The 55696-nt window shown below is 66.8% G+C and carries 48 protein-coding genes; 19 read left to right on the forward strand and 29 right to left on the reverse strand.

Annotation, left to right across the window (positions count from 1 at the left end; genetic code table 11):
- Positions 1-114 precede the first annotated feature (114 nt).
- The 10 genes from ACTJJM_RS03190 to ACTJJM_RS03235 form a co-directional block, all read right to left on the reverse strand.
- Positions 115-1251: a metallophosphoesterase gene (locus ACTJJM_RS03190; protein WP_440865141.1), complete on the reverse strand. Its 1137-nt coding sequence runs from the start codon at positions 1249-1251 to the stop codon at positions 115-117.
- 147 nt (positions 1252-1398) lie between these two features.
- The gene (locus ACTJJM_RS03195) at positions 1399-2940 is read right to left on the reverse strand and encodes a TerC family protein (protein WP_049455585.1); all 1542 of its coding nucleotides are present in this window, start codon (positions 2938-2940) and stop codon (positions 1399-1401) included.
- 43 nt (positions 2941-2983) lie between these two features.
- Entirely contained in the window at positions 2984-3208 is a 225-nt protein-coding gene (locus tag ACTJJM_RS03200) for a helix-turn-helix domain-containing protein (protein WP_010483459.1), read from the reverse strand.
- The gene (locus ACTJJM_RS03205) at positions 3208-3675 is read right to left on the reverse strand and encodes a DUF2975 domain-containing protein (protein ID WP_049413539.1); all 468 of its coding nucleotides are present in this window, start codon (positions 3673-3675) and stop codon (positions 3208-3210) included. The genes ACTJJM_RS03200 and ACTJJM_RS03205 overlap by 1 nt, the downstream gene beginning before the upstream one ends.
- A 184-nt stretch (positions 3676-3859) precedes the next feature.
- Positions 3860-4444: an NMCC_0638 family (lipo)protein gene (locus tag ACTJJM_RS03210; RefSeq protein ID WP_440865142.1), complete on the reverse strand. Its 585-nt coding sequence runs from the start codon at positions 4442-4444 to the stop codon at positions 3860-3862.
- A 94-nt stretch (positions 4445-4538) separates the two neighbouring features.
- On the reverse strand, positions 4539-4970 hold the full coding sequence (locus tag ACTJJM_RS03215) for a pyridoxamine 5'-phosphate oxidase family protein (protein WP_029379872.1): 432 nt from the start codon (positions 4968-4970) through the stop codon (positions 4539-4541).
- A 229-nt stretch (positions 4971-5199) separates the two neighbouring features.
- The gene (locus ACTJJM_RS03220) at positions 5200-6942 is read right to left on the reverse strand and encodes a GGDEF domain-containing protein (RefSeq protein ID WP_043396815.1); all 1743 of its coding nucleotides are present in this window, start codon (positions 6940-6942) and stop codon (positions 5200-5202) included.
- A gap of 162 nt (positions 6943-7104) precedes the next feature.
- Positions 7105-8130, reverse strand: coding sequence for an AI-2E family transporter (locus tag ACTJJM_RS03225; RefSeq protein ID WP_049455581.1), 1026 nt, complete (start codon positions 8128-8130; stop codon positions 7105-7107).
- A 118-nt stretch (positions 8131-8248) separates the two neighbouring features.
- Complete coding sequence (locus ACTJJM_RS03230) at positions 8249-9301, reverse strand: diguanylate cyclase domain-containing protein (protein ID WP_440865143.1); 1053 nt, start codon at positions 9299-9301, stop codon at positions 8249-8251.
- A 145-nt stretch (positions 9302-9446) separates the two neighbouring features.
- Positions 9447-10454 (reverse strand): LacI family DNA-binding transcriptional regulator, encoded by a 1008-nt coding sequence (locus tag ACTJJM_RS03235; protein ID WP_010483472.1) that lies wholly within the window; start codon positions 10452-10454, stop codon positions 9447-9449.
- 95 nt (positions 10455-10549) lie between these two features.
- Here ACTJJM_RS03235 and ACTJJM_RS03240 point away from each other — a divergent pair, with 95 nt between their 5' ends.
- From ACTJJM_RS03240 to ACTJJM_RS03260, 5 genes are all read left to right on the forward strand, one after another.
- Entirely contained in the window at positions 10550-11602 is a 1053-nt protein-coding gene (locus tag ACTJJM_RS03240) for a sugar phosphate isomerase/epimerase family protein (RefSeq protein ID WP_440865144.1), read from the forward strand.
- A 27-nt stretch (positions 11603-11629) separates the two neighbouring features.
- Positions 11630-12847, forward strand: a complete 1218-nt coding sequence (locus ACTJJM_RS03245) for an MFS transporter (RefSeq protein ID WP_049455580.1) — start codon at positions 11630-11632, stop codon at positions 12845-12847.
- 12 nt (positions 12848-12859) lie between these two features.
- Positions 12860-13984, forward strand: a complete 1125-nt coding sequence (locus tag ACTJJM_RS03250; RefSeq protein WP_440865145.1) for a Gfo/Idh/MocA family protein — start codon at positions 12860-12862, stop codon at positions 13982-13984.
- Between the two features lie 19 nt (positions 13985-14003).
- The gene (locus tag ACTJJM_RS03255; RefSeq protein WP_010483479.1) at positions 14004-14867 is read left to right on the forward strand and encodes a sugar phosphate isomerase/epimerase family protein; all 864 of its coding nucleotides are present in this window, start codon (positions 14004-14006) and stop codon (positions 14865-14867) included.
- A gap of 70 nt (positions 14868-14937) precedes the next feature.
- Entirely contained in the window at positions 14938-15192 is a 255-nt protein-coding gene (locus ACTJJM_RS03260; protein ID WP_049480174.1) for a c-type cytochrome, read from the forward strand.
- A 10-nt stretch (positions 15193-15202) separates the two neighbouring features.
- Here the strand turns inward: ACTJJM_RS03260 and ACTJJM_RS03265 are convergent, their stop codons facing one another.
- The 6 genes from ACTJJM_RS03265 to ACTJJM_RS03290 form a co-directional block, all read right to left on the reverse strand.
- Positions 15203-15961, reverse strand: coding sequence for a 3-keto-disaccharide hydrolase (locus ACTJJM_RS03265; RefSeq protein WP_440865146.1), 759 nt, complete (start codon positions 15959-15961; stop codon positions 15203-15205).
- A complete protein-coding gene (locus tag ACTJJM_RS03270) occupies positions 15961-16536 on the reverse strand; it encodes a gluconate 2-dehydrogenase subunit 3 family protein (RefSeq protein WP_010483485.1) in 576 nt (191 codons plus the stop codon). Before ACTJJM_RS03270 ends, ACTJJM_RS03265 begins: the two co-directional genes overlap by 1 nt.
- Positions 16536-18221, reverse strand: coding sequence for a GMC oxidoreductase (locus ACTJJM_RS03275; protein WP_180836281.1), 1686 nt, complete (start codon positions 18219-18221; stop codon positions 16536-16538). The genes ACTJJM_RS03270 and ACTJJM_RS03275 overlap by 1 nt, the downstream gene beginning before the upstream one ends.
- Positions 18222-18248: 27 nt before the next feature.
- The gene (locus ACTJJM_RS03280; RefSeq protein WP_440865147.1) at positions 18249-19154 is read right to left on the reverse strand and encodes a hydroxypyruvate isomerase family protein; all 906 of its coding nucleotides are present in this window, start codon (positions 19152-19154) and stop codon (positions 18249-18251) included.
- Positions 19155-19365: 211 nt separating this feature from the next.
- Positions 19366-20148, reverse strand: coding sequence for an SDR family oxidoreductase (locus tag ACTJJM_RS03285; RefSeq protein ID WP_010483490.1), 783 nt, complete (start codon positions 20146-20148; stop codon positions 19366-19368).
- Positions 20145-20471 (reverse strand): nuclear transport factor 2 family protein, encoded by a 327-nt coding sequence (locus ACTJJM_RS03290; protein ID WP_019337070.1) that lies wholly within the window; start codon positions 20469-20471, stop codon positions 20145-20147. The genes ACTJJM_RS03285 and ACTJJM_RS03290 overlap by 4 nt, the downstream gene beginning before the upstream one ends.
- A gap of 57 nt (positions 20472-20528) precedes the next feature.
- On the opposite strand from ACTJJM_RS03290, the gene ACTJJM_RS03295 reads away from it, so the two are divergent.
- Positions 20529-21482 (forward strand): LysR family transcriptional regulator, encoded by a 954-nt coding sequence (locus ACTJJM_RS03295; RefSeq protein ID WP_224329103.1) that lies wholly within the window; start codon positions 20529-20531, stop codon positions 21480-21482.
- Between the two features lie 123 nt (positions 21483-21605).
- Here ACTJJM_RS03295 and ACTJJM_RS03300 read toward each other — a convergent pair whose 3' ends face one another.
- Complete coding sequence (locus ACTJJM_RS03300) at positions 21606-22181, reverse strand: single-stranded DNA-binding protein (protein ID WP_010483495.1); 576 nt, start codon at positions 22179-22181, stop codon at positions 21606-21608.
- 170 nt (positions 22182-22351) lie between these two features.
- A complete protein-coding gene (locus ACTJJM_RS03305; RefSeq protein ID WP_049480140.1) occupies positions 22352-22747 on the reverse strand; it encodes a hypothetical protein in 396 nt (131 codons plus the stop codon).
- 138 nt (positions 22748-22885) lie between these two features.
- Here ACTJJM_RS03305 and ACTJJM_RS03310 point away from each other — a divergent pair, with 138 nt between their 5' ends.
- The 3 genes from ACTJJM_RS03310 to ACTJJM_RS03320 all read left to right on the forward strand — a co-directional run bounded on the left by ACTJJM_RS03310 (position 22886) and on the right by ACTJJM_RS03320 (position 28548).
- Positions 22886-23917: a LacI family DNA-binding transcriptional regulator gene (locus ACTJJM_RS03310; protein WP_010483499.1), complete on the forward strand. Its 1032-nt coding sequence runs from the start codon at positions 22886-22888 to the stop codon at positions 23915-23917.
- A 131-nt stretch (positions 23918-24048) separates the two neighbouring features.
- Positions 24049-24951: an ABC transporter ATP-binding protein gene (locus ACTJJM_RS03315; RefSeq protein ID WP_440865148.1), complete on the forward strand. Its 903-nt coding sequence runs from the start codon at positions 24049-24051 to the stop codon at positions 24949-24951.
- Between the two features lie 12 nt (positions 24952-24963).
- Positions 24964-28548 (forward strand): ABC transporter permease/M1 family aminopeptidase, encoded by a 3585-nt coding sequence (locus tag ACTJJM_RS03320; protein ID WP_440865149.1) that lies wholly within the window; start codon positions 24964-24966, stop codon positions 28546-28548.
- A gap of 133 nt (positions 28549-28681) precedes the next feature.
- Here the strand turns inward: ACTJJM_RS03320 and ACTJJM_RS03325 are convergent, their stop codons facing one another.
- The 5 genes from ACTJJM_RS03325 to ACTJJM_RS03345 all read right to left on the reverse strand — a co-directional run bounded on the left by ACTJJM_RS03325 (position 28682) and on the right by ACTJJM_RS03345 (position 35053).
- On the reverse strand, positions 28682-28999 hold the full coding sequence (locus ACTJJM_RS03325; protein WP_019337081.1) for a hypothetical protein: 318 nt from the start codon (positions 28997-28999) through the stop codon (positions 28682-28684).
- A gap of 141 nt (positions 29000-29140) precedes the next feature.
- Positions 29141-29527 carry an SseB family protein gene (locus ACTJJM_RS03330; protein WP_010483507.1) on the reverse strand — a complete coding sequence of 129 codons (387 nt, stop codon included), beginning with the start codon at positions 29525-29527 and terminating at the stop codon, positions 29141-29143.
- A gap of 125 nt (positions 29528-29652) precedes the next feature.
- A complete protein-coding gene (locus ACTJJM_RS03335) occupies positions 29653-31377 on the reverse strand; it encodes an alpha-amylase family glycosyl hydrolase (RefSeq protein WP_440865150.1) in 1725 nt (574 codons plus the stop codon).
- Positions 31377-32864 carry an MFS transporter gene (locus ACTJJM_RS03340; RefSeq protein WP_191850805.1) on the reverse strand — a complete coding sequence of 496 codons (1488 nt, stop codon included), beginning with the start codon at positions 32862-32864 and terminating at the stop codon, positions 31377-31379. The genes ACTJJM_RS03335 and ACTJJM_RS03340 overlap by 1 nt, the downstream gene beginning before the upstream one ends.
- Complete coding sequence (locus ACTJJM_RS03345; RefSeq protein WP_440865151.1) at positions 32861-35053, reverse strand: Six-hairpin glycosidase-like protein; 2193 nt, start codon at positions 35051-35053, stop codon at positions 32861-32863. The genes ACTJJM_RS03340 and ACTJJM_RS03345 overlap by 4 nt, the downstream gene beginning before the upstream one ends.
- Before the next feature lie 237 nt (positions 35054-35290).
- Here ACTJJM_RS03345 and ACTJJM_RS03350 point away from each other — a divergent pair, with 237 nt between their 5' ends.
- Positions 35291-37357, forward strand: coding sequence for a glycoside hydrolase family 97 protein (locus ACTJJM_RS03350; RefSeq protein ID WP_440865177.1), 2067 nt, complete (start codon positions 35291-35293; stop codon positions 37355-37357).
- A gap of 277 nt (positions 37358-37634) precedes the next feature.
- Positions 37635-40403 (forward strand): TonB-dependent receptor, encoded by a 2769-nt coding sequence (locus ACTJJM_RS03355; protein ID WP_049413531.1) that lies wholly within the window; start codon positions 37635-37637, stop codon positions 40401-40403.
- Positions 40404-40585: 182 nt separating this feature from the next.
- On the opposite strand, the gene ACTJJM_RS03360 is transcribed toward ACTJJM_RS03355, so the two are convergent.
- On the reverse strand, positions 40586-42199 hold the full coding sequence (locus tag ACTJJM_RS03360) for an alpha-glucosidase (protein WP_053442635.1): 1614 nt from the start codon (positions 42197-42199) through the stop codon (positions 40586-40588).
- Positions 42200-42414: 215 nt separating this feature from the next.
- On the opposite strand from ACTJJM_RS03360, the gene ACTJJM_RS03365 reads away from it, so the two are divergent.
- The gene (locus ACTJJM_RS03365; protein WP_010483521.1) at positions 42415-43413 is read left to right on the forward strand and encodes a polyprenyl synthetase family protein; all 999 of its coding nucleotides are present in this window, start codon (positions 42415-42417) and stop codon (positions 43411-43413) included.
- A gap of 114 nt (positions 43414-43527) precedes the next feature.
- Here ACTJJM_RS03365 and ACTJJM_RS03370 read toward each other — a convergent pair whose 3' ends face one another.
- On the reverse strand, positions 43528-44313 hold the full coding sequence (locus ACTJJM_RS03370; RefSeq protein ID WP_049434513.1) for a dienelactone hydrolase family protein: 786 nt from the start codon (positions 44311-44313) through the stop codon (positions 43528-43530).
- 133 nt (positions 44314-44446) lie between these two features.
- On the opposite strand from ACTJJM_RS03370, the gene ACTJJM_RS03375 reads away from it, so the two are divergent.
- Complete coding sequence (locus tag ACTJJM_RS03375) at positions 44447-45043, forward strand: SMI1/KNR4 family protein (protein WP_049455569.1); 597 nt, start codon at positions 44447-44449, stop codon at positions 45041-45043.
- A gap of 124 nt (positions 45044-45167) precedes the next feature.
- Here ACTJJM_RS03375 and murD read toward each other — a convergent pair whose 3' ends face one another.
- The 3 genes from murD to ACTJJM_RS03390 all read right to left on the reverse strand — a co-directional run bounded on the left by murD (position 45168) and on the right by ACTJJM_RS03390 (position 50581).
- Positions 45168-46577, reverse strand: a complete 1410-nt coding sequence (gene murD, locus ACTJJM_RS03380; RefSeq protein ID WP_440865152.1) for a UDP-N-acetylmuramoyl-L-alanine--D-glutamate ligase — start codon at positions 46575-46577, stop codon at positions 45168-45170.
- On the reverse strand, positions 46558-47910 hold the full coding sequence (murL, locus tag ACTJJM_RS03385; RefSeq protein WP_010483529.1) for a UDP-N-acetyl-alpha-D-muramoyl-L-alanyl-L-glutamate epimerase: 1353 nt from the start codon (positions 47908-47910) through the stop codon (positions 46558-46560). The genes murD and murL overlap by 20 nt, the downstream gene beginning before the upstream one ends.
- A gap of 76 nt (positions 47911-47986) precedes the next feature.
- Positions 47987-50581, reverse strand: coding sequence for a bifunctional aspartate kinase/diaminopimelate decarboxylase (locus tag ACTJJM_RS03390; protein WP_241873754.1), 2595 nt, complete (start codon positions 50579-50581; stop codon positions 47987-47989).
- A 75-nt stretch (positions 50582-50656) separates the two neighbouring features.
- Here ACTJJM_RS03390 and ACTJJM_RS03395 point away from each other — a divergent pair, with 75 nt between their 5' ends.
- Positions 50657-51529 carry a PhzF family phenazine biosynthesis protein gene (locus ACTJJM_RS03395; protein ID WP_049455565.1) on the forward strand — a complete coding sequence of 291 codons (873 nt, stop codon included), beginning with the start codon at positions 50657-50659 and terminating at the stop codon, positions 51527-51529.
- A gap of 90 nt (positions 51530-51619) precedes the next feature.
- Positions 51620-52498 carry a PhzF family phenazine biosynthesis protein gene (locus ACTJJM_RS03400; RefSeq protein ID WP_054171185.1) on the forward strand — a complete coding sequence of 293 codons (879 nt, stop codon included), beginning with the start codon at positions 51620-51622 and terminating at the stop codon, positions 52496-52498.
- A gap of 99 nt (positions 52499-52597) precedes the next feature.
- Here the strand turns inward: ACTJJM_RS03400 and ACTJJM_RS03405 are convergent, their stop codons facing one another.
- Complete coding sequence (locus ACTJJM_RS03405) at positions 52598-53029, reverse strand: OsmC family protein (protein WP_005408443.1); 432 nt, start codon at positions 53027-53029, stop codon at positions 52598-52600.
- 372 nt (positions 53030-53401) lie between these two features.
- Between ACTJJM_RS03405 and ACTJJM_RS03410 the strand changes: the two genes are divergently transcribed.
- From ACTJJM_RS03410 to ACTJJM_RS03425, 4 genes are all read left to right on the forward strand, one after another.
- Positions 53402-53800, forward strand: coding sequence for an HU family DNA-binding protein (locus tag ACTJJM_RS03410; protein ID WP_010483539.1), 399 nt, complete (start codon positions 53402-53404; stop codon positions 53798-53800).
- Between the two features lie 255 nt (positions 53801-54055).
- Entirely contained in the window at positions 54056-54364 is a 309-nt protein-coding gene (locus ACTJJM_RS03415) for a DUF3861 family protein (RefSeq protein WP_010483541.1), read from the forward strand.
- 55 nt (positions 54365-54419) lie between these two features.
- A complete protein-coding gene (locus tag ACTJJM_RS03420) occupies positions 54420-54968 on the forward strand; it encodes a hypothetical protein (RefSeq protein ID WP_049434503.1) in 549 nt (182 codons plus the stop codon).
- An 82-nt stretch (positions 54969-55050) separates the two neighbouring features.
- Positions 55051-55647 carry a DUF1439 domain-containing protein gene (locus tag ACTJJM_RS03425; protein ID WP_049413438.1) on the forward strand — a complete coding sequence of 199 codons (597 nt, stop codon included), beginning with the start codon at positions 55051-55053 and terminating at the stop codon, positions 55645-55647.
- Positions 55648-55696 lie beyond the last annotated feature (49 nt).

Here is a 55696-nt window from a genome sequence, read left to right on the forward strand (position 1 = left end):
CCTCTCTTTCTTCTTCCCCCCCCCCCCCCCCCCCCCCCCCCCCCCCCCTACAGAGGGATCCCAGCACGAAAGGCAGCGAATTCCCTGCGGAAAGGGATCTGACCCCACTTCAGGTCACGGGGCGCGGCGCAGGGTGATCAGGGTGATCTCCGACGGCACGCCGATGCGCGCGGGGAATCCGGCCCACAGGCCAGCGCCATTGCTCACGTACAGTGTCATCCCGTCCACCTCGTAACGCCCGGAGACATAGCCACCGTTGGCCCGCTTCACCAGCTGGTCCATGCCGATGATCTGGCCGCCGTGGGTATGCCCGGACAACTGCAGCTTCACACCGCGCGCAGCGGCCTCACGCGCATTGCGTGGGCGATGATCGAGCAGGATCACCGGCGCGGAGGGATCGGCGCCAGCCAATGCAGCGTCCATATCCGGCAGCGGCAGGCCGTAGCGTGCCGCCACCGGGTCGGTGACACCGGCGATGGTCAGCGCCGCATCGCCACGCCGCACCTGCATGTGGCTGTTCTCCAGCACCCGCATGTGCAGCGCGCGAAACGCCTGCATCCACGCCTGGTACTGCGCGTAATACTCGTGGTTGCCGGTGATGGCGACAACGCCGTCCGGCGCCCGCAGGTCCACGAGTGGACGCGCGTCGTCACGGCGGGCCTCGACACTGCCGTCGATCAGGTCGCCGGTGATCACGATCAGGTCCGGCGTCAGTGCGTTGCTCTGGTCCACCACCCTGCGCACCCAGTCACCGGTCAGCAGGCGGCTGGCGTGGATGTCGGTCAGCTGCAGCACGCGATAGCCGTCGAACGCGGCCGGCAGATCCTTGATCGCCACGTCGATCTGCCGAGGCTGGGGCACCGCCATGCCCTGGCTGATGCCATAACCACTGACCAGCAGGGCCAGCAAGCCGGCCGCCGGTCGCAGACTCCGCGTGCGCAATGCGGCTACCGCGCGTGGCCAGCGCAGCAGGCGGGAAACAAGCAGGCTCACGTCCAGCGCCAGCATCAGCAACGCCAGCAGCAACACCGCCGTGGAGCCGGTGGCCAGCGTGGCGATGGCCAGTTTCGGAATCTCGGGCGAGGCCATCGTGCCCCAGAACATGGCGACGATGCGCAGCTGCACGGCAACGCCCACCAACAGCAGTGACAGCAAGACTTTCATCCAGATGGGCATGCGCAGCGGCCAGAACAGGCGCCAGGCCACATACAGGCCCATCAACAAACCGATCGTACTCAGCACTGCAACCATTCGGGAAGGAAAGCGGGCCCGCCATGGTGACGGTTGCGGGCCGTGTTGTGTAGAGGCGGGAACAAGCCCTGGCTCTTCACACGCAGGCCATTCTTTTCTTCCCAACACACAACAGAGCGTGGCCTCCCCTGTACAGCAACAGGTGGGTCAGGCCATTCCGTCGAGGCGCTGCACGCGCAGGCGGGCAATGCGACGCTTCTCCATCGCCAGTACGGTGATGCGTACATCCGCGATCTCCACTGCGTCACCGATGTCCGGCAGGCGTCCCAGGCGCTCCAGCACCAGGCCGGAGATGGTCATGTAGTCGGCACTGCGCGGCAGCGATACGCCCGCCAGGCGCTGCAGATCGTCCAGGGTCAGCGCACCGTCGGCCTCCCACTGGCCTTCCCCCTGCATGACCACGCCATAGCGCTCGTCCTGGGTGTCGACCAGGTCACCGGCAATGGCCGCCAACAGGTCGTTGGCGGTCACCAGGCCTTCCACGCTGCCGTACTCGTCCACCGCCACCGCCAGCGGCACCGGGTGCTGGCGGATCAGTTCCAGCGCCTGCAGCGCACTGGCGCTGGACAGCACGTACTGCGGCTCACGCAGGTTGCCTTCCAGCTGCAGCGGCTTGCCCTGCAGCAGGTCGGCCAGCAGGTCGCGGCTCTGCACCACACCGCACAGGCTGTCCAGATCACCATCGCCGACCAGCAGGCGGGTGTGCGGCGATGCCACCAGGCGTGCCACCACGTCGTCCTGTCCACGCGCCAGGTCGATCCACTGCACGTCGGCGCGCACAGTCATCACGCTCGACACCGGGCGATCCGCCAGCCCCAGCACGCTGCGGATCATCTCGTGCTCGGCCGGCTGCAGGCGCTCTTCGGCATCGACGTGTTCGTCAGCACTTTCGTCGTCGTGGCCATTGGTCGGGCGCGCGCCCAGCATGCGCAGCACCGCATCCGCAGTACGTTGGCGGAACGGCTGGCGGCGCTCGTTGCGCTCGCGGTTGAAACGTACCCACTGGTTGAATGCCTCGACCAGGATCGAGAAAGCGATGGCCGCGTACAGGTAGCCCTTCGGGATCTTGTAGCCCAGGCCCTCGGCCACCAGGCTGAAACCGATCATCAGCAGGAAGCCCAGGCACAGCACCACCACCGTGGGATGCTTGTTGACGAAGCGGGTCAGCGGCTTGCTGGCCACCAGCATCAATGCCATCGCGATGGTCACCGCGGCGTACATCACGCCCAGGTTGTCGACCATGCCGACCGCAGTGATCACCGAGTCCAGCGAGAACACCGCGTCGAGTACCACGATCTGTGCCACGACCATCGCGAAGCTGGCGTAGACCTTCTTGCCATTGTCCTCGTGCTGGCGGCCTTCCAGCCGCTCATGCAGTTCCATGGTGCCCTTGAACAGCAGGAACAGGCCGCCACCCAGCAGGATCAGGTCGCGTCCGGAGAAACTGTGGTCGAACAGCGTCAACAGCGGCTCGGTCAGCTTCATGATCCAGGCCAGCGCGGCCAGCAGCACCAGCCGCATCAGCAGGGCCAGCGCCAGGCCGATCACCCGCGCGCGGTCACGCTGGTGCGGCGGAAGCTTGTCGGCAAGGATCGCGATGAACACCAGGTTGTCGATGCCGAGAACGATCTCCAGCACGACCAGGGTTGCAAGGCCCATCCATATCGAGGGGTCAGCCAACCATTCCATTTCAGGTCCGTTTCGTCAGTAGGTAGGGAAAAAGGGAAAGCACTCAGTCAGCGTCCTGCGCCTGCGTCGGGTCATGCCCGAGCAGATCACCGGGCGTGCACTGCAGCTCACGGCAGATCGCATCCAGGGTGGAAAAGCGGATGGCACGCGCCTTGCCGGTTTTCAGGATCGACAGGTTGGCCAGGGTGATGTCGATGCGCCCGGCCAGCTCGGACAGGGTCATGCCCCGTTCCTGCAGCATGCGGTCCAGGGTGATGACAATCGCCATCAGATGACACCATCGAGGTCATCGCGCATCGCTGCGCCCACGGCGAACACGCGCGCCAGCACGAACAGCATCAGCACCGCCACCAGGCCGGTGATCGACATGCCGCCGCCCACCTCCATCCAGCTGAAGTCGGGCCCCATCCAGGCCGCGTAAGCGCCGATCAGGATCGACAGCAGCTCCATCGCCAGCATCAACCACGCCATGCGTTGCAGGCGCCGCGCGTTGGCGTGGGTGAACGGCCGCTCGCGCGCCGCCGACTTCAGCAGCCGCAGCAGATGGCGCAGGAACAGCAGGCACAGCACCAGCAGCGCGACGATCGCGCCCAGGCCGAGGCAGAAGTGCAGGAACAGGTCGTTGCCGTGCGCGGCAACAGCACCGGCATCATGGACGCTGTCGAGTAGCCAGCGGCGGTCATGGGCGACCAGCGGCACGGCCAGCAGTGCGGCCAGGATGCCCAGCCAGCACATCGCCCGGACGGCCTGTACGGCGGCCTGGGCCAGGGTGAACAGGCCTCGCGCGGGACTGGCGCGGGCGGGACGAGCGGTCAAGCGGCCTCCGGCATTGGGGTGGCCTCGCCGCCCCGGAGTGGATTTATCGATAAACGATATACCACACGCCACGTGAAAGGCTGAATCGCGCGCGTGGCCCCTGTCAGGGCCCAGGCGCGCCCTGCGCCAGCATCGCTTCGCCCGGGGCCGCCGAGGCCATCGCCTGCACGCCTGCATCGGCCGCCTGGCGCGTGACCAGGCGGAAGCGCACCTGCAGCTTGCCCTGCCCCGGCGTGGCCCAGCCGTACTGGATGGCCACCTGATCGGCCGACAGTGGCCCACGCCCTGGCAGCGATCGCACCTGCAACGGTTTGGGTGCGGCCTGCACCAACCGGGCGAATCCCTTCTGCACGACCGCCGCGTCGGCCTTTTCGGCGTAGACCGTACACGTGCCATCGTCAGCCCAGCTCACCGCATAGCGGCCACTGGCCAGAGGCACCATCCACGCCACGCCCGATTGCCCCTGCAACAGCGTGGCGGCTTCGGCGGGCTGCAGCGGCGACAGCCCATTGGATTCCATCAGCGACTGCAACCGCGCCGGGGCACCGATGTGCTGCATGCAGGCGGTGTCGAACAGCTCGCTGAAGGGATCCTGCGCCGGGGCCTTGGCCTTGGGCGTACGCGCGGGTTGCGCCACCGCCAGGGTGGGCAGCAGGGCCAAAGCCAGCCAGAAGAACGCAGGACGCATCGGGATTCCACGCTACGGAAAACAGCAGGGAGGATGGCAAAGGCCTGGCGCGCCGCGCAATGGCCGCGATGGCCACCAGCCTCCCGCTGCCGGGTCAGACTGCCATTTCGCCCTGGTCCTCGCCATCCCAATAGTGGATGCGGCTGGCGCGCACGTGAATCAGTACCAGCCCCGGTGTATCCACGCCCTGCTCGAACCAGCGCTCAAGATCCTTCACCCAGTGCTCGCGCATCACAGCGCGATCGCGCACCAGCGCCGCCCTTCCCTGCACGTGCACGAACAACGGCGGCTTGCCCAGCAGTGACCTGCTGCCGGAAAAACCCAGCGCAACGGCGGGGTCAGCCTCAATCTCGTGCACCATGTCGGTGTCTTCTGTGGTGAAGAACCAGCTGTCACCGTCGTAGTCCACGTCACCGTTGTTGCTCATCGGACGACCGGCAATTTCTCCGCCGGCGCGGGTCTGCAGCATGGTGAAATCGATGTCGGCCATCTTCTTGGCCAGTTCGGGCAGTGTGAGCTGGGTCATGGTGTCGTCCTTCATCAAGTGGAATCCCAGCGTCTGCGCAGAGTGGTGACCGAAGCGTGGAAGGTCAATGTCGGCTTCTTCACAGAAAGCGAGATAGGGCGCGTGGCGCGTGCGTGACGCGCTGCTCACCACCCCACCTGCGTTTGCAGCAGCTGCACGCCCCATCGCGCGCCGGGCGATCCTGCAGACGCTGCGACGGGTGCATGCACGCATTGGCTGACGCGTGCCATCAGCGCGTGATGCGACCGCCCCCCGCCACCCGTACCCGATCGCGCCCCTGCGCCTTGGCCCGGTACATGGCCGCATCGGCGGCACGCAGCAGGGTGCGCCAGCCGAGCGCGTCGGTGCCGCCCTCGGCCACGCCGAAACTGGCGGTCACCCGCAGCACGGTGCCACCGGCCAGCTCGATGTCCATCTGCTGCAGGGCCAATCGCAATGACTCGGCCAGCTGGCGGCCACCGGCCAGATCACCGTCGGCCAGCAGCACCAGGAACTCCTCACCACCATAGCGGGCGATGCTGTCGCTGCGGCGCAGGTGGCGCTGCAGCAACTGCGCCACCTGCACCAGCACTTCGTCGCCAGCTTCATGGCCATGGCCATCGTTGATCGCCTTGAAGCGATCCACATCCAGCAGGATCACCACGGCGCTTGCATCGCCTCCGGCGTGCCTCTGCTGCACCACCTCATCCAGCGCGCGCCGGTTCAACAGTCCGGTCAGCTCGTCGGTGCCGGCGAGCTGGCGCAGCTCGCTGGTCAGTGCCGAGCGCTCGCGCGATTTCTCACGCAGTACTTCGATGGCGTCGAACAGGCGCTGCATCTCGGCCAGCGGATGGGTGACATGCTGCTCCGGGCCAGGTGCATCCGTGGCGAGCTGGATCACCTGCTTCTGCGCCTGCAGCAGTGGCTGCAGGATCTGCAGGTGGGCGATGCGCAGGGCCACGCCCAGCACCACCAGCGTGCCCAGCGCGGTCGCCACCAGCACAGCCAGGCGCATGGCCTCGCGGTTGCGGGTGCGTTCGTAGCGGGCGATGGACACGCTCAGGTAGCCATCACGCAGGGCTTCCAGCGACTGCAGGGTAGGCACGTAGCGCGTGGTGAACTCGGCAGCGGTCCACGGCGGTGGTACACCACGGCGGCCATCCTCGATCAACTGCTCGATCATCGGCAGCGATTCGCCGAAGAACTGCCGTCGTGCCATGTCCCAGTGCCATGACAGTTCCGGGTCGCTGCGGAACACCGACTCATGGCTACCCGCCAACCGCCACAGCTCCAGCAGGCGGCCCTCGGTCTGCAGTGCAGCGCGTACCTGCTCCTCGCGCCATGCCCCCGGTACCGCGACCGGCGCCATCACGTTCGAGGCCAGGCGGCCGCCATGTTCGCGAAGATCGATCAGCACCTGGCCCTGCATCGCCGGAATCGCCGCTTCACGGTCGGCGCTGACCAGCACGTTGATCTGTGCCGAGGTCAGCAGGTGCAGGCGATCAACCACGGCGAACATGCCACTGATCGCACGCTCCACCGCCTCCACCCGGCGCGCATCGTGCGGTTGCGCCACCACCCGGTCCACCGCAGCCCGCGCCGACTGCAGGCGACGTTGCGCGTCGGCCAGCAGGCCACGCTCATCCAGCACGCCCGGGTCGTTCTTGAACACGGTCTCCAGCTGCAGCATGGCGGTGTCGACCCGCTTGCGCGCGGCCGCCAGCTGCGCGGCCAGCCGCGCCTGTTCGGCGGCGTCGGCCGGGTCAGCCCCCAGCAGGCTGTTGGCCGGACCGCGCTCGGCCGAAGCCAGGTTGGCGAGATCGAAGGTCTGCCGCAGCTGGCGCAGGCTGGCCAGGTTGTCTTCGGCGCCGGTGTAGCGCAGCGTGCCCTGGACCAGGGCGATGGCCATCAACGGCAGCGTGCACACCACGAACAGCCCAGCCAGGATCCAGACCCAGGTCCGCAACCTGATGGGCGATGCCTTGCCGGCCATGCAGAATTCCCCTGAAGTGCGGCTCACTGTAGCGAGCGGCTCCGGCGGCGCCAAGCCAGCGCCGTACGATCCGCCGGGGTGGATATAGCGCAGCGCGCGCGAACGCGCCGACAACGCCGGCGCCCCCCGTCCAGCCGGTCAGATGCGACAGGTCACGCCGGGTCAGATCCAGCGCTGGTCGACCAGTTCGCGTTTCACGTAAGCGTAGAACACCGGTGCCGCCACCAGCCCGGGCAGGCCGAACGCCGCTTCCATCACCAGCATGGCCAGCAGCAGCTCCCATGCGCGGGCATGGATTTCACCGCCGACGATGCGCGCGTTGAGGAAGTATTCCAGTTTGTGGATCACGATCAGGTACAGCAGCGCGGCCACGGCCACGTAGAACGAGACTGACAGCGCGACGATGGTGATGATCGTGTTGGAGATGATGTTGCCCACCACTGGCAGCAGGCCGGCGATGAAGGTGATCAGTACCAGCGTCTTGGACAGCGGCAGATGCACGCCGAACAGCGGCAGCACGCCAAGCAGGAAGATGGCGGTGAACACGGTGTTGAGCAGCGAGATCTTCACCTGCGCGAACACCACCTGGCGGAACGCGGTGGCCAGGCGGCTGGTGCGCCCGATCAGTTCCTGCGCCAGCGGCCCCATTTTCGGCAGCGGAAGTTCGTCATACAGCGCGATCATCGCCCCCAGCACCATGCCGATCAGTACGCGCACGCCCACCTGCACCACCGACGTGCCGGCCACGCCCAGCTGGCGCTGGTGTTCGGCGGCCCAGTCATTCAGCGCCGCACGCAGCGCCGGCATGTCTTCGGGGATATACGGCTGCAGCAGCGCCGGTACCTGGTGGCGCGAAGAATTGAGGATGTCCATCAGCCGCGCCAGCAGCGCGTCCGGCCCGCCGGTCTCGTTGCGGAAGAACGACGCCACGCCAATGCCGGCCAGCACCAGTCCGCTGATGATGATCGCCGACAGCACGATCACCGCGATTGCCCGCGCCCTTCCCGGCGGCAGCCTGCCTTCCACGGTCGACGCCAGCACGTGGGTCAGCTGGAACACCAGCAGCCCCGACAGCAGGGTCACCACCAGGCCCAGCTTCAACGCCAGCCACATGCCCAGCAGCATCATCAGCCAGGCCGCGATCCTCGGAACGGGGGGCTTGGGCTGGGCAACGAGGGCGTCTTGCATGGGCGTCGCGTCCGGGCGGGGTGGCCCATGGTAGAGGATTGGCGACGACGATTCCGGGTGCAGGATGAACGGGCATCAGGCCTCGTGCTGCGACAGCACTGCTGCAGCCCGCGCCGACTCACTCGCCATAGCTGGCGTTGTTCTTGCCCTGGCGCTTGGCGTGGTAGAGCGCGCGGTCGGCCAATGCCAGCCAGTCCTCGACGCTGCCGCCCCGCGGCGTGGCAGCAATGCCGATGCTGACGCTGAACTCGATGCCCGGCGTTGCCTGCCGTGCTGCTTCCAGAAGTTGCAGACGAACCCGCTCTGCCACATGCATCGCATCGATGGGCGCACAGTCCTGCAGCAGCACGACGAACTCGTCGCCTCCCAGCCGCGCAGGGGTATCGCCGGGCCGGGCGAAGGCGCGCAAGGTGGAGGCGATATGGCGCAGCACTTCGTCCCCGGCACGATGACCATGCGAGTCATTGATGCGCTTGAAGTCATCCACATCAAGCATCAGCAGGCAGGCGAAACCACCCTGCCCCTGCGCCTTGTCCAGTGCCTGCTGCGCGCGGACGATCAGGAAGCTGCGGTTGGCCAGCTCCACCAGCGGGTCCATCCGGCTCAGCCGCTTCAACTGGCGGTTCTGCGATTTCACCCGCCGCGCCAGCTGCCAGCTGAGGATGCTGAGGCCGATGCCGTAGACGAACAGGAACGGCACACTGAGCACGATCGTGCGCTGCGATGACACCGGCTGATAGGGAGACCCGAGCCCCCACCAGGTGAGCGCGAACCCCACTACCAGTGCCAGTGTGGCCCGTACCGCCAGCTTCACCCCGCCGGCGGCGATCTTGTCGGCGACCAGCAGCGCGGCGAACAACGCACTGGGCACCGCGCTGAGCCCCATGAAGGCGATCCAGCCACCGCCAAAGAAGGAATCGATCACCATGCAGCGGAACTGGACCACCGCGGGCTGCCGCGAGCGATGGGTCAGCACCAGCGCGAGCGCCGGCCAGGCCAGCGCATTGAGCAGCAGCAGGAGCCACGCCAGCGCACCGTCCTGGCGTTCGAGCATGATCGAAGCAATGGGGATCGCCCCCAACCCGTTGCCCACGAAACGCATCCAGCCGATGCGCCGTGCCGCGCCGATGCCTTCGACCGAGACCTCGGTCGAGTCCGTCAAGAACGGCATTGCCGACCCCCTTGAGCGATCGCAGCTGCCACCAAGGCCCTTGCCGGGCTGCCTGCGGTGAGTCTGACAGCTTTGCGTCAATTCGGGATCAAGGTTGCAGAAGCCATCTGGCGACACTCATGAGGCAGCGAGCTCTGCCCTGCCCTCACCCGGCCCTGGGTGCAGCCGTCGAACCCCGCAGCATCAGGCTGAAATCCAGCGTCTGCTGCAGCGGCACATCCACGTGTTCGATGATGGCAAGCAGCAGGTTGACCGCGCGCTCACCAATCTCCCGCATCGGCTGTCTGATCGTCGTCAGTGGCGGCGTGAGGTAGCGCGAGGAGGCCAGGTCGTCAAAGCCGACGATGGACAGATCCTCCGGCACTCGGAGGCCCAGCTCCCGACAGGCCGCCAGGGTGCCCAGCGCCATCTGGTCGCTGAAACAGAAGACCGCAGTCGGTACCGGCGCGGCGGCCAACATCGCCATCGCGGCGGCATGGCCGGACTCCACCGAAAAGTCACCCGGCACGATGCTCAGCTGGCGCAGGCGTCCACGCGCCTTGCCGGCTGCCCGCACCCCTTCCAGCCGTTGCTGGTGCAGCGGATTGTCGGGGGGGCCACCGACCACCGCAATGCGTTCGTGTCCCAGCCCATACAGGTGTTCCATCACCGCGCGCGCGGCGGCGGCATTGTCGATGTGGACGCTGGGGATGCCCAGCGAAGGATCGAACTCGCAGCCGTTGACCACCGGCGCAGCAGCCCCCCTCTGCTGGACAATCTCGCGCGCCGTCGGTGGCAGCCGATGGCCCAGCACGATCATGCCGTCGGCCTCGTTGCGCCGGAGCATCTGCGCATAGCGCTCCTCGCGATCCGGTTGATGCTGGGTATCGCCCAGCAGCACCGCATAGCCAACGGCCTGCGCGGCGTCCTCCGCACCCTGCAGGATCTGGGCGAAGAACGGATTGGCGATGTCCGGGACGGTGACCAGGATCTTGCCGCTGCGCTGGGTCTTGAGCGTGCGGGCCACCGTGTTGGGCACATAGCCCAGCGCGGCGGCAGCTTGCTCGATACGCGCGCGGGTCGTCGGCAGGACTTTGTCCGGCCGCGAAAGCGCCCGCGACACTGTGCCTGCGGAGACGCCGACGTGCTTTGCGATGTCGTAGATGGTGGCCATGGCGTTAGATCTCCTGCCCGCTGTGCACTGCACAACAGGTCCTGCGTGAGCCCCTGCTAGGATAATGCAATCGATTGCATCGAGGGCGAATCACGTTGAAGACGCTCAAGGGTCCAGCGCTGTTCCTGGCGCAGTTCATCGGCGACACAGCTCCTTTTGATCGGCTGGACACGCTGGCCGGCTGGGCCGCAGGCCTGGGCTATTCTGGCGTACAAGTGCCGACCAGCGCGCCCCACCTGTTCGACCTGGCCGAGGCCGCACGCAGCCAGGCGTACTGCGACGACCTTGCCGGCATGCTGGCCGGGCATGGCGTACAGATCACCGAACTGTCCACCCACCTGCAGGGGCAGCTGGTCGCCGTCCATCCCGCCTATGACAGCCTGTTCGACGGATTCGCACCGCCGGAAAAGCGCGGCGACCCGTCCGCGCGCCAGGCCTGGGCAGTGGAGCAGCTGCTGCTGGCAGCCAAGGCCAGCCAGCGGCTGGGACTGACCGCACACGCCACCTTCTCCGGCGCACTGGCCTGGCCCTACTTCTATCCCTGGCCGCAGCGCCCGCCCGGCCTGGTGGAAGAAGCCTTCGCCGAACTCGGCCGCCGCTGGCGCCCCATCCTCGATGCGTATGACGCCTGCGGCGTGGACCTGTGCTTCGAGATCCACCCGGGGGAGGACCTGCACGACGGTGCGACCTTCGAGCGCTTCCTCGACGTGGTTGATCACCACCCGCGCGCGAAGATCCTGTACGACCCCAGCCACCTGCTGCTGCAGCAGATGGACTATCTGGGGTTCATCGATCGCTACCACGCGCGCATCGGCATCTTCCACGTCAAGGACGCGGAGTACCGCGCCAGCGCCTGCAGTGGCGTGTATGGCGGCTACCAGGACTGGATCGATCGCCCGGGCCGGTTCCGTTCACTCGGCGACGGCCAGATCGACTTCAAGACGATCTTCTCCAAGTTCGCCCAGTACGACTTCCCCGGATGGGCGGTACTGGAATGGGAGTGCTGCCTGAAGCACCCGGAAGACGGCGCACGCGAGGGCGCCGCCTTCATCCGCGACCACATCATCCGCGTGACCGAGCGCGCCTTCGACGACTTTGCCGACAGCGGCACGGACGCCGGATCACTGCACCGCATGCTGGGAATCTGAGCCGACACCGCCCCGGGAGGGCAAGCCATGACGCACGCTATGTCGCGCTTGGGCGCGATGATGTTTCTACAGTTCTTCATCTGGGGGGCGTGGTTCGTCACCCTGGGTACCTATCTGGTGCAGGGCCCGCTGCAGGCCAGCGCGAGCCAGGTGGCAACGGCATTCCTCAGCCAGTCCATCGGCGCCATCGTCGCGCCGTTCCTGGTCGGCCTGATCGCGGATCGCTACTTCGCCGCGCAGCGCATCCTGGCGGTGCTGCACCTGGCCGGTGCGGTGCTGCTGTGGCTGGCCTCCACAGCAGACAGCTTCAGCACGTTCTCCGCCTGCGTGATGGGCTACATGCTGCTGTTCATGCCGACGCTGGCACTGGCCAACAGCGTGGCGATGCGGCACATGCAGTCGCCGGAGAAGCAGTTCCCGCTGGTGCGCGTGGCCGGCAGCGTCGGCTGGATCGTGGCCGGTGTGCTGATCGGCTGGCTGGGCTGGGAACAGGCGCATCGGCTTGAACTGACGTTCCGGATGGCGGCGCTGGCATCACTGCTGCTGGGCCTGTATGCCTTCACCCTGCCGCACACGCCGCCGCTGGCGCAGCAGCGCGATGCCGGCCTCGGGCAGATCCTGGGGCTGGATTCGCTGCGGCTGCTGAAGTCGCGCGCCTATCTGGTGTTCTTCCTGGCCTCCATCGCCATCTGCATCCCACTGTCGTTCTATTACAACTTCACCAACCCGTACCTCAACGACCTGGGCGTGCGCGGCGCCGCGGGCCTGCAGTCGCTGGGCCAGGTCTCTGAAGTGCTGCTGATGCTGGCCATGCCGTTCCTGTTCGTCCGGCTGGGGGTGAAGACGATGCTGGCGGTGGGCATGGCCGCGTGGGTGGTGCGCTACGCCATGTTCGCCTTCGGCGATGCGGGCAGCGGTTTTTCCCTGCTGGTGATCGGCATCGTGCTGCACGGCATCTGCTACGACTTCTTCTTCGTCACCGGCCAGATCTACACCGATGCACATGCCGGTGCCGCCGCGCGCAGCAGCGCGCAGGGGTTCATCACCCTGGCCACCTACGGCGTGGGCATGCTGATCGGCACCTTCCTGTCCGGCGCGGTGGTGGAGCACTTCACCACTGCGGCCGGCCCCGACTGGCAGCAGATCTGGCTGTTCCCGGCAGGCGTTGCACTGGTGGTGCTGGTCGCCTTCCTGCTGCTGTTCCGCGACCGGCCGGCGGCCACGGCCGCGCCCTCCACGCCCTGAGGATCCCAGTCGATGCCCACGCTTGGAATCGCCATCGTCGGCGCCGGCATGATCGGCGCAGTGCATCGTCGTGCGGCACTGCTGGCGGGTGCCGAGGTACGCGGCGTGGCCGCCTCGTCACCGCAGCGTTCACATGAGGCAGCGCAGTCCTGGAATGTCGCGCGTGCCTATCGGGATATCGAGGAGGTGATCACCGACCCGCAGGTGCAGGTCGTGCACGTCTGCACGCCCAATCACCTGCACCGCGCGATGGCCCAGGCTGCGCTGGAAGCCGGCAAGCACGTGATCTGCGAGAAGCCGCTGGCCACCTCGCTGGAAGATGCACAGGCGTTGGCTGCGCTGGCGGCCTCGCGCGGCCTTGTGGCCACGGTACCCTTCGTCTACCGCTACCACCCCGTGGTCCGCGAGGCGCGCGCACGCATCGCCCAGGGCGATCTGGGGCCGTTGCACCTGATCCACGGCAGCTACCTGCAGGACTGGCTGCTGGACCCGGCCAGCAACAACTGGCGCGTGGACCCCGCGTTGGGGGGCACTTCGCGCGTGTTCGCCGACATTGGTTCGCACTGGTGCGACCTGGTGGAATGGATCAGCGGCGAGCGTTTCGCCGAGGTCAGCGCGGCGTTCTCCACGGTAATCGCCGAGCGCGGCGCCGTCAGCGGGCAGAGCTTCAGCACGCCAACGGCCGCCAGCGCGATGCAGGCCGTCACGAGCGAAGACGTGGCTGCGGCGATGTTCAGAACCGACGCCGGCACGCTGGCGTCATTGACGGTCAGCCAGGTCTCGGCCGGACGCCACAACCGCCTCTGGTTCGAGATCGATGGCGCCAAGGCCAGTGTGGCCTTCAACCAGGAGGATGCCGAACGACTGTGGATCGGCCTGCCCGACCAGCGCGAGAAGATCTTCGTACGCGGCCCCGGTGCCGGCAGTGACGATCAACGCCGCCTTTCCGTGCTGCCGGCCGGGCATGCACAGGGCTACGCCCAGTGTTTCGAGGCGTTTGTCGCCGACACCTATCGCGCCATTGAAGGCGAGCGGCCGCAGGGCCTGCCGACCTTCGAGGACGGCCTGCGCTCGGCGCAGATCGTTGACCGTGTCATTGCATCGGCCAGGTCGCGTGCCTGGACCACCATCGGTTGAATCCCGGGAGGATCTGTTGATGAAAGCTCTTTTCCGTAGAAGTGCAAGTCTCATCCTGCTGTTCGCCACCCTGCCCGCTTTCGCGGACGAAGCCGCCAGCACGCAGAAACCGATCGCGGTGCAGATGTATACCCTGCGCAACGCCGGGTCGCTCGACCAGCAGCTGAAGATCGTCCACGACGCCGGTGTGCACGCAGTGGAGACGGTCGGCACGCAGAACGCCAGCGCTGCGGAGCTCAAGCGGCTGCTGGACCGGTATTCGATCAAGGCGGTTTCGTCGCATGTGCCGCTGGCCGAGCTGCGCAATGATCTGGACGGCGTGGTGACGTTCAACCGGTCGATCGGCAACACCACGCTGGTGGTGCCGTACCTGGATGCGAAGGATCGGCCGACAGACGCCGCGGGCTGGACCGCACTGGGCCAGGAGCTGGGCAGGATCGCGAAACAGGTACGAGCCAAGGGCATGCGCCTGGCCTATCACAACCACGACTTCGAGCTGGTCGACTTCGATGGCAGCACCGGACTGGAGCTGCTGTTCGCAGCGGCCGGCCCCGACCTGCAGACCGAGCTGGACCTGGCCTGGGTCGCACGTGCAGGCCTGGACCCGGCCGTGATGCTGGGAAAATTCCGTGATCGCGTGTTCGCGGTGCACGCCAAGGACAATGCGCCCAAGGGCCAGGCTGAAGACGAAGGCGGATTCGCCGCCGTCGGCCAGGGCGTACTGGACTGGAACGCGATCCTGCCAGCCGCGGCCGCCGCGGGCGTGCACTGGTACATCATCGAGCACGACCAGCCGCGCAACCCGGCCAAGGTCATCCAGACCGGCGCGGACTACCTGCGTGAACACCTGGCCATCGACCAACCTGCTCGCGCACCGCGCTGATGCGAAGGAGCCTCGCTTGAACACTCGCCTGAAATTGAGCTTCACCCTGACCGCGGTCCTGTGCGGCGCGATGCTTGCGACCACGGCCTGGTGCAAGGACGACCCTGCGGCCGGTGCGAAGCTCTACAGCGCAAACTGCACGGCCTGCCACGGTGCCGATCGCGCTGGCATGCCGGGCGCGTTTCCCGCGCTCACCGACATCAGCAAACGACTGCAGCCCGCGCAGATCAAGGACAAGATCAGGAAGGGCGGCGGATTGATGCCGCCCTTCCCGCAACTGTCGCAACAGGAAATCGATGACATCGCCAGCTACCTGGCGAAATAGCGGGTGGGCGCTACAGTTCGCGCACCCAGATGTTGCGGTAGCTGACCTTGGCGTCATGCTCCTGCAGATAGAGCGGCGCGCACGCATGGGGCGCGTACGAAGGCGCACCGATGTACTCGGTCTTGCCTGCCAGCACGGTGTCGTCCTGGACCAGCACGCCGTTATGCAGCACGGTGATGCGCGCGGGCGACGTCAGGCCGCCGCCCTGCGAGAACCGCGGCGCCTTCCAGATGATGTCGTAAACCTGCCACTGGCCCGGTGCACGCGAGGCGTTCACCCGTGGCATGGCCTGCTTGTAGATCGAACCCGCCTGGCCGTTGGCATACGTCGGGTTGTTGTAACTGTCGAGCACCTGCAGCTCATACAGTTCCTGCAGGAAGATGCCGCTGTTGCCCCGGTTCTGGCCGTCGAAGCCCTTCGTCTCGGTGGGAGTACGCCATTCGACATGCAGCTGGACATCGCAGAAGCGTTGCCGGGTGCGGATGCCTTTGCTGCCCGGCACCACGGTCATCGCGCCATCGGCGACGGTCCAGGGCACGCGCCCGCCCTGCTCTGCCTCCCACGCCGAGGCGTCCTTGCCATCGAACAGCACGATGGCGTCGGACGGCGCTTTGCCCGCGGGCGTTGCCACGACTGCAGGCACCGGCGTCCACACCTCGGTCTTCTTCGGGTCACGCGCAGCGTCGGCACCGCTCTGCGCGTAGGCAGGTACTGCGGCCAGCAGGCCGGTGGCCATCAACAGAGAGCGGATCATCAGAATATCGTCCATCAGCTGGTTCCCCACGCCGGCGTGCCGGGAACATAGGCAAGGTCGCCGTCGTAACGACCCGGCACCGCGACGTACTGCAGCACCCCGGTCGCGCCGACCTTGGAGGTGAAGAAGCCGAAGATGGCCAACTGCTTGAGCATCGTGAAGTAGTGCGGCATCGCCTCGCCCTCTTCTGGTGTACCGGTCTCGGTCACGTCGGCAGGGCGTGCCTTCGCTTCAGCGTCCAGCGTTCGCAGCAACCCGGTGCGGGCTTCCGGTGTGAGCGATACGAAGCGGCCACCTGCGCGTTTGTCGATGTCGGCCAGGCCGGCGCGAAACGCCGCCTGCTGCCGGGCGGTGTAGCAATCGCTGACGAATGTCGCCATGAACAACCCGGCACCGGCGTCCTTCGCGCCAGGTGTCCGGGTCCGCGGCAGGATGGTCTCGGCGATCTCGTCCAGCGTGCCGACATCGGCATCGGAGAAATGGATCTTCGTGGCGCCCGCCGGTGCCTGCCCCTGCACAAGCGCAGGCAATCCAACCATGGCCGCGCCGGTGGCGGCGACGATCATCTTCAGCAGTTCGCGACGATCCATCAGAGGTTCCCCGCTTTCAGTTCGCGTACCGCGTGGTCGGCCGCGCGCGCGGTCAGCGCCATGTAGGTCAGCGAGGGATTCACGCAGGCGCTGGAGGTCATGCAGGCACCGTCGGTCACATAGACGTTGGGAGCATCCCAGACCTGGTTGTGCTGGTTCAGTACCGAGCTCTTGCGATCACGTCCCATGCGCGCGGTCCCCATCTCGTGGATGCCCTTGCCCGGGGCATAGTCGTTGTCGTGCATCTTCACGTCCTTGACGCCGGCCGCCTCCAGCATCTCGGCAGCATCGGCGGCCATGTCCTTGCGCATCGCCAGTTCGTTGGCACGCATGGCAACGTCCATCGCCAGCACCGGCAGCCCCCACTTGTCCTTGCGGTCGTGGTCCAGGCGGATTGTATTGTCGTGGTGCGGCAGCATTTCACCGAACCCGGTCATGCCGATGCGCCAGTCACCCGGCACGGTCAGCGCTTCCTTCAGGTCGGCGCCGATGTTCAGCTCGGCGATCTCGCGCGACCAGCCGTTTCGGCTGGCACCGCCCTGGTAGCCGAACCCGCGCAGATAGCCGCGCTTGTCGGCTGCGACGTTGCGGAAGCGTGGAATGTAGAAACCGCAGGGACGGCGGCCGAAGTAGTACTTGTCTTCGTAGCCCTCGACCCGGCCCGAGGCACCCGCACCGAAATGATGGTCCATCACGTTGTGCCCGAGCTCGCCCGACGATGACCCCAGCCCGCCCTCCCACACATCGGTGGCCGAGTTCATCAGCAGCCAGGTCGAGTTGAACGACGACGCATTGAGGAAGATCACCTTGGCCGTGTACTGGTAGGTCTGCCCGGTCTCGGCGTCGATGACCTCCACGCCGCGGGCACGCTTGCGATCCTTGTCATAGAGCACTTCCTTGACGATCGAGAACGGACGCAAGGTCAGGTTGCCGGTCTTCATCGCCGCTGGCAGCGTCGCCGCCTGGGTCGAGAAGTAGGCACCGAAGGGACAGCCCAGGATGCACTTGTTGCGGTACTGGCAGTTGACGCGCCCCTGCTCGGGCATCGGTTTGGTGATGTTGGCGGTGCGCGAGTGGATCATGTGGCGCGTTCCGCCGAAGGCCTTCTTGATACGCGCGGCCACATCCTTCTCGACGATGTTCAAGGGAATCGGCGGCAGGAATTCGCCGTCCGGCAGCACGTCCAGTCCTTCGCGCGTGCCGGCGATGCCGGCGAACTTTTCCACGTAGTCGTACCACGGCGCGATGTCGGCGTAGCGGATCGGCCAGTCAGCAGCGATCCCATCCTTGAGGTTCGCCTCGAAATCCAGATCGGAGAAGCGATAACTCTGCCGCCCCCACAGCAGCGAGCGGCCGCCGACGTGGTAGCCACGGAACCAGTCGAAACGTTTGGTCTCGATGTAGGGTGAGTCCTGTTCGTTGGCCCACATTCCTTCCAGATTCTCGGCCAGGCCGTAATCGCGCATCAGCACCGGGAAGTCGGCCTTCATCGCCTGCGTTGGCCGATTGCGATGCGGGAAGTCCCACGCCTCCTTCATCGCGTTGACGTAGTCCTTGACGTGCTCGATGTTACGGCCACGTTCCAGCATCAGGACCTTCAGGCCCTTTTCGGTCAGCTCCTTCGCCGCCCAACCGCCACTGATTCCCGAGCCAACAACAATGGCGTCGTAGTGATTATCTGCCATGGGTTTCTCACCTGGGTGGATATCGTTTCAGACGTCGCAGAGGCGGATCGCCTCGCGCAATGAGGCAACGGGATCGGGCGCTGCAGGCGTGAACTCCTGCGCCAGATACCCCTTGAAACCGGTGTCGCGGATCGCGCGACAGATGGCCGGATAGTGGAGCTCCTGCTGGTCTCCGATCTCGTTCCGGCCTGGCACGCCTGCGGTGTGGTAATGCTTGAAGCAGGCGTGGTGTTTTCCAATGGTGGCGATGATGTCGCCTTCCATGATCTGCATGTGGTAGATGTCGTAGAGCAGGCCGAAGTTGTCCGAGCCGAGCCGCTGGCACAGCTCCACGCCCCAGGCAGAGTGGTCACACAGGTAGTCGTGGTGATCGACCCTGGAGTTGAGCAGCTCCATCACCAGCACCACGCCGCGCTTCTCGGCATGCCCGAGGATGCGCTTGAGGCCGGCCTCGGCATTGGCAATACCTTCCTGCGGGTCCATGCCGTTGCGGTTTCCCGAGAAGCAGATCAGATTGCGATAGCCTGAGTCGGCGACCAGGTCGATGTGCCGCGTGTAGCGAGCCACCAGTTCATCGTGGAACTCGCGGCCGGCGAAGCCCTTGGTCAGGCCCAGCTCCGCGCCGTTGCACATCGAGCTGTACACGCCATGGGCCTTCAACGTCGGCCAGTCTTCCGGGCCGACCAGGTCGATCGCGGCGAAGCCGATGTCCTTCACCGTCGCGCAGAGCTGGGTGACGGACAGCTGCGGGAAGGTCCAGCGGGCGACGGAGTGCTTCAGGCTGCCTTTGAGCGGCGCGGTGGCGGCGGATGCGGGCAGCGTGCCCGCGATTGTCGCGGCCCCCAGGCCAATGCTGCCGGCAACTGCGATGCGCAGCGCATCGCGCCGCGTGAGCCCCGTCGGCGGGGCCGGTCTGATCGAATGGACGGACATCCACCTGCCGGCCTCCCAACCGGTATCAAACGCAACGATTCACTGCAATGCAATCGATTGCACCATAGGGGAGGAAATTGTCTGTTTGCAAGTCGCGGTGCACGAAAGCTGATGCTGCGGGGCACAACTCCGCAGGAATCGCGGACAAAGGAAAGCCCCGCATGAGCGGGGCTTTCTTTCTGGGCGGTGGCAGCGGGACGACGCCTGTTGGCTACAGCGTCGAGACCGTGCCGCCGTCGATCCGATACTCCGTTCCGGAAATCGAGGCAGACCGGGGAGACGCCAGGAACGTGATCAGATCGGCCACCTCCTGCGGTGCCGCGGGGCGCCCCACCGGGATCCCCCCGAGCCAGTCCATGACCAGCCTCTTGCCCCCTTCATAATCGGTTCCCGCTTCTGCCGCGATCCGTTCTGCAAATTCCCGGGAAGCCTCTGTCTCGATCCAGCCCGGCGCAACGCTCAGCACGCGCACGCCCTTGGCGGTGACCTCTCTTGAAAGCGACTTGCTGTACGTCGTAAGTGCCGCTTTGGCCGCGGCGTACGCGGTGGTGGACTCCGGCAGAGGCAGCATGCGCTGGATCGAACTGACATGGATGATCACGCCAGCGCGCTGCGCGAGCATGGCCGGCAGCAAGGCGCGATCCAGACGAACCGCCGGCATCAGATTGAGGTTCAGCTCGGCAAACCAATGCGCATCACTGATCGCCGCGAAGCCGCCGCCTGGTGTCTTTGATCCCCCCAGCACATTGATCAGGATGTCGGCGCCGTCCCACGCCTGCAGAACGGCCTGGGCGAAGATGCCGGTGCCCTCGGCCGTCGACAGATCGGCTGCCACGTACGCGACCCCTTCGACCGGCCGTGCCGGCAAGCTGCGCGCAGACGTCATCACCCGGGCCCCGGCCTCGGCCAGGGTCCTGACCACCGCAGCCCCCACACCCAACGTGCCGCCGGTTACCACGGCCCGCAGGCCACCGAGTTGAAGATCGAAGCTCATGCAGTGATCTCCAGCGCTGCAATCAGGCCTCGTTGCAATTCGAAACGGTAGGTCAGCAGGATCGGGCTGCCTGGAAAATTGCCGCTGACAGTGGCGCGGACAACGTGACAGTGTTCCTGCCGCGCGATGGCGCATGGCACGCTGGTAGCACGGTACTTGGCCGATGCCTCGGCCAGGAAGGCCTTGATCGCGTTGACGCCGGTGAGCGTGTGCCCGTCGTCCTTGAGGATCGCCTGGGTGGTGAAGCAACGCCCGAGGGCTTCGGGGTCATGCTCGGCCGCGAAGTACGCGGCAATGGGCTCTGGGAGGGTCAGTGCATTCATTGCTGGGCTCCTGCAGTGGTGAGGCGCTCAGGATGTGCACGCAGGCCAGTTAAGTGAATGCCCTATAATCCGAATGGGTTATGTCGAAAAGTCTACCTAATGCGCGGATCCGAGTTCACTGAACTGAAGGCTTTCGTGGCGGTGGTGGAACGCCAGAGCTTCGCGCGGGCTGCGGAACATCTGGGGGTATCGCCCTCGGCGCTGAGCCAGACCATCCGTCAACTGGAAGGCCGCCTCGGCACCCGCCTGCTCAATCGCACGACCCGAAGCGTCGCGCCATCAGCAAGTGGCGGGCGACTGTACGCGCGCATAGCGCCGCTGTTCGAGGAGTTGGCCGTAGCGGTCGCTGAAACCCGCGAGGCGACCGGGCGGGTGAATGGGACGCTGCGCATCAATACGCTGGGCATCGCCGCGAGAACACTGATTGCCCCGCGGCTTGCCCGCTTCCACCAGGCCTACCCTGATGTCGTTGTCGACATCGTGGTCGACGACGCGCTCAGCGACATCGTCAGTGGGCGGTTTGATGCAGGCATCCGCGTGGGCGGGCAGCTCGAGAAGGACATGGTGGCCATCCGCCTCACTCCCGACCTGAACATGGTCGCCGTGGCGTCACCGGATTACGTCGCACGCCGTGGAACGCCGCGATCTCCAACGGAACTGCAGGACCATGCCTGCATCAACTGGCGGCTGCAGAGTGACGGCAGGCAGTACCGATGGGAGTTCAAGAAGCGAGGTCGCCACCTGGAGGTCGCCGTGGACGGTCCTGTCGTCACCAATCACGCTGACGTCGGGATTGCGGCGGCACTGGCCGGCCTTGGAATCGCCTATCACTTCGAGCAGGATCGCGTGGGGGAACTGCTGGCCCAGGGATTGCTGGTGCGGGTACTGGCGGATTGGTCGGTCTCGCGCCCCGGGCTTTTTCTCTACTACCCGAACAGGCGGCATCGCCCCGCCCTGCTGGGGGCGTTCATTGATTGCCTGCTGGACCAGGGCGTGTTCGGCAATCGGTGACAACATCGAGGAACGTCTGCATCGGCGGCCGTCGGACAACAGGATCCCGGCAGGGCCTCAAAAACGACAAGGGCCCCAGGCAGGCATGCCAGGAGCCCTTGTCGGGATGCACCGAAGGTGCGCTTAGAACGGAATATCGTCGTCAGCGAAGTCGTCCATCGGCGGAGCCTGCTGCGGCTGCGGGCGCTGGTTGCCACCCTGGTTGCCGTAACCGCCGCCCTGGTTGCCGCCCTGGTTGCCATAGCCACCGCCCTGGCCGCCACGCTGGCCACCGCCACCGCCGCCGTACTCCTGGCGCGGCGCCTGCTGACGCTGCGGGCGATCGCCGCCGTAGTTGCCACCACCGCCACCGCCACCGCCTTCACCGCGGCCGCCCAGCATCTGCATTTCATCTGCAACGATGTCGGTGGAGTACTTCTCCACGCCGTCCTGGCCGGTGTACTTGTCGTAGCGCAGGCTGCCTTCGACGTAGACCGAGCTGCCCTTGCGCAGGTACTCGCCGGCGATCTCGCCGAGCTTGCCAAAGAACACCACGCGGTGCCATTCGGTACGTTCCTGCTGGTTGCCATCCTTGTCCTTGCGGACGCTGGTGGTGGCCAGGCTGATGCGGGTGATCGCCATGCCGCTCTGGGTGTACTTCACGTCCGGGTCGTTGCCGAGGTTGCCGACCAGGATGACTTTGTTGATGCCGCGCGCCATAGATGGATTCTTCCGTTGTCCGGGGCTGGACCAGTGATAGCACACCCGACGGGGTGCCGATACGCTGGACCTCCCACGGTTGCGAATGGGGGATATCGGAACGAGGCATCTTACCATTCCCTTCGCCCCCGGCCCGTCGGGAATCCGGCCGATCCGGGTCGGAACCGACCTCAACGAAGCAGGGGGCGATCCAGCAGCAAGCCGGTGACCCGTGTGACCTCCCCCACCGCCACCACCCTGGGCCCTTCATGGCAGTGGAAGCGCACGCCGGGCCGGATACGCTCCCGGTGCAGCCCCGCCCTGAGCACCTCATTGACCACGGTCAGGCCGGCCAACAGGGGCTCGCCCACCGGTAGCGGCAGCTCGGTCGCCCAGCTGTCGCCCTCGGCGTGCCGGAAGTCGGGCCAGATCATGAACAGCTCTGGCGCCCCGACGTCAGCGGCGTAGGCGAAGTCCCAGCGGATACCGTTCCGGGCCGGGCTGCGTCGCCCGCCCTCCTCCGGCGCGAGGATACGGATCCGCGCCTCGAAATCATCCGGAACATCCGGGTACAGGCGAAAAGACACCGCTTGGCTCCATCAGGCTGTGGCTCGGACCGTCGCATGCCTGCGACCTTGACCACAAGCAGCATCGGGCGGGACTGCCTGCAGCCCCCCCATGGCATCATGCCAGGGCACCCTTCCCCCTGCCCCCTCCGCGTGCCCATGACGATCAAAGGCAAAGCCACCTCCCTGGACATCGCCCACCTGGCCGGGGTCTCCCAGCCGACCGTGTCGCGGGCCCTGCGGGGCAGCCCGATGGTCAATGCCGAGACCCGCGAGCGCATCCTGCGCATCGCCCGCGAGCTGAACTACAAGGTCGACAAGAACGCCTCCAGCCTGCGCCTGCGCAACGCCGGCACCCTGGCCCTGCTGTTCTTCGAGGACCCGACCAACGACGATTCGCTGATCAACCCGTTCTTCCATTCGATGCTGGGCTCGATCACCCGCGCCTGCGCGCTGCACGGGCAGGACCTGCTGGTCTCGTTCCAGCAGCTGTCCACCGACTGGCAGGCCGATTACGAGGACAGCAACAAGGCCGACGGCATCATCCTGCTCGGCTACGGCGACTACCACGAATCGCGCGACCGCCTGCAGCGGCTGGTCGAACAGGGCACGCATTTTGTGCGCTGGGGCGCCGCCCTGCCCGGCCAGCCCGGTGTCTCGATCGGCAGCGACAACTTCCAGGGCGGACATGACATCACCACCCACCTCCTGCAGCAGGGCTGCCGCCGCATCGCCTTCCTCGGCCATGCCTCCAGCCATTACCCCGAATTCCAGGAGCGCTACCGCGGCCATGTCGCGGCCCTGCAGGACCACGGCCTGGCCGCCGAACCGGCGCTGCAGCACGATGCGATCACCACCGAGGCTTCCGGCCAGGAGGCCTGCCAGGCGCTGCTGGCGCGCGGCGAACCGATCGATGCGATCTGCGCCGCCAGCGACCTGATCGCCATCGGTGCGATGCGCGCCCTGCGCGAGGCCGGGCTACGGGTGCCGCAGGACGTGGCGGTGACCGGCTTCGACGACATCCCGCTGGCGGCCTCGGTGTCTCCGGCGCTGACCACGGTCCAGCAGGACACCAAGCAGGCCGGCCAGCTGCTGGTGGAGCGCCTGCTGACGCTGATCGGCCGGCAACCGGTGGAGGGCCAGAGCATCCCGGTGAAGCTGGTGGTGCGGGAATCGTCGCTGCGCCGGTAAGCGCCACCAGACCTCCCGCCACGCCTCAACGTGCGACGGCGGAATTCTCCCCCCATGACCAACGGCGGATGCGCACGGAAGCCGATGCGCGGATAACGCGCAGACATCGCCCATGGAAAGGTGTACGTCGCATGCTGAAGATCGATTCGCTGTCCAAGACGTACGCCAACGGCGTGCATGCCCTCAACAACGTCAACCTGGACATCCCGCGCGGCATGTTCGGCCTGCTCGGTCCGAACGGCGCCGGCAAGTCGTCGCTGATGCGCACGCTGTCCACCCTGCAGGAAGCCGACAGCGGCACGGCCACCCTCACCATTCCAGGCGAGGCGCCGATCAACGTACTGCGCGACAAGGACGCGGTGCGCCGCCGGCTCGGCTACCTGCCGCAGGATTTCGGCGTGTACCCGAAAGTCAGCGCGCTGGACCTGCTGGAACATTTCGCGGTGCTCAAGGGCCTGACCCAGCGCGCGCAGCGCCGCGAGGTGGTCGATGGGCTGCTGCAGCAGGTGAACCTGTGGGACGCGCGCAAGCGCAAGCTCGGCACCTACTCCGGCGGCATGCGCCAGCGCTTCGGCATCGCCCAGGCGCTGCTGGGTGACCCGCGGCTGGTGATCGTCGATGAACCCACCGCCGGCCTCGACCCGGAAGAACGCAACCGCTTCCTCAACCTGCTGGCGGCCATCGGCGAGAACGTGGCAGTCATCCTGTCCACCCATATCGTCGAGGACGTGACCGATCTGTGCCCGACGATGGCGATCATGAACAAGGGCCAGGTGCTGCTGACCGGCCGGCCTACCGAGGCCATCGACGCGTTGCAGCACCAGGTCTGGCGCAAGCAGGTCGATCCTTCGGAACTGGCCGACCACGAGGCACGCTACGTGGTGCTGTCCACCCGCCTGGTCGGTGGTCGCCCGGTGATTCACGTACACAGCGCCAATGACCCCGGCGACGGCTTCGCCGCCGTAGCCCCCGACCTCGAGGACGTGTACTTCCAGCGCCTGCGCCTGCAGGCCCGTGCCCGCGCGGCAGCCTGAGCGGAGCACGCCATGATCCTCAACTTCTTCCGCTTCGAGCTGCGCGAGCAGCTGCGCTCCCCGCTGCTGTGGCTGCTGGCCGGGCTGTTCGCCCTGCTCGCCTTCGCCGCCGCGTCCAGCGACGCGGTGCAGATCGGCGGTGGCGCCGGCAACGTGCACAGCAACGCGCCCACCGTGATCGCACAGATGCTGGGCATCTTCACCCTGCTCGGCATGCTGGTCACCGCGCTGTTCGTCAGCAACGCGCTGTTGCGTGACTTCGAACTCGGCACCGCCGAACTGATCTTCGCCAGCCCGGTGAAACGCCGCGACTACCTGGCCGGACGCATCGCCGCCGCCCTGGCGGCAGGCCTGCTGGTCTACGTGCTGATCGCGTTCGGCCTATGGCTGGCACCATTCATGCCGTGGGTCGATCCCGAACGCATGGGCCCGATCAGCTGGCAGGGCTATGCGTGGACGTTCGCAGTCATCGTCATTCCCAACCTGTTGTTCACCACCGCGCTGCTGTCGCTGCTGGCGGCGCTGACCCGCTCGATCCTGTGGGTCTACATCGGCCTGGTGGCCTACCTGGTGCTGTATGGCGCCAGCGCGGCCCTGCTGCGCGACATCGACAACACCTGGATCGCGGTGCTGAGCGAGCCGCTGGGCATGCGCGCACTGGGCCGCACGATCCGCTACTGGTCCACCGCCGAGCGCAACAACGGGATTCCCGAGCTGGCCGGTTACCTGCTGGCCAACCGCGCCCTGTGGTTGGGCGTGGCTGCCGTACTGTTCGCCGCCACCTTCGCGCTGTTCCGCACCGAACGCAGCGGCAGTGGCCGTCGGCGCTGGGGCCGCAGGCCGGCGCAGCCGATTGCCGATGCCGCCGGCATCCGCCCCAGCCGCGCGACACTGCCGCGCGTGGTACCGGCGTTCACTGCCACCACCGCGTGGCAGCAGTTCCTGCGCCAGGTCCGCTTCGATACACGCGGCGTCCTGCGCAGCGTGTCGTTCATCGTGCTGCTGGTACTGGGCCTGGCCAACTTCCTGCCCAGCGCGCTGTTCCGGCAGACCCTGTACGGCACCTCGATCTGGCCGGTCACCTCGCAGATGATCATGGGGCTGCAGGGCGCCTTCAGCTGGCTGCTGGTGATCATCGTGTTGTTCTTCGCCGGTGAGCTGGTCTGGAAGGAACGCAGCGCGCGCATCAATGAAGTGACCGATGCCATGCCGGTGCCGAACTGGGTGCCGCTGCTGGCCAAGTTCACCGCACTGCTGGCCGTGATCGTCTGTTTCCAGGCCGCCGGCGCGCTGGCGGCGATGGGCGTGCAGCTGGCCAAGGGTTACACGCATCTGGAGCCGCTGCTGTACCTGCGCAGCCTGGCGCTGGATTCGCTGGTCTACATCCTCATGGGGGGCCTGGCGCTGGTGCTGCAGGTGCTCACCAACAACAAGTTCGTCGGTTACGCATTGCTGATCGTGGTGATGATCGGTCAGGGTGTGCTGGGCATGCTCGACTACACGCAGAACCTGTACAACTTCGGCAGCTGGCCCAACGCACCCTATTCGGACATGAACGGCTACGGCCACTTCCTGACCGGGCAGCTGGCATTCCAGGGCTACTGGGCCCTGTTCCTGCTGACCTTGATGTGCCTGGCGTCGGCCTTCTGGGTACGGGGTGTCAGCCAGGGCCTGCGCCAGCGCCTGGCCCTGGCCGGCCGCCGCCTGCGTGGTCCGACCGGCGCCTTCGCCGCGGTGGCCGCGCTGGCGTTCGTCGGCGTGGGGAGCTGGCTGTACTGGAGCACCAACATCCGCAACGAGTTCCTTTCTCCGGACCAGCAGCTGGATCTGCAGGTCCGCTACGAGCGCGAGCTGTCGAAATACCGCAACCTGCCGCAACCACGCATTGTCGCCGTGGACAACCGCGTGGACCTGTTCCCGGAATCGCAGTCGATGGTGATCGATGCGAACTGGACGGTACGCAACACCCACGCCACGCCGATTCAGGACGTGCACGTCTCGATGGGCGATGACAAGCAGCTGATCGCGGTCGACCTGGGTGGGCAGACACTTTCGATGCATGACGCCGATCTCGGCTACCGCATCTACCGCCTGCAGAAACCGCTGCAACCGGGTGAAACCCGCAGCGTGCATTTCCGGGTGGTGCAGAAGCCCAACGGCATCACCGCCGGCCAGGCACCAAGCAACATCGTCGACAACGGCACCTTCTTCAACAGCCGCGTGCTGCCTTCCTTCGGCTACAACGAAGGCGCCGAGATCAGCGACCGCAACGAACGCCGCAAGCGCGACCTGGGCGAGCCGCGGCGCATGCCCAAGCTGGAAGACGAAGCCGCACGCGCCAACACCTACATCTCCAACGATGCCGACTGGCTCGACTTCCGCACCACGGTCTGCACGGCACCGGACCAGGTGGCGCTGGCCCCGGGGTACCTCCAGCATGAGACCACGGTCAACGGCCGGCGCTGCTTCAGCTATGCCATGGACCGGCCGATGCTGAACTTCTACGCCTATCTGTCGGCGCGCTGGGAGGTGCGCAAGGCAAAGTACAAGGACATCCCGATCGAGGTCTACTTCGACCCGGCGCACGGCTACAACGTGGACCGGATGATCGAAGCGGTGCAGAAATCGCTGGCCTACTACGAGGCGAACTTCACCCCGTACCAGCATCGCCAGGTGCGCATCATCGAGTTCCCGGGCTATGCGCGCTTCGCGCAGTCGTTCGCCAACACCATCCCCTACTCCGAGGCCATCGGTTTCATCGCCGACCTGCGTGACCCGGACAAGGTGGACTACGTGTTCTATGTGACCGCGCACGAGATCGCACACCAGTGGTGGGCGCACCAGGTGATTGGTGCCAACGTGCAGGGCGCGACGGTGCTGTCCGAATCGCTGTCGCAGTATTCGGCACTGATGGTGATGGAGCAGGAGTACGGCCGCCAGCACATGCGTCAGTTCCTCAAGCGCGAACTGGACGGCTACCTGTCCGGGCGTGGTGGCGAGGCCATCGAGGAACAGCCGCTGGAACGTGTGGAGAACCAGCAGTACATCCACTACCAGAAGGGTTCGCTGGTGTTCTACCGGCTGCGCGAGGAGATCGGCGAGCAGGCGCTTAACCGGGCATTGAAGCGTTTCCTGCAGGACAAGGGTTACCAGCAACCGCCCTACACCACCTCGCGCGAATTGCTGGCCTACATCCGCGCCGAGACCCCGGCCGACCGCCAGCCGCTGGTTACCGACCTGTTCGAGAAGATCAGTTTCTACGACAACCGGGTGATGGTCACCAGCGCCCGCAAGCGCGATGACGGCCGCTACGACGTGACCCTGGACCTGCATGCTGCCAAGCAATATGCCGACGGCAAGGGCCAGGAAAGCGACGGGAAGATGGATGACTGGATCGAGATCGGCGTGTTCGCCAACGGGCCTTCAGGCAAGGAACGCGACCAGAGAGTGCTGTACCTGCAGCGTCATCACATCACCAGTGCGGAGCCGAAGATCACGGTGACGGTGGACGAAAAGCCGGACGAAGCAGGCTTCGATCCGTACAACAAGCTGATCGACCGGGTGAGCGACGACAACCGGCGCAAGGTGACGATGTGAGGCAACGGGGCGCCGGCCTGTGCGCCGGCGCTCCACGCAACACGTGCGGGCTTGGCTCGGCCTTTCTGTTTGGCTTGGCCCTGCTGTAGTGCCGAGCCATGCTCGGCACATTGTCCACGGCAGCCGCGAAAACTCAGTGCACCGCGGCCTTCGGCCCCAACAATGCCAGCAGCACATAGACCACGATCGAGGCGACGGTGCCGAACGCTGCCGGCAACCCGAACGCCCACGCCGAACGGCCCTGCTGGCGCGCCCACTGGGCCAGATGCCAGGCCGCGCCCAGGTTGATCAGCCAGGCAATGACGAACACCGGCCACAGCACCATGCCCACCGCGCGCAGCAGGGGCATGGACACCAGCGCGGCAGCGATCGCTGAGATCAGGAAGATCAGTGCGGAGCGGGAATGGCGTGATCGTGCTGGTGAGCCGGCAGGTAGTTCCCTCAATTCCATGGCAGAGCCTCGATCCTGGTGTCAACCAAAGGGGATCACGTACGGCACCCGAAGGGAAGCGTTCTGTAGGGTCGGGCCGTGCTCGACTGATCCGGCATTGCGCGAACGGCAGCCGAGCATGGGCTCGGCTCTACAGGACAATCAGCCTTGGGCGAAGTCCTTCAGGATCTCGCCGACGCCGCTGGGCGAGATCTCGAAGCCCAGCGGAGTGCCTGGGTTGATCACCACGCCGTAGCCCCCCGGCACGCGGCGCAGAACGTCCAGCATCAACCAGCGGATCTGGTGTTGGGCCTGCTGGCTGTAGATGCCCACCCGCGATGGATCGGTGAACACGGCCACGTGCAGGATGCCCTGCTTGTCGAACAGCAGCGGGTCGAAGCCGCTGCCGTCGGGCGTGACCAGGCTGCCGGTCAGCAGCACTACCTCGGAAGCGACGAAGGCCTCCATGAAGGCGCGGATCGGCACCGCCCCGTCCATCGCCGCCTTCAGCAGGGTTTCGATCGGGGTCTGCGGGGCGAGGTCGGTCATGGCGGTACGGCAGGGCGTGAGGGGGGCCTATTGTAGGGTCGAGCCTGCTCGACTGCTCGAAGAGCGTGCCAACCGAGGTTGGCACCCACCAGAGCGGTAGCGCCGGGCCATGCCCGGCGGCGCCCTCACCGTCCCAGACGCTGGTCCCGAGCCTTCTGGTCGGCCATCGCCTTGTCCAGCTCGGCCTGCAGCGCTGGCTGCTGCACGGCGGCATCCAGCACGTACACCTTCACGCCATGCGCGGGCACTTCGGCCTTCAGGGAGGCATCCACCTGCAACGAACCGCCGTCCAGCGCATCACGCCAGCGGCCAGCCTGGACGTAACGCGCCACGGTGAAGCTCCTGGCCTGGTCGCCCTTGTTCAGCAGCACCAGCGCGGTCTGCGCCACCTCGCCCTGCTGCAGCACGCGGAAGAACACCGCCTCATCACCCTTCAGCCGCTCGTTCACCTGCAGGCCGCGCTGCAGCGCCGGGGTGGCTTCGCGCAGTCGTGCGATGCGCTGCAGGGGCGCGAAGATGGGGCTCTTCGGCGCAGCATCCACACGTGGCTGGCCGAAGTAGGCGCGGTTGCCGGCGTGCTCGGCGCGGCCACGCATGAAGCCGGTTTCCGAGCCGTAGTAGACCACCGGAATACCGCGCGCGGTGAACAGCCAGTTGTGCGCATCGATGAAACCGCTGTCGCTGGCCTGCAGGCGCGGCATGTCGTGGTTGTCGTAGAAGCTCATCAGCTCGTACGGGTTGGCGTACGGCCCCCCGCTCAGGTGCAGCGGCTCGGCCAGCGTTTCAAAGCCCTTGCCGGCGGTGCCGAAGGTCTGCTCCAGTGCGCCGCGCAGCGGGAAATCGAGCACGCTGACATTGGCATTGGTTGGCCAGGTGTGCTCGGCGATGGTCGCCGCGTTGTAGTCGAAGGCTTCGCCAAACATGAACATGCCCGGATGCTCGGCGCGGATGCGCTTGACGAATTCATGCCACCACGGGTGCGGCAGCCAGCCGATGGTGTCGATGCGCAACGCGTCCACGCCCTGCGCGGTCCACTGCAGGTAGGCGCCGACCAGGTACTCCATCACCGCCGGACTGTCCTGGTTGAAGTCGGACAGCTCGGCCAGGTTGCCATCGAAGATCGAGCCATCCTTGCTGTCGACCGGACCAATGTTGTTGTAGAACGCGTGCAGCGGGTTGTGCTTCGGATCCAGTTTCTGCGGGGGCAGGTTCTGGTGGTCGGCAATCAGTTTTCCATCCCTGTCGAAAATCTGGCCGAACTGTGGCTGCCGCGTCGGCATGGTCCAGGCCGGCGAACCGTGGTTGCCCACGATATCCAGCACCACCTTCAAGCCAGCACCGTGCAGGCCCTTGGTCAATCCGGCAAAGTCCAGGTCCTTGCTGGGCAGGTGTTCATCGAGTTTGTAGAAATTGATGCCCCAGTAGCCGTGGTAGCCGGTCTTGCCACGGTCGGTCAGCGTGCTGGTGCAGCTGATCGGCTTGCTGCCGGTAAAGGCTTCGTCCGGGTTGTCCACGATCGGCGTGATCCACACCGCGCCGAAACCCAGGTTGCGGATGTACTGCGCGTTGTCGAGTACGCCACGGAAGTCACCGCCGAGGTAGCCAATATTACCGTCCACCTTGTCCGGGCACGGCACCGGAATATCGAAGGTGCGGTGCTTGCCACCCTGGTCACGATGGTCGTTGGACGGGTCACCGTTGACGAAGCGGTCGGTGACCACGAAGTACACCGCATCGCTGGCGAACGGTTCGGTGGTGCCCACATAGTCCGGGCGCGGCGCGGCCGCCGCGTGGCCGGCCAGCACCAGGGAAACAGCAACAGATAGCGCAACAGACAGCGCACCACGCATCACACCACCTCCGGACGGGACGGAACCCACAACACGCACAGACCGGCGACGAACAGGCTGCAGCCGCCCAGCACCAGTACATGCATCGGCTGGCCACCCAGCAACGTACGCAGGGCGAAGCCGAGCGCGCTGGCCGCGACCAGCTGCGGGATCACGATGAAGAAATTGAAGATGCCCATGTACACACCCATCTTCGACGCCGGCACGCTGTCGGACAGCAGTGCGTAGGGCAGTGAGAGGATCGACGCCCAGGCGAAGCCAACGCCGACCATCGACAGCAGCAGCCAGTGCGGGTCGCGGATGAACATCAGCGAGACCAGCCCGGCACCGCCCAGCCACAGGTTGAGCAGGTGGCTCCAGCGCAGGCCGATCGCACGCACCATGAGTGGAATCAGCACCGCCGCCAACGCAGCGAAGCCGTTGTAGGCGCCGAACAGTACGCCCACCCAGTTGGCGCCCTCGTTGTAGGCCGCCGTCTTCGGGTCGTCCGAACCGAAGTGGACACCGGCCACTGCGGCAGTGGTGTAGATCCACATGGCGAACAGCGCGAACCACGAGAAGAACTGCACCCAGGCCAGCCGCCGCATCGTGACCGGCATCGCCCGCAGGTCGCCCACGATGGCGGCCAGCATATGCGTGCCAGGCAGCGCGCGGGCCACGGCCAGCAGCAGGCCGTAGCCGGCACACAGGCCGGCCAGCACGTAAAGCATCCGGTCGCCCTGCCGCCACGCGATCAGCAGCGCCAGCAGCACGCCCAGCCCCAGCCATACGGCCACCTGCGCCCAGGGCGCCGGACCGCTGATCGTCGCCGCTGCGTGATGTGCCGGCGGCTCGGCATCATCGAACCCGGCCAGCTCCGCCGGTGAATATTCGCGGGTGCTGACCACCGTCCAGGTGATCGCCGCCAGCAGCACCACCGCGCCGAAGTAGAACGCATAGCGCACGGTGTCCGGCACTTCACCTGCGGCGGCCGTATTGGCGACGCCGAAGTGGGCCAGGATGAACGGCAGGAAGCTGGCGACGATGGCGCCCACGCCGATGAAGAAGCTCTGCATGGCATAGCCGGTGGGGCGCTGGCGTGGCGCCAGCTGGTCGCCGACGAAGGCGCGGAACGGCTCCATCGATACGTTGATCGAGGCATCCAGCACCCACAGCGTACCGGCGGCGATCCACAGCGTCGGCGAATTCGGCATCACCAGCAGGGCCAGCGTGGTCAGCACCGCACCGATCATGAAGTATGGACGACGGCGCCCCCAGCGGGTCCAGGTGCGGTCGGACAGGTAACCGATCACCGGCTGCACCAGCAGGCCGGTCAGCGGCGCGGCGATCCACAATCCAGGTACCGCGTCGATGTCCGCGCCCAGCGTCTCGAAGATGCGGCTGGCGTTGGCGTTCTGCAGGGCGAATCCGAACTGGATGCCGAGGAAGCCGAAACACATGTTCCAGATCTGCCAGAACGACAGTTGTGGCTTGGCGGGACGATTCATCGTGCGTCCTCTTCCGCCGCCACCTGCGTCACCTTCAACGCCTGCACCTGCGCCTGGTTGAGCACGCCGTCGCGCCCGCCCTTTCCGCCGGTGTAGTGCGCGAAATGCTGCAGCGCGCTCATGTTGAAGCCTTCTTCAAGCGCGACCGTGCACGGCCCCTTGTGCACGGCGAACGTTGCCGAGGTCGAGTCCTGCACGGCCACGCTGTGCGGCATCGCAACCGTATGCCGCTGCAAAGGCTGGCCCGGGCACTGCAGCACCAGCTGCTTGACTGCAGCCGTGACGCCGGTGTTGATCGGCCCGCTCGGGTTGCGGTACTGCAGGCGCAGGCGCACCTGCCCGGCCTTGGCCGAGGTGAACTGCCAGCGTTCCTCGCCCTTCAGCACCTGCTGCGGACCGACGCAGAGCATCGGGCTGTGCAGCGATTCCAACGTGCCTTCGCGCCGGGTCAGGCTGAGGCAATGCTGCAGGCCATCGTCGTTGATGCGCGCCACGCCGTTGCTGGCGGTGACCGCCTTGCCGTCCTTCCACAGCACCTGATCGGCTGCCACCGGAACGTTCCAGCCCGTGCCCTTGCGCGGGGCCTGCGGCGCAACCGGCGTGGCTGGCGCACGCACGTTGGCATCCGCAGCCGTGGCAGCGAAACCGGTTGCTGCCGGGGCGGCGACCAGCTGCACTGTCGTGGTGCTGCCACGCGTGGTGGTTCTGCCGGCCACCAGCAGGCCATCGCCCACGTTCTGCGGGCGCTCCAGCACATAGCGCTTGCCGTTGGCTTCCAACGTGATACGGGGATGCGTGCCGAACAGTTCCGGCACCAGCACGGCCGGCAGCTTGGGCTGCACGCGGCCATCGTCCTGCACGCCGAACACGCCTTCGGTGACCATGGCCAGATAGCCGGCCACCGACCACAGCTGGCGCTCGGAATTGACCACCGGCCCGCTCAGCGCGCCTTCGTCCACATGCACGGCCTGGCTGACAAGCTCGTAGTTTTCCATGTTGGAACCGGCCAGCGCGGCGCCGCGCATCAGCGAACGGATCTCGGCGGCAATGCGCGGGACATCATCCAGCTGGCGCGCCGCGCGCAGCGAATAGGCGCTGACGAACGGCCAGATGGCGCGGTTGTGATAGATCGGCTGCTGCCCTTCCTGCGGCCAGACCACCGGACTGCCGGCCGGCCCGATCGGGTACGCCGCCAGCGCACGGCGCGCACGCCCGGTCGGCAGCACGTCGGCCAGGATACCCAGCGACAGGCCCAGCAGATCGACCTTGGCGTACGGCACCGGGTGCGCCGCTTCGCCGATGTAGCTCATGTACTGGCCCATGTCCTCCCGCCAGAAGCGCGCATCGATCTGCTGCGCCAACGCATCGGCCCACGCCTTGTACTCGTCCGCGCGGGCATCGCCGCGCTTGCCGGCCAAGCGTTCGGCCAGGCGCAGCGCCTGGTAGTGCAGCACGTTGGTGGACAGCGCGTAGGAATCACCGATGAAGCGCACGTCCTCGCGGGTCCAGTCCGGATAGGTCTGCTCGCGCCAGTCCAGGAACGAGGTCTCGCCGCGGTACAGGCCCACCTGCGCGTCGAACACCATCGCGCGGTCCTGTGCCAGCGTGCCCTGCAGCGCCTGCCAGACCTGATCGGCAAACGCGCGATCCTCCAGCAGATGACGTGCCGCCAGGAACCACACCACGCGATCGCTGCTGATCGGCCAGCTGCCACCGGAACCGGTGTCCTGCGCCACGAACAGGCCGGGCGTGTGACCATCGCGGGCCGCCGACAGCTTGAACTGCAGCGACTGCCGGGTGCGTTGCGGGTCCAACCGCGCCAGCGCCAGATCGGCGGCGAAGCTGACATCGCGGGTCCACACATAGGGCCAGCGCGCGCCGGTCTGGAAGCACTCGCACGGCACCGGCCGACCCTCGTCGAACGCGGGGTCGCGAATCGCGTCCACACGGTCCTGGTCCATCTCCTGCTGGGCCAGCGCAAACAACGCGTCGAACATCATGCTACCGGTCTGGCTGCGCATCGGCATGGGCGCGATACGCACCTCACCTTTCGGCGCATGCAGCACGAAGCTGCCGTTGGCAGCGGCTTCGGCGCGCGCTTGGCGGCCGTCGAATTGCAGGTCGGCCGCCTGCGCGGTCGATCCCAGCGCTGCCCCGAGGGCAGCGGTCAGGCAAATGATCTTCAGCATCGAAGCGGCGGACCGGCTTGCGCCCGTCGGCCTCCCTCCCTCTCTGCACGCGTTGTAGGTCCGCACCGTCGTTGCCGGCGGGCGGGCACGGCCCCTCCCTCAAGGTGCCTTGGCCCCATGGTAGACGCGGGGCTGTCGGCTGCGTCCAGCTGCATACGTATTCATGGCGTCACGCGGTAGCGCGCCTGCCGCGCTGGCTTATGGTCCGGGTCTGCCAACGGCGCCTTGGGAGGGGAACTGCCGATGTCACCCACTGCTGTACGCGCGGCAATCGCGCACCTGCTCGGCCTGGCCCTGCTGGCCTGGGCCACGCTGGCACAGGCCGCGCCACAGGTCGCGCCACAGGTCGCCAGCATCGAATCACCCGGCAAGGTGCTGAAGGTCAGCCTGGTGCTGGACGGCGGCACCGCCCGCTACCGCGTCGAGCGTTTCGGCGAGCCCGTGGTGGAGGATTCAAAGCTCGGCTTCGCCCTGCGCGATGGCCGCCTGGACCGCGATTTCGCCCTGCTCGGCCAGCAGCGGCGCAGCGTCGACGACAGTTGGGAGCAGCCGTGGGGCGAGCGCCGGGTCACCCGCAACCACTTCAACGAGCTGACCGTGCAGCTGGCCGAGACCACGGGCAGCAAGCGGCGGCTGGATGTGGTGTTCCGCGTCTACGACGACGGCCTCGGCTTCCGCTACGTGTTCCCCGAGCAGCCGAACCTGCGCGAAGCGATCATCGATGACGAGCTGACCGAGTTTGCCATCGCACAGGATTCCACCGCCTGGTGGATTCCCGCCGGCGAACCGATCCATTACGAGTACCTGTACCAGCGTACCCCGCTGCGCGAAGTGCCGCAGGTGCATACGCCGATGACCCTGCGCAGCCGCGATGGCCTGCACGTGGCGATCCACGAGGCTGCGCTGGTGGACTACGCCGGCATGTGGCTGCGCCGCACCGAGGGCCAGCGCCTGCGCGCGCAGCTCTCGCCCTCGGCCGAAGGCTGGAAGGTGCGCCGTGCCCTCCCCTTCGCCACACCCTGGCGCACGCTGCAGGTTGCTGACCGCGCGGGTGGCCTGATCGAATCGGACCTGATCCTCAACCTCAACGAACCCAATGCGCTGGGCGACGTGAGCTGGGTGAAGCCCGCCAAGTACCTCGGGGTGTGGTGGTCGATGCACCTGGACAACGAGAGCTGGGCGACCGGGCCGAAGCATGCGGCCACCACCGCCAGGACGAAGAAGGTGATCGACTTCGCTGCTGCGCACGGCTTCCGCGGCGTGCTGGTGGAAGGCTGGAATCCGGGCTGGGACGGCATGTGGGTGGGTAATGGCTACAACTTTGATTTCACCCGCGCCACGCCCGATTTCGATATCGAAGCGCTGTCGGCGTATGGCCTGAAAAAGGGCGTGCACCTGATCGGCCACCACGAAACCGGCTGTGCCATCGAGCACTACGAGGATCAGTTGGGCGCCGCGCTGGACCTGTACGCACGGCTGGGGGTGGACCAGTTCAAGACCGGCTACGTCTGCGACGATGGCCAGGTCGACCGGCGAAATCCGGCTGGCGGCTCGCTCTGGCGCGAGTGGCACGACGGGCAGTTCATGGCCCGCCATCACCTGAAGGTGGTGCAGGAGGCCGCGCGCCGGCACCTGTCGGTGAACCCGCATGAGCCGATCAAGGACACCGGCCTGCGCCGCACCTACCCCAACTGGATCTCGCGCGAAGGCGCACGCGGCATGGAGTACAACGCCTGGGGCCAGCCGCCGAATCCGCCGGAGCACGAGGTCAACCTGGTGTTCACCCGAATGCTGGCCGGGCCGATGGATTACACCCCCGGCATCCTCAGCCTGAAGGGCCGCCACGGCCAGGCCATTCCCAGCACGCTGGCGCGCCAGCTGGCGCTGTACGTGGTGCTGTACAGCCCGATCCAGATGGCCGCCGACCTGCCCGAGCACTACCTGCAGCATCGCGAGGCGTTCCGCTTCATCGAAGACGTGGCGGTGGACTGGGAGCAGAGCCGCGTGCTCGATGGCGAGGTGGGCGACTACGTGACGATCGTGCGCCGCGACCGCAACAGCCGCGACTGGTTCCTCGGCAGCATCACCGATGAACACGGCCGCGTGCTGCCGGTGTCGCTGGGCTTCCTGGAACCCGGCGTGCGCTATCGCGCCGAGATCTACCGCGATGGCGAGGGCGCTGATTTCCGCAGCAACCCGTTCGCGTTCGCACGAGAAACCCGGGAGGTGACCAGCGCCGATGCCCTGACGCTGGTGCTGGCACCGGGCGGTGGACAGGCCATTCGCTTCACGCCTATCCGTTGAACGTCTTCCTCCCTGCGCGCCGCTGTAGCGCCCGAACCCTCGCTCGGGCAGCGGTGCGCAGCGCCGGAACGCAGCCGAGCATGGGCTCGGCTCTACAGAACGATGCACCTGAAAGCGATTACACCCCTGCAAACGCCATTGAATACGTATGCAGGGTGATTCCCGCGAAGAACGCGCTGCCTACCATAGCGGCGACGACAGCGGCCACCGCGTCGCACGTCCACGGTCACTCCGGGACGTTCACGAATCGATCTGCAACATTGCCTGGGAGGGGAAAATGTTGAACCACAAGCGCAGCGCGCTGAGCATCGCGCTGGCCGTTGTCCTGGCGCCGACGCTGGCGTCGGCACAGTCCACGCAGAGCACCACCACGCCGGCCGCCACCGCCGCCACCAACCTGGATACGGTGCAGGTCACCGGCATCCGCCGCGGCATCGAAAACGCGATCGCAATCAAGCAGGACGCCACCTCGGTGGTCGAGGCGATTTCCGCCGAAGACATCGGCAAGCTGCCCGACGTCAGCATCGCCGAGTCCATTTCGCGCCTGCCCGGCCTGGCCGCCCAGCGCGTTGCCGGCCGTGCGCAGGTGATCAGCGTGCGCGGCCTGTCACCCGACTTCGCCACCACCCTGCTCAATGGCCGTGAAGTGGTCAGCACCGGCGACAACCGCGGTGTCGAGTTCGACCAGTACCCGTCCGAGCTGGTCAACGGCGTGACCGTCTACAAGACCCCGGACGCGGCCCTGGTCGGCCAGGGCCTGTCGGGCACCATCGACATGCAGACCGCACGCCCGCTCAGCTTCGGCGAGCGCGTGATCGCGGTCAGCGGCCGCTACCAGAAGAGCTCCCTGGGCCGCGCCGCCAACATCGATCCGTACGGCAATCGTTTCAGTGCCAGCTACATCGACCAGTTCTTCGACAACACCCTGGGCATCGCCATCGGTTACGCGCACAGCGACATGCCGATCCAGGAGAACCAGGTCGGCCTGTACGAGCCGTGGACCACCGAACACACCGACAAGGGCGAGCGTCGCGGAATCGCGCCAGGCACCTACTTCACCGACGGCATCAAGGCACTGCGCCGTACCGGCAACAACAAGCGCGACGGCGTGATGGCGACGATCCAGTTCCGCCCGAGCAACAGCTGGACCAGCACCTTCGACGCGTTCCACACCGAAGCCGAGCAGATCGACACCGCCAACCAGTTCGAGCTGAGCCTCAGTGGCAATGGCGAGGACAGCAACAATCCCAACGCGATCCTGCCGGTGTTCAGCAATGTCGGCCGCAATGCCGATGGCAGCTTCACCGGTGGCACGATCAGCAATGCGTACCCGCTGGTCCGCGGCATGTACAACAAGCGCAAGGACAAGATCGACGCGTTCGGCTGGAACAACGAGTTCAACGTCGGCGGCGTGAAGCTGGTCGCCGACCTGAACTACTCGAAGGCGACCCGCCGCGAGATCAATCTGGAAAACAACCTGCAGCTGGTGCCGCGCCCGCAGTTCGACACGATCGGCCTGGTGGTGAACAACAACAGCTTCTCGCAGATCACGCCGGGGCGTGACTATTCCAATCCGGACAGCCTGTTCCTGACCAACACGATCTATGGTTCCGGCTACGGCAAGGTGCCGGAGGTCGAAGACCGCTTGAAAGGCGCCAAGCTGGCGGCGACGCTGCCGGTTCCCGAGGCCATGTCCAGCTGGTTCTCGGATGTGGACGTGGGCGTGAACTATGCCGACCGCCGTAAGCAGAAGGCCCAGGCCGAAGGCAACATCCTGCTCGGTGCTCAGGGTGAATCCACCATCGCCCCGGACCTGCAGTACCGCCCGGTCAACCTCGGTTTCGCCGGCATCGGCTACATCCCATCGTGGAACGTGCCGGCAGCGGTGGGTCGCTACATGACCTTCAACCCGGTCGACAACCTGGACTACCTGATTCCCAAGTCGTGGACGGTCGAGGAGAAGATCACCACCGCGTGGGCACGCCTGAACATCAACACCGACATCGGCGTGGTCGGCGTGCGCGGCAACATCGGCGTGCAGATGCAGCACACCGACCAGAGCTCGGATTCGCGCTACTGGGACAGCTCGCAGCCGGCGGGCAGCAACATCCAGCCCTTCTCTGCCGGCAAGACCTACAAGGATTGGTTGCCGAGCTTGAACCTGGTGTTCATGTTCCCGCACCAGCAGACGCTGCGCTTCGCCGCCGCCAAGCAGGTGGCGCGCCCGCGCGTGGACCAGATGCGTGCCGGCCTGGAATTCGGTGTGGATACCAACAACGGCCGCCCCGGTGGCAGCGGCGGTAATCCGCTGCTGGATCCGTGGCGCGCGACCGCGCTGGACCTGTCCTATGAGAAGTACTTCGGCGAGAAGGCCTACGTGGCTGCGGCGATCTTCTACAAGGACCTGAAGAGCTACGTCTACACGCAGTCGGTGGACAACTATGACTTCAGCGGCCTGCTGGGCAATTACGTGCCGCCGCCGGGCATGACCGCACCGGTGCTGACCACCGGTACCTTCTCCACGCCGCAGAACGGCAAGGGCGGCACGTTGAAGGGGCTGGAGCTGACCGGGTCGTTCCCGCTGGAGATGCTGACCGACAGCCTGCGCGGCTTCGGCGTGCAGGCCAGCGCGACCTTCAACAAGAGCGACATCACCATCCTGGATCCGGAAAGCGCCTCCAGCGTGGGCAGTGACCCGATCAGCCTGCCGGGCCTGTCCAAGCGCGTGTACAACTTCACCGCCTACTACGAGCGCAGTGGCTTTGAAGCACGCGTGAGCCAGCGCCGCCGCTCGGACTTCATTGGTGAAATCGGCAACTTCAACGGCAACCGCACGCTGCGTTACGTGGTGGGCGAGAATGTGACCGATGCACAGGTCAGCTACACCTTCAGCGACAGCAGCAGCCTGCGCGGGCTGACCCTGCTGCTGCAGGGCAGCAACCTGACCAACGAGCCGTACCGCACCTATGCCGGCAGCAAGGACCGCCCGCTGGAGTACATCGAATGGGGCCGCACCTACATGCTGGGCGTGAACTACAAGTTCTGATCACCACCGGGTAGTGCCGGTCGCTGGCCGGCAACCATGGAAAGCAGGACCGGAAACCCGCTGCGCAGGCAGCGGGTTTTCTTCTGCGCGGATGCCGGCCGTTGGTCGGCCAGGCCCACCCACAAAAAAGGGACGGGGCGCTTCGGCCCCGTCCCCGCAAGTACCGCCACCGGAGAAAACGGTCAGCTGCGTCGGGCGCAATACACCGCGCGCGGCGGCAGCTGGAGTTCATTGCCCTGCACCGTGCCCGCATCCGGGCCCGGTACCGTCACCTGCTGCCAGTTGCCCGGCGGCAGCGGATGGCTCACCGCCTCGGCCGACAGGTTGAAGGCCAGCAGGAGGGTTTCATCTGCAAGCATACGCTCGAACAGCAGCACTGGCTCGGTACTGTCGATGAATCGGATGCTGCCATGCAGGAGCGCCGGCTGGCTATGCCGCCAGGCCAGGAACCCCCGGAACGCGGCCAGGACCGAGTCCGGGTCGCGCTCCTGCACCGCCACGGCCGCGGCGCGGTGCTCGGCCGGGATCGGCAGCCACGGCTGGCCGGAAGTGAAACCGGCCAGCGGCGCATCGGTCCACGGCATCGGCGTGCGGCAGCCATCACGGCCCTTGAAGTTCGGCCAGAAGGTGATGCCGTAGGGGTCCTGCAGGGCCTCGAACGGCACCTCGGCCTCGGCCAGGCCCAGCTCCTCGCCCTGGTACAGGCACACCGAGCCGCGCAGCGAGCACAGCAGCGCCACCAGCATCCGCGCCAGCCGCGGGTCGGCCGGGTGCCCGCCCCAACGGCTGACCGCCCGCTCCACGTCGTGATTCGAAACCGCCCAGCATGGCCAGCCTTCGGTCATCGCCGCTTCCAGGCGGGAGACCGTGTCGCGGATGTAGGCCGCGCTGTAGTCGTCCACCAGCAGTTCGAAGCTGTAGCCCATGTGCAGGCGGCCGTCCCGGGTGTACTCGGCGGTGGTGGCCAGCGAGTCCTCCGAGGAGATCTCGCCCAGGCTCACCGCGCCCGGGTACTCGTCCAGCAGCGCGCGCAGGCGCTCCAGGAAGGGCAGGTTCTCCGGCTGGGTGTTGTTGTAGTAGTGGTACTGGTACGCGTACGGGTTGTCCGGGCTGAAGCCGCGGCCCACGCGCTTGTCGGCGGGCTTTGGCGGGTTGTCGCGCAGCTGCGCGTCGTGGAAGCAGAAATTGATGGCGTCCAGGCGGAAGCCGTCCACGCCGCGGTCCAGCCAGAAGCGCACGTTGTCCAGGGTGGCCTGCTGGACGTCCGGGTGGTGGAAGTTCAGGTCCGGCTGGTCGACCAGGAAGTTGTGCAGGTAGTACTGTTCACGGCGCGGCTCCCACTGCCAGGCGCCGCCGCCGAACAGCGACAGCCAGTTGTTGGGCGGGGTGCCGTCCTCGCGCGGATCGGCCCACACGTACCAGTCGGCCTTCGGATTGCTGCGGTCCTGGCGGCTCTCGCGGAACCAGGCGTGCTCGATCGAGGTATGGCTCAGCACCTGGTCGATCATCACCTTCAGGCCCAGGCCGTGGGCCTTGGCCAGCAGCCGGTCGAAGTCGTCCAGGCTGCCGAACAGCGGGTCGACGTCGCGGTAGTCGGCGATGTCGTAGCCGAAGTCGGCCATGGGGGACTTGAAGAACGGCGAAATCCAGATCGCGTCCACGCCCAGCGCGGCGATGTGGTCCAGCCGCTCGATGATGCCCGGCAGGTCACCCACCCCGTCGCCGTTGGCATCGAGGTAGCTGCGCGGGTAGATCTGGTAGATGACGGCTCCGCGCCACCATGGATAGTGCGACATCGACAGCCCCCCTCCGGGCATGCAGGGCCCACCGGAAGCGGGCCGAAATCCTGTTCCGGCAAGCTTAGCGGTGGCCTCCGGGGCATGGCGCAGCCTGCATACGTATTCACGCTGGCCGCTGGCGTGACCACGCCGCAGCGGCGTGCCAGTCCGGTTTGCGCCCGGAGTTCACGGGCAACGCCTATAATCAACGGCGAGCCTGAAAGCCTGATCGCATGACCATCACCGAAGACACCCGTCCCGCCCTGGGCCTGCCCCAGATCCAGTCGCTTGCTGCGGCCGACATGGCCGCCGTCGACGCCCTGATCCGGCGCCGGCTGTCCTCGGACGTCGTGCTGATCAACCAGATCGCCGACCACATCATTTCCGCCGGCGGCAAGCGCCTGCGCCCGATGCTGGTCATGCTGGCCGGCCATGCGGTCGGCCAGGCCGGCCCGGATCACCACCAGCTGGCGGCAATCATCGAGTTCATCCACACCTCCACCCTGCTGCATGACGACGTGGTGGACGAATCCAGCCTGCGCCGTGGCCGCAGCACCGCCAACGCGCTGTGGGGCAACGCGCCCAGCGTGCTGGTCGGCGACTTCCTGTACTCGCGCAGCTTCCAGCTGATGGTCGAGCTGGAGCGCATGTCGGTGATGCAGATCCTGGCCGATGCCACCAACCGCATCGCCGAGGGTGAGGTGTTGCAGCTGCTGCACGTGCACAACCCCGATACCGACGAAGCCGCGTACCTCCGCGTGATCGAGCGCAAGACCGCGGTGCTGTTCGCCGCCGGCACCCGCCTGGGCGCGCTGGCCAGTGGCGTGGACGAAGCCAAGCAACAGGCCCTGTTCGACTACGGCATGCACCTGGGCTACGCGTTCCAGATCGCCGACGACGTGCTGGACTACTCGGCCAACGCCGACGAGCTGGGCAAGAACCTGGGCGATGATCTGGCCGAAGGCAAGGCGACGCTGCCGCTGATCCACGCGATGGCCCATTCCGACGACGCCACCCGTGAGCGCCTGCGCACCATCGTGCAGGACGGCGATGCCTCGGCGATGCCGGAAGTGCTGGCCGCGATCCGCGCCACCGGCGGCCTGGAATACAGCCGCGCGCGTGCGGAGGAATACGCCGAAGCCGCCGAGCGCGCGCTCGATGGCCTGGGCGACAACGACGCGGTCGCCGCCCTGCGCGGCCTGGCCCGCTACGCGGTGCAGCGCTCGCATTGATCGGTTGAGGTGTGCCGACCAACGGTCGGCACCTACCGCGGCTGTGGGTGGATGCCGACCATTGGTCGGCACTGGAACATGGGTGGGTGCCAACCTTGGTCGGCACACCTTTGCTTACCGGAACCGCTCCTCGAAGAATTCATCCAGCGCCTTCCACGCGCGCTTGGCCGCCCGTTCGTTGTACTGGCAGCCCGGCGGACTGTTGGCATCGCGCTCGGCAAAGCAGTGCACCGCACCACTGTAGTTGGTGAACTCCCAATCGACCTTGGCCGCGTTCATTTCCTTCTGGAAACCGGCGATGTCCTCGGCGGTCACGCTCTTGTCGTCGGCGCCATTGAGCACCAGCACCGACGGATGGCTGCCACCGGCCTGCGCCGGCAACGGCGAGCCCAATCCACCGTGCAGGCTCACCACACCGGCCAGCGGCGCACCGGCCCGGGCCAGCTCCAGCACCGTGGTGCCGCCAAAACAGAAGCCCACCGCGCCGATCCGGCTGGCATCCAGCGGCACCTTGCCGGCCTGCGCCTTGAGCACGTTCACCGCCTCCAGCGCGCGGGCACGCAGCAACGGCCGGTCGTTGCGCAGCTTGGTCGCCACCGGCCCGGCCTCGGCATCGGTCTTCGGCCGCACACCCTTGCCGTAGACATCGGCCACCAGCACCACGTAGTCGTCACCGGCCAGCTGCTTGGCCTTCTCGATGGCCGATTCGTTCACGCCCTTCCAGTTCGGCACCATCACCAGGCCAGGGCGCTTGTCATGCTCGCCGTCGTCATAGACCAGCACGCCACTGAAGGTCGTGCCCTGGTGTTTCCATTCCACCGGCTGCGTCTTCATCGCCGCCCACGCCGGCATCGCCGCCAGCCCCAGGATCACCGCCACACCGCATCGCCAACGATTCATGCGCCTGCTCCGCAAGAAAAAGGGGACGGAGGGGATTAAGCCGTAATCGCCCCTCCCGCGTCGCATTCTGCATTGGCGGCGTGACGCAGGTGTGGTTGGATACGACTTAATCCCCTCCGTCCCCTTTTTTCGCATGAATCTTGTTGATCGCTTTCTGTCTGGCCTGATCCCGCGTTTGCCTGCCGAGGATGCCCCGCAGTGGGCACATGTCCAGGGCGCCAGCGCCGAAGACCTGCAGCGCCTGCGTGTGCAGTGGCCGCAGGTGCCGGGCAGCCTGGTGGAGCTGCTGTCGCGCGTGGATGGCACCCACTACCGGGAGTACCCCGCGGGCAAGGTCTGCGTGCTGATGCTCGGCTCGGATGTCGAGGACGGCGGCTATCCGTACTACCTGCGATCGGTCGCGCAGATCTTCGAGGACCAGCAGCGGTGGGACGACAGCATCCGTTCCATCTACGAAGAGTGGCTGGATGACGAGCCGGAGATTCTCGGCGAGGGCATCGATGCGGATCTGCCGATGAGCCGCCGGCTGTGTTTCTCGCACTGCATGAACAACGGTGGCACCTCGATGCTGTATCTGGATTTCGATCCGGCACCGGGCGGCACCGTCGGCCAGGTGGTGCGCTACCTGCACGATCCGGACAGCTACGCGGTGATCGCACCGAGCTTCGATGTGTACCTGCAGGAGCTGATTGATCGCGATTACGCGTTCATCGATCAGGACGACGATTGAAACCCAGCCGAGCATGGGCTCGGCTCTACAAACGGCGACGGGCGTGGGCTCGGCCCTGCAGTAGATCCACGCCATGCGTGGATGAATGTCTCCGGAGGTTGCCGGCCAGCGGCCGGCACTACCTTCAAGCGATACCCAGCCCGGGAATCGCGCTGATGCTCTCCGGGTCGAAACCAGCCAGCTCGGCAAAATGGCGGCCACGCGCCACGTAATCGCGATAGGCACCGAAACTCGGGGCACCCGGCGACAGCAGCACCACCCCACCCTGCGCACCCAGCGCCGCGCGTGCAAGCGCCATCGCCTCGGGCAGGTCGCCGGCGGCGTGCAGGCCGAAGCGACCGGCATCGGCCAGCGGCTGCAGCATCGCGTGGATGCGCGGGCCGTTGCTGCCCATGGTCACAATCTCCACCGGCGGCACGTCGTGCGCCATGTGCTGCATGAAATCGGTCCAGTCCAGGCCGCGGTCATGCCCGCCCACCAGCAGCGCGATGCGCTGCCCGGCGAAGCACTCCAGCGCGGCCAGGCTGGCATGCGGCGTGGTGCTGATCGAATCGTTGACGTAGGTCAGGCCATCGGCCACGCCAATCCGCTGCAGGCGGTTCGGCAGCGGGCGGAAATCCTGCACCGCCGGTGCCAGCGCCACCGCGTCCAGGCCCAGCGCTTCCAGTGCAGCCAGCACCGCGCACAGGTTGCCGCGGTTGTGACGGCCCGGCAGCGGCGTGTTACGGGTATCGAACACGGCCTGCTCACCGCGATGCACGATGTCGCCCCGCATATGCCAGCCCTGCGGCTGGTTGAACCACACCACCTCGCTGTCAGGCAACGACAGCGCGGCCAGGTGTGGATCGGCGGCATTGAGCACGGCGATGCGCGGCGCAGCTTCAGTCACCAGCCGCAGCTTGTCTTCGATGTAACGTTGTTCGCTGCCGTGCCAGTCCAGGTGTTCGGGGAACAGGTTCAGTACCACCGCCACCTGCGGATGAGCGCCACTGCGCGCCACTTCACCGGTCTGGTAACTGGACAGTTCCACCGCCCAATACTCGGGTGCCGGCTGCGGATCCAGCACTTCCAGCAGCGGCAGGCCGATGTTGCCGACCAGGCCGGTACGATGGCCGGCGGCACGCAGCAGGTGCGCGACCAAGGCGGTGGTGGTGCTCTTGCCCTTGGTACCGGTCACGCACACGGTGTCGTGCACGATGCCGTCGTCGGCCGCGTGTTCGGCAAACCACAGCGCGGTGCCGCCGATGAAGGTGGTGCCCAGCTCTGCCGCCGCCAGCGCGATCGGCTGGTAAGGGCTGATGCCGGGCGACTTGATCACCACATCGAACGCGGCCAGCGCTTCGGCCGAGGGTTCGCCAAGCACCTGCAGCGCGCCCTGCGTTTCCGCACGCGCGGCTTCGGCTTCAGCGGCCGGGCAGAACAGGCTCAGGCCAAGCGTTGGCAGGCGCGCGCGTAGTACCGCAAACGCGGCGCGACCCTCGCGGCCCCAGCCCCACAGCGCAACGCGCTTTCCCTCAAGCTTCGAAATCTTCACGCACCCGTTCCCACAGCGCAGCCGGAACGCGGTGCTCGCCCTGCAGCTGCAGCAGCGGCGCCAGTTCCAGTTCGGCGGCATCCAGCTGCGGCTGGATCTCGTTGCAGAAGCGCTTCACCAGCACATCTTCCTTCCACTCCGGGCGCTGCGCCAAGGTCGCCATCGCTGCACGCGATTCGCGGCCCTCGCCCACGCACTCGAACGGCTTGTGGTCCTGGAATTCCAGCAGCGCGTCGAAGCCACCGGCCTGTTCGGCATCGTCCAGCAGATTGCGGCCGAAGATGCGCACCAGGCGCGTCTTCGGCATGAACGGGGCCAGCGCCAGGAACACGAAGTGGCACTTCGGGCAGACGCCGCACCAGCGGTTCACCGGGCGCTCGCCGAGGATGTGGAAGTTGCGGTTGCAGCTGGAGAAATGCGCGTCGTAGAAATCGGTCTTGGCGAACTGGCGGGCCACCGCCAGCTCCGACATCGGGCGCAGCAGCGAGTAGTACTGCAGGTCTGCCGCGACGTGCTTCTGCACGTGGCTGCCGAACGCCTGCTCGAACGCCCAGCCCTTGGACCACTGGTGGTTCACTTCGCCGGTGCCCGGAATCTGGCTGCCGTAGCTGGCCGAACGCTCGTTGGAGAACACCACCTGATCCACACCCTGCAACAGCGCGGCCAGCACCATGATCGCCGAGTTCACCGCGGTAACCGGGATATGCCCGTTCCACGCGCCCTGGCGGTTGAGCTCGAACAGTTCCGGTGCCAGCGCGCGGCCCAGGTTGAGCGTCGGCAGGCCGGTGCGTTCGGCACAGGCGCGGATCAGCTGCGATCCGCCGATCCAGGTCACCGTCTCGTCCACGCCGGCGCGGCGCAGCGCTTCGATGCTGACCAGCGAATCCTTGCCGCCGCCGATGGCCACCAGCGCGTGCGCCTGCAGCCCCAGCACCGGCGCCTGCACCGCTTCGCCCTGCACCGGCAGGCGGAAGCGCCCGCGCAGGTTCAGACCGTTGCGGTAGGCGAACTCGCCCAGGCCGTTGAGGTAGACCGTCTCCACCAGCGCTGCGGTATCGGCATCGATGGCGTAGCTGTCGATGCTGACCGTCTCCGGCACGCCCGCCTTGTAGTAGCTGACACCGGCGATCAGGTGCAGCAGCTGCAGCGCGCGCTGCACGGCGGCGGTACGCGCCTCGTCAAGCACGAACGGGGCGCCCGGCACGGTGATGGTTTCCACCATCTCCGGGCCGTCATCGAAGGCGTAGACCAGCTTGGCCACGCCGGTTTCCGCAGCGAATTCGCAGCGGACGAAGCGGAAGCGGGAAACCTGGTGTTTGTCGAAAGCAGTCATGGTGTATCCGGTCAGGCACGGGCCCGCACGAGGGCGCGGGGCGTGTCGGTGGGCGGGTGCAGGGCGCGCGCGGCGATCATTCGATCACGTCTTCGCGCGGCAGCATCCGCTGGTTGTAGGTGTTGGCCATCACATAGCCGTAGGCGCCGGCATCGGCGATCAGCATCACGTCATCCGGCGCGGTCGACACCGGCAGCTTGCGGCGCTTGCCGAACACATCGCTGGATTCGCAGATCGGGCCGACCACATCGAACGCCGCTTCGGCATAACCGCCCTGGCGGCTGAGGTTCTCGATGTCGTGCCAGGCGTCGTACAGCGCCGGGCGCATCAGTGCATTCATGCCGGCATCCAGGCCGACGCGGCGCACGCCCTCCTTTTCCACCACCTGGGTGACATGGGTCAGCAACACGCCGGACTCGGCCACCAGGTAGCGGCCCGGCTCGATCGCCAGGCGGAATGCCGGATGGAGTGCCTTGACCTCGGCCAGGCCCTCGGCCCAGGCGTCCAGGTCAAACGGCTCGTCTTCGTCGCTGTACGGAATCGGCAGTCCGCCACCGATGTCGATGGTCTGCACGCTGCCGATGCGGCGGGCGAAACCGGCCAGCTCATCGCACATCAGGCGCCAGTGCTGCGCGGTCTCCACGCCACTGCCCAGGTGCGCATGCAGGCCGACCACGCGGCTGCCCAGGTCGGTAGCCGCGCGCACGAACTCGTCGACGCGGGCGATCGGCAGGCCGAACTTGGACTCCTTGCCGCCGGTGCGGACCTTGGCGTGGTGGCCTTCGCCACGGCCCAGGTCGACACGCAGCCACAGCTCGCGGTTGCGGAACAGGTCCGGCCAGCGCTGCAGCGCTTCGACGTTGTCGACGGTCACGGTCACGCCCAGCGCGAACGCCGCCTCGTACTCGCTGCGCGGGCAGAAGCTGGGGGTGAACAGCACACGCTTGGGCGACAGTTCCGGCAGGTGCTGGAACACATGCTTCAGCTCGCCGTGCGACACGCACTCCAGGCCGAAACCTTCGGCTTCCAGCAGCTGCAGGATGGCCGGGTGGCTGTTGGCCTTGATCGCGTAGTAGCGCTGGTCGATCGGCTTGATCGCGGCCAGCGCGCGGGCGCGGGCGCGCACCGTCGGCAGGTGGTAGACGTAGCGCGGCGTACCGGCATCAGCCAGCTGCAACAGGTGGGCACGCTGGCCCCGCCACCACGGCGTGCCACGCGGGCGCACGGTGCCGGCGATTTCGCGCCAGCGCGGGCCGAACACCTCGGTCTCTTCCACCGGCATCGCACCGCTGTCGATCAGCTCGGCGTGCAGCACCGGCAACAGGCCATCGGCATCGGCTTCGTCGATGACGAAGGTCAGGTTCAGGTCGTTGGACGACTGCGAGATCATGTGCACGCGCTCGCGGCCGAAGGTGGCCCACACGTCCGACAGCTTGTGCAGCAGCGAGCGCATGCCACGGCCGACCAGGGTGATCGCCGCGCACGGCACGATCACCTTCACCTTGCAGATCTGCGACAGGTCGGCCGACAGCGCGGCCAGCACATCGGTGTTGACCAGGTTCTCGGACGGGTCCAGCGACACGGTGACGTTGGTCTCGGCCGAACCGATCAGGTCCACCGAAAGCCCGTGCTTCTTGAACAGGTTGAACACATCAGCCAGGAAGCCGACCTGCTGCCACATGCCAATGCCTTCCATCGACACCAGCACGATGCCGTTGCGGCGGCTGATCGCCTTCACCCCCGGCACCGGCGCGGCGCTGCCGTCGATGCTGGTGCCCGGCAGTTCCGGGCGCTCGGTGTCGAGGATGGCCATCGGCACGCCGGCATCGCGGCACGGCTTGATCGAGCGCGGGTGCAGCACCTTGGCGCCGGTGGTGGCGATTTCCTGTGCTTCGTAATAGTCCAGGCGGGTCAGCAGGCGCGCGTCCGGCACGTCCTTCGGGTTGGCGCTGAACATGCCCGGCACGTCGGTCCAGATCTCCACGCGGCTGGCGCCGAGCAGCGCACCGAAGTACGCCGCCGAGGTATCCGAGCCACCACGGCCGAGGATGGCGGTGCCGCCATCGGCATGCCGCGAGATGAAGCCCTGGGTGATCAGCAGGCGGGTCGGCTGCGCGCGGAAGCGCTGCATCCACTCCGCATCGGCACGCCACTGGCAGTTCACCGACAGGCGCTGCGACCAGTCGCTCTGGTTCGGCTGCGGCGGCATCGCATCCAGCCACTGGCGGGCATCCATCCAGCCCATGTCCAAGCCCGAGGCGTGCAGGTAGGCCGCGCCCAGGGTGGAGGACAACAGCTCGCCCTGGCCCAGCACGTCGGCCTGCCAGTCCAGCGGACGGGTGGCCGCACGCGCGTCGTCCAGCAGGCCCTGCAGCGCCGCCAGGCGCTCGGCCAGCACTTCGCGGCCCAGGCCCAGTTCAACCAGGAAGCCCTCGTGGCGCTCGACCAGCGCCGCCACGCGATCACGGCTGTCCGGCGCGCCATCGGCGATCGCGGTCAGTTCGTTGGTGACCCCGGACAGCGCCGACACCACTACCAGCACGCGCGAGCCGGTCTCTTCCGCACGTTTTTTCGCCAGCTTCCCGATCGTGTCCCAGCGATGACGACGCGACACCGAGGTGCCGCCGAACTTCAGTACGATCCAACGATCGACAAGGGGGGAAGCTGACATGGATTGGCTATGTAGAATGTGGGGAAGCCGCCCTCGGGGGCGGAACCTTTGATTCTAAGCGCAATATCCCCGTAGATGGCCGTCCTCCGTTACCTGCAGCTCGATGTCTTCGCCCCCCGCCCCGGCACCGGCAACCCACTGGGCGTCATCCTGGACGCCGACGGGCTCTCCAGCCGCCAGATGCAGGCCCTGGCCGCCTGGCTGAATCTGTCCGAGACGGTGTTCTTCCTGCGCCCCAGCGCGCCGGGTGCCGACTACCACATCCGCATCTTCACCCCGACCCGCGAGCTGGCATTTGCTGGCCACCCCAGCGTCGGCGCCGCCTGGGCCGCGGTGAGCTGTGGCTTGGCGCAACCGCGCGACGGCGCCCTGCTGCAGCAATGCGCGGCGGGGTTGCTGCCGGTACGGGTGAGCGGTCCGGCCGAGGCACTGCAGATCCAGCTGGCCAGCCCACCGGCACGGCAACTGGACACGAGGGTGGACGCCGCGCCGGAGACGCTGCTGGCGCTGGCGGCCAACGGGTACGTGCCCGAACTGTGGGACAACGGTGCACGCTGGTGGCTGCTGCCGCTGCGCGACGCCGCCGCCGTGCGCGGACTGGCGCCAGACATGGCGGCCCTGCGCGACTGGAGCCTGGCCACCGACGCTACTGGCCTGGCCGTGTTCGCCGACGAGCCCGGCGACGACCACGCCCGCGTGGTGCGCGCCTTCTGCCCCGCTGACGCGGCCGCCGTACCCGAAGACCCGGTGACCGGCAGCGCCAATGCGCTGATCGGCGCCTGGCTGCGGCAGCGCGATGCCCTGCCCGGCCGCGAAGGCCGCTACGTGGCCAGCCAGGGCCGCGAAGTGGGCCGCGATGGCCGCGTGCAGGTGCAGGTCGACGCGCAGGGCACGGTGTGGATCGGCGGCCAGGTGCAGTGCGTGATCGACGGCAGCATCCATTGGTAGCGTCGGGCCACGCCCGGCGAACGCCGCACACGGACGCCGGGCATGGCCCGGCGCTACCGTACCCCTCTCGTTCTACGGAGTTTGCCCCCTATGACCACCCGCCGTTTCCTGCAGCTGGATGTGTTCTCCCCGCGCGCCGGCGCCGGTAACCCGCTGGCCGTGGTACTCGATGCCGAGGGCCTGGACGATGCCAGCATGCAGGCCATCGCCCGCTGGACGCGGCTGCCCGAAACCACCTTCGTGTTTCCACCGCAGGCACCCGGTGCCAGCTACCGGCTGCGCATGTTCAGCCCGCAGAAGGAAGTGCCGTTCGCCGGCCACCCCAGCGTCGGCACGGCGCATGCGGTGCTGCAGGCAGGCCTGGCCACACCGATCGATGGCGTGCTGGTGCAGGACGGCATTGCCGGCGCCCTGCCGCTGCGCGTCAACGGTGAAGGCGCGCAGCAGCGCATCGCCATCCGCACCCCGCGCGCGCAGCTGGCCGAAACGACCGAGGCCACCGATCCTCGCCTGCAGGCCGCACTGAAGGGCTGGCCGCTGGGTACGCTGCCGCCGGCACGCATGCAGGGCGGGCGGAGCTGGTGGGTGGTGCAGGTGGCCGATGAGGCCGCATTGCGCGCGCTGCAGCCGGACTGGGATGCGGTGGCCGCACTGGCCGAGTCCACCGACAGCATGGGCGTATTCGCCTATGCCTTCGGCGATGGCCGCGAGGGATTCGACCTGGCGGTGCGCGCCTTCGTCGGCAATGGCCGGCGTTTCGAGGACGCCGCCTCGGGTGCCGCCAATGCGGTGCTGGCCGCGTGGCTGGACCTGCGCGATGCCCTGCCGCGTGGCCGTGCCCCGTTCGAAGTCAGCCAGGGCCGCGAAGTCGGCCACGATGCGCGCCTGACGCTGCTGGTCGACGAGGACGGCGAGGTCTGGTCGGGCGGCCAGGTGCAGACCGTCATCACCGGCACCATCGATTGGTAAAAGGAAACTGTAGAGCCGAGCCCATGCTCGGCTGCTCTTCGGCCAGATCACGGGAGCTGCAGAAGCCGAGCATGGGCTCGGCTCTACAGATGCGCCGGCTCAGCCCAGCTCGGCTTCCAGGCTGATCGGCACGGCGCTCAGTGCCTTGGACACCGGGCAGTTCTGCTTGGCGTCATCGGCAATCGCACGGAACTGCGTCGCGTCGATGCCCGGCACCACCGCCTTCACCTTCAGCCGGATCTGCGACAGCTGCGGGCCGCCTTCCAGCGACAGATCGACCTTGGCCTCGGTATCCAGCGAGGTCGGGGTAAAGCCGGCTTCGCCGAGCTTGGCCGACAGCGCCATGGTGAAACAACCGGCGTGCGCGGCAGCGATCAACTCTTCCGGATTGGTGCCCTTTTCGTCGCCGAAACGGCTGTTGAAGCCGTAGCGGGTCTTGTCCAGCAGGCCACTCTGCGGCGTGCTCAACTGCCCCTTGCCCGACTTCAGATCGCCTTCCCAGTGCGCGGTGGCGTGTCGCGAGATTCCCATGTGCTGCTCCTGCGTGACGGTGATGAACGGTCACCCTCGCACGGGAGGCGTTAGCCCTGCGTCGCTCCGCCGCACGCTGGAGGTCGTCTTCCGAACCCGGCGCATGGACACTTCCTCGCCAACCGGAAACGCATTTCCCTCTTGTTTTCAGTGGTTTCGCGCATTCCGACGATGGGCGGGCGCCGGCCATCGCGTGCGCTGCCACACCCCCATCCCCCACTGCCGGCCATGTACTGAATCGGCCTGGATATGAAAAAACATGCACTTTCCGCGCTTCGGGCTATTGGCGGCGCCCGAGAGTTGCCCTACATTGCGCTTGCCGACGGGGTTCGGCGCCGACCAAACAACCAACCGTTCACGGAACAGGAAACCATGGCAAAGACCGCTAAGAAGGCTGCCCCGAAGAAGGCAGTGAAGAAAGTCGCGACGAAGGCAGCCGCCAAGCCGGCCGCTCCGAAGCCGATCAAGGAAGTGCTGACCAAGTCCGGCCTGGTTGCACACATCGCTGAAGCCTCCGGCGTCATCGCCAAGGACGTCCGCGCTGTGCTGGCCTCGCTGGAAAGCGCCGTCGCCTCCTCGGTGCACAAGAAGGGCGCTGGCTCGTTCACCCTGCCGGGCCTGCTGAAGATCACCACCGTCAATGTGCCGGCCAAGCCGAAGCGCAAGGGCATCAACCCGTTCACCAAGGAAGAGCAGTGGTTCGCTGCCAAGCCGGCCACCACCAAGCTGAAGGTGCGTCCGCTGAAGAAGCTGAAGGACGCCGCGCTGTAAGCGCGCGCCCCAACGCGGATTCCGACGGGACGGCTCTGGCTGTCCCGTTTTTTTTTGTACCAACCACAGCCCGCAACACAGCGTTGCCGCATCCCCGGGAATGCGCGTACAGGCCCGTCGCCATTGGCTGGGCGTGGTGCGTTGCGGCCCCGGAACGTACCGGGTGGAACACTGCGTGCAGCCCCGGCCATCGCCGCCGGGCACGGCCTTGCCTAAGGTGGGCACATCCTCCACAGCTACGGCGAGCGTCCCCTCATGGCCAGCCCCTCCACCCGCTACCGGATCTCGGTGACCCCCATCGAAAAGGACGGGTTGCAGTGCACCGGGCGCTGCACCATCGAACTGGAACATCGCGCCAGCCGCGACCTGATGCGCCTGCTGGAAGCGGCGCCGCGCACCGCAGGCATCAGCGGCGACGAGCGCGCGACCCTGGTGATCGCCACCCAGCTGCTGCGCGACATCGTGCAGCGCCACGCCGAAACCGAAGGCCATGCCCTGGCCGCCATCGCCGCGCAGGTGCTGCCGGCGCTGGATGCACTGGAACAGCTGCCCTCCTCCCGCTGATCGCGGCACAGCCGATACACTGCCTCCTTCCGTTCGCCTCGGGGAGGAGGCAGACATGCGCAGGTTCCTGATACTGATCGCACCGCTGGTGCTGCTGGCCTGTTCCCGGCCGCCATCGCAACCTCATCCTGCGGATGCCGCTCCGCCGGCCACGACCGAGGCGGCTGCCCGCGCGAAGCCACAGGCCGCCGCAGAAGGCGATGCAGCGGCCGTGCAGGCCATCGATGTCGATCCCCTGTTTGCCGCCGTCGCGGCCGAGGCCGAGCTGCCGGCGGGAATGCTCAATGCCTATGTCATGGCCCTGCTCAATCGCGATCGCAAGGCCATCGACGCCGCATGGACCTTCCCGCCCAGCGATGCACGACGCGCCGACGATGCCGCATTGCGCCAGCTCACGGACGTGCGCAGCCTGCGCCTGACCAGCGAACTGCCGGTCGCGCGCGACGGTCACCAGCCACCGCAGCTGCTGGAGGTTCCGGTGCAGATCCGCGCGGTGACCGCTGAGGGCACTTTCCGCTTCGGCGGCTGGTACCGCGTGCAGCCCAGCAGCGATGGCCGCGCCTGGCAGATCCAGTCGGCGCAACTGCGGCCATCGCTGGACTGAACCGTTGCAGCGGCATGCACGCGCGATTCAGCCGGCAAGGCTACTCTTTGGTCCATCCATTCCGCATTCACCGGTCACCGCCATGCGCCTGCGTTCCCTGATGACCCGCCTCGCGGCCTCCACCGTGCTGATCGCTGCTGCGATCGGCGCCCAGGCCGCCCCTTCCATTTCCGGCCGCGAACTGTCGGTCGGTGCCAGCGACGTGCAGCAGTACCTCGATGGCAGCTTCCCGCGCACCCAGGACGCCCTGGGGGGCCTGATCGCCCTGACCATGAGCCATCCGCAGCTGAGCCTTCCGGCCGGCGAACGGTTGAACCTGGGCATGGACGTCGCACTGGCCACCGCCGGTGGCAACCCGTCCAAGCTGGGAACGGTGAAGCTCAGCAGCGGCCTGCGCTACGACGCGCAGACCCAGGGCTTCCACCTGCAGCAGCCGAGCGTGGATGACTTCACCCCGGCCAACCAGGGCGGTCGCCTCGATTCGCGCACCCGCGGCCTGCTCAATGCCTGGCTGAGCGACTACGCCCAGCGCGAACCGATCTACAAGCTGGACCCGGCCGTGGCCGGCCTGCTCGGCGCACTGCAGGTGCAGTCGGCACAGGTGAAGAACGGCAAGCTGGTGGTCACCTTCAACCAGAACCTGGGCAACCTGGTGCCGGCAGGCGTGCTGGGTAAATGAGGTAGTGCCGGCCGCTGGCCGGCACGATCCATCACGCACCAAGCGGCAA

The sequence above is a fragment of the Stenotrophomonas sp. 22692 genome (assembly GCF_052045015.1).
Classification (GTDB): Bacteria; Pseudomonadota; Gammaproteobacteria; order Xanthomonadales; family Xanthomonadaceae; genus Stenotrophomonas; species Stenotrophomonas geniculata.

What these genes read in the sequence shown, in the direction of transcription:
- ACTJJM_RS03360 (WP_053442635.1), bottom strand. Translation starts at nt 42,199, where the DNA reads ATGTCGCACTATCCATGGTGGCGCGGAGCCGTCATCTACCAGATCTAC.
- ACTJJM_RS03315 (WP_440865148.1), top strand. Translation starts at nt 24,049, where the DNA reads ATGCTGAAGATCGATTCGCTGTCCAAGACGTACGCCAACGGCGTGCAT.
- ACTJJM_RS03280 (WP_440865147.1), bottom strand. Translation starts at nt 19,154, where the DNA reads ATGTCCGTCCATTCGATCAGACCGGCCCCGCCGACGGGGCTCACGCGG.
- ACTJJM_RS03410 (WP_010483539.1), top strand. Translation starts at nt 53,402, where the DNA reads ATGGCAAAGACCGCTAAGAAGGCTGCCCCGAAGAAGGCAGTGAAGAAA.
- ACTJJM_RS03250 (WP_440865145.1), top strand. Translation starts at nt 12,860, where the DNA reads ATGCCCACGCTTGGAATCGCCATCGTCGGCGCCGGCATGATCGGCGCA.
- ACTJJM_RS03365 (WP_010483521.1), top strand. Translation starts at nt 42,415, where the DNA reads ATGACCATCACCGAAGACACCCGTCCCGCCCTGGGCCTGCCCCAGATC.
- ACTJJM_RS03325 (WP_019337081.1), bottom strand. Translation starts at nt 28,999, where the DNA reads ATGGAATTGAGGGAACTACCTGCCGGCTCACCAGCACGATCACGCCAT.
- ACTJJM_RS03190 (WP_440865141.1), bottom strand. Translation starts at nt 1,251, where the DNA reads ATGGTTGCAGTGCTGAGTACGATCGGTTTGTTGATGGGCCTGTATGTG.
- ACTJJM_RS03200 (WP_010483459.1), bottom strand. Translation starts at nt 3,208, where the DNA reads ATGGCGATTGTCATCACCCTGGACCGCATGCTGCAGGAACGGGGCATG.
- ACTJJM_RS03375 (WP_049455569.1), top strand. Translation starts at nt 44,447, where the DNA reads ATGAATCTTGTTGATCGCTTTCTGTCTGGCCTGATCCCGCGTTTGCCT.
- ACTJJM_RS03345 (WP_440865151.1), bottom strand. Translation starts at nt 35,053, where the DNA reads ATGCTGAAGATCATTTGCCTGACCGCTGCCCTCGGGGCAGCGCTGGGA.
- ACTJJM_RS03255 (WP_010483479.1), top strand. Translation starts at nt 14,004, where the DNA reads ATGAAAGCTCTTTTCCGTAGAAGTGCAAGTCTCATCCTGCTGTTCGCC.
- ACTJJM_RS03420 (WP_049434503.1), top strand. Translation starts at nt 54,420, where the DNA reads ATGCGCAGGTTCCTGATACTGATCGCACCGCTGGTGCTGCTGGCCTGT.
- ACTJJM_RS03295 (WP_224329103.1), top strand. Translation starts at nt 20,529, where the DNA reads ATGCCCTATAATCCGAATGGGTTATGTCGAAAAGTCTACCTAATGCGC.
- ACTJJM_RS03320 (WP_440865149.1), top strand. Translation starts at nt 24,964, where the DNA reads ATGATCCTCAACTTCTTCCGCTTCGAGCTGCGCGAGCAGCTGCGCTCC.
- ACTJJM_RS03210 (WP_440865142.1), bottom strand. Translation starts at nt 4,444, where the DNA reads ATGCGTCCTGCGTTCTTCTGGCTGGCTTTGGCCCTGCTGCCCACCCTG.
- ACTJJM_RS03330 (WP_010483507.1), bottom strand. Translation starts at nt 29,527, where the DNA reads ATGACCGACCTCGCCCCGCAGACCCCGATCGAAACCCTGCTGAAGGCG.
- ACTJJM_RS03395 (WP_049455565.1), top strand. Translation starts at nt 50,657, where the DNA reads ATGGCCGTCCTCCGTTACCTGCAGCTCGATGTCTTCGCCCCCCGCCCC.
- ACTJJM_RS03245 (WP_049455580.1), top strand. Translation starts at nt 11,630, where the DNA reads ATGACGCACGCTATGTCGCGCTTGGGCGCGATGATGTTTCTACAGTTC.
- ACTJJM_RS03235 (WP_010483472.1), bottom strand. Translation starts at nt 10,454, where the DNA reads ATGGCCACCATCTACGACATCGCAAAGCACGTCGGCGTCTCCGCAGGC.
- ACTJJM_RS03355 (WP_049413531.1), top strand. Translation starts at nt 37,635, where the DNA reads ATGTTGAACCACAAGCGCAGCGCGCTGAGCATCGCGCTGGCCGTTGTC.
- ACTJJM_RS03215 (WP_029379872.1), bottom strand. Translation starts at nt 4,970, where the DNA reads ATGACCCAGCTCACACTGCCCGAACTGGCCAAGAAGATGGCCGACATC.
- ACTJJM_RS03415 (WP_010483541.1), top strand. Translation starts at nt 54,056, where the DNA reads ATGGCCAGCCCCTCCACCCGCTACCGGATCTCGGTGACCCCCATCGAA.
- ACTJJM_RS03230 (WP_440865143.1), bottom strand. Translation starts at nt 9,301, where the DNA reads ATGCCGTTCTTGACGGACTCGACCGAGGTCTCGGTCGAAGGCATCGGC.
- ACTJJM_RS03425 (WP_049413438.1), top strand. Translation starts at nt 55,051, where the DNA reads ATGCGCCTGCGTTCCCTGATGACCCGCCTCGCGGCCTCCACCGTGCTG.
- ACTJJM_RS03335 (WP_440865150.1), bottom strand. Translation starts at nt 31,377, where the DNA reads ATGCGTGGTGCGCTGTCTGTTGCGCTATCTGTTGCTGTTTCCCTGGTG.
- ACTJJM_RS03405 (WP_005408443.1), bottom strand. Translation starts at nt 53,029, where the DNA reads ATGGGAATCTCGCGACACGCCACCGCGCACTGGGAAGGCGATCTGAAG.
- ACTJJM_RS03195 (WP_049455585.1), bottom strand. Translation starts at nt 2,940, where the DNA reads ATGGAATGGTTGGCTGACCCCTCGATATGGATGGGCCTTGCAACCCTG.
- ACTJJM_RS03205 (WP_049413539.1), bottom strand. Translation starts at nt 3,675, where the DNA reads ATGTGCTGGCTGGGCATCCTGGCCGCACTGCTGGCCGTGCCGCTGGTC.
- ACTJJM_RS03275 (WP_180836281.1), bottom strand. Translation starts at nt 18,221, where the DNA reads ATGGCAGATAATCACTACGACGCCATTGTTGTTGGCTCGGGAATCAGT.
- ACTJJM_RS03285 (WP_010483490.1), bottom strand. Translation starts at nt 20,148, where the DNA reads ATGAGCTTCGATCTTCAACTCGGTGGCCTGCGGGCCGTGGTAACCGGC.
- murL (WP_010483529.1), bottom strand. Translation starts at nt 47,910, where the DNA reads ATGACTGCTTTCGACAAACACCAGGTTTCCCGCTTCCGCTTCGTCCGC.
- ACTJJM_RS03265 (WP_440865146.1), bottom strand. Translation starts at nt 15,961, where the DNA reads ATGGACGATATTCTGATGATCCGCTCTCTGTTGATGGCCACCGGCCTG.
- ACTJJM_RS03260 (WP_049480174.1), top strand. Translation starts at nt 14,938, where the DNA reads ATGCTTGCGACCACGGCCTGGTGCAAGGACGACCCTGCGGCCGGTGCG.
- ACTJJM_RS03225 (WP_049455581.1), bottom strand. Translation starts at nt 8,130, where the DNA reads ATGCAAGACGCCCTCGTTGCCCAGCCCAAGCCCCCCGTTCCGAGGATC.
- ACTJJM_RS03290 (WP_019337070.1), bottom strand. Translation starts at nt 20,471, where the DNA reads ATGAATGCACTGACCCTCCCAGAGCCCATTGCCGCGTACTTCGCGGCC.
- ACTJJM_RS03270 (WP_010483485.1), bottom strand. Translation starts at nt 16,536, where the DNA reads ATGGATCGTCGCGAACTGCTGAAGATGATCGTCGCCGCCACCGGCGCG.
- ACTJJM_RS03370 (WP_049434513.1), bottom strand. Translation starts at nt 44,313, where the DNA reads ATGAATCGTTGGCGATGCGGTGTGGCGGTGATCCTGGGGCTGGCGGCG.
- ACTJJM_RS03310 (WP_010483499.1), top strand. Translation starts at nt 22,886, where the DNA reads ATGACGATCAAAGGCAAAGCCACCTCCCTGGACATCGCCCACCTGGCC.
- ACTJJM_RS03300 (WP_010483495.1), bottom strand. Translation starts at nt 22,181, where the DNA reads ATGGCGCGCGGCATCAACAAAGTCATCCTGGTCGGCAACCTCGGCAAC.
- ACTJJM_RS03220 (WP_043396815.1), bottom strand. Translation starts at nt 6,942, where the DNA reads ATGGCCGGCAAGGCATCGCCCATCAGGTTGCGGACCTGGGTCTGGATC.
- ACTJJM_RS03400 (WP_054171185.1), top strand. Translation starts at nt 51,620, where the DNA reads ATGACCACCCGCCGTTTCCTGCAGCTGGATGTGTTCTCCCCGCGCGCC.
- ACTJJM_RS03390 (WP_241873754.1), bottom strand. Translation starts at nt 50,581, where the DNA reads ATGTCAGCTTCCCCCCTTGTCGATCGTTGGATCGTACTGAAGTTCGGC.
- ACTJJM_RS03340 (WP_191850805.1), bottom strand. Translation starts at nt 32,864, where the DNA reads ATGAATCGTCCCGCCAAGCCACAACTGTCGTTCTGGCAGATCTGGAAC.